The following is a 56493-nucleotide window of genomic DNA, read 5'->3' as shown; positions in this document are numbered from 1 at the left end:
CCCGCCAGCAGCAGGCAGGACTTAACCTGGGCACTGGCCATTGGCATGGTGTAGGTCAGGCCTTTGAGCTTATTACCGCCACGAATAGTCATCGGTGGACGACCTTCGGCAGCGGTCTCGATCACGGCGCCCATTTCACGCAACGGATTAGCCACGCGATTCATCGGACGCTTGGACAGCGAAGCATCGCCCGTCAGCGTGCTGTCGAAGTTCTGCGCAGCCAACAGGCCAGACAGCAGACGCATCGACGTGCCGGAGTTGCCCAGATAGATCGGGCCCGGCGCAGGCTTCAAGCCATGCAGGCCGACGCCGTGAATGGTCACGCGACCGTGGTGCGGACCCTCGATCACTACGCCCATGTCACGGAAGGCTTGCAAGGTTGCCAGGGCGTCTTCGCCCTCGAGGAAACCTTCCACTTCGGTGACGCCTTCAGCCAAGGAGCCGAGCATGATCGAACGGTGGGAAATCGATTTGTCGCCCGGTACACGAATCCGCCCAGTCAGGCGGCCACCAGGTTGTGCCAGGAAAATCAGGTCGTTGGAATTCATAGCGTCCACATAGGCCCGGCGGGCCAGGATTTTACTGAAATGCTCGCGGGCAACCCGGGCGCGAGTGAACACGCCCAACAATTGGTGCCCATCCCCTGCATCGACCGCGTCGCGCAAGGCGTCGAGGTCGCTGCGAAATGTATCGAGTGTGCGCAGGACAGCTTCGCGGTTGGCGAGGAAGATGTCGTGCCACATGACCGGGTCGCTACCCGCAATTCTTGTGAAATCGCGGAAACCGCCCGCAGCGTAACGGAAGATCTCAAGGTTTTCATTGCGCTTGGCCAACGAATCGACCAAACCGAACGCCAACAAGTGCGGCAAATGGCTGGTCGCCGCCAACACTTCGTCGTGACGCTCAACCTGCATGTGCTCGACATCGGCGCCCAATTCGCGCCACAACCGGTCGACCACTGCCAGGGCTGCCGGGTCAGTTTGATCCAGCGGCGTCAGAATCACTTTATGGCGACGAAACAGCTCGGCGTTGGAGGCTTCCACCCCGCTCTGCTCGGAGCCGGCAATCGGATGCCCCGGCACGAAACGCGACGGCATGCCGCCAAACGCTTCGGTTGCCGCACGCACCACATTGCCCTTGGCGCTGCCGACGTCGGTCAGAATCGCTTGCCCCAGGTCCATGCCGGCCAATCGGCCGAGCATTTTTTCCATGGCAAGGATCGGCACGGCCAGCTGAATCACGTCAGCGCCCTGACAAGCAACGACCAGGTCTTCTTCGCAGCGATCCACCACACCCAACTCAACCGCCAGTTTGCGCGACTGCGGATCGAGATCAACCCCGACCACTTCGCGGCACAGACCGCTTTCACGCAAACCCTTGGCAAACGAACCGCCGATCAACCCCAGACCGACCACCACCAGGCGACCGATCATAGGTTCAGCAGATGGCAGTGCAGTGACATCAACCACGAGCCAGAACCTTGGTCAGCGCGTCAAGGAAGCGGCTGTTTTCAGCCGGCAAACCGATGGTGATACGCAAGTGGTTCGGCATGCCGTAGTTGGCCACCGGACGAACGATCACGCCTTCGCGCAGCAAGCCCTGGAAGACCGGAGCCGCAACACGACCCAGATCGACGCAGATGAAGTTGCCCTTGGACGGAATCCAGCTCAGCCCCAGCTCACGGAAACCCGCTTGCAGTTGCTGCATGCCGGATTCGTTCAGGCGACGGCTTTCAGCCAGGTACTCGGTGTCTTGCAGCGCAGCGCACGCAGCGGCCAGGGCCAGGCTGTTAACGTTGAACGGCTGACGCACACGGTTCAGCACATCCGCAACCACTGCGGTGGACAAGCCATAACCGACACGCAACGCAGCCAGACCGTAGGCCTTGGAGAAGGTGCGCGAAACCAGCAGGTTCGGATAGGCCGCCAGGTAGTCCAGGCCATCCGGCAAGTCGCTGCCTTCGGCGTATTCAATGTAGGCCTCGTCCAGCACCACCAGCACGTGTTCCGGTACGTCCTGCAGGAATTCGTCCAGCGCCTCGGCGTCGAACCAGGTCCCGGTCGGGTTGTTCGGGTTGGCGATGAACACCACACGGGTATCGGCATCGATCGCGGCCAGCATGGCCGACAGATCATGGCCCCAGTCTTTGGCCGGGATCACTTTTGCCTGGGCGCCAACGGCCTGGGTCACGATCGGATAGACCGCAAACGCGTGCTCGCTGAACACGGCATTCAAACCCGGCGCCAGATAGGCACGCGCGACCAGTTCCAGAATGTCGTTGGAACCGTTGCCCAACGTCACCTGATTGAGCTCGACGCGGCACTGATCGGCCAGCAGGGTCTTGAGCGCAAAACCGTTGCCGTCCGGATAACGGGTCAGCTCGGCCAGCGCTTCGTGGATCGCTGCCAGCGCCTTGGGACTGGCGCCCAACGGATTTTCGTTGCTGGCCAGTTTGACGATGCTGGCCGGATCGATGTTCAGCTCGCGCGCCAGTTCGTCCACGGGTTTGCCCGGAACGTAAGGCGAAAGTTGTTGCACGCCCGGCTGTGCCAGAGCGAGGAAGTCACCACTCATTTGCTACCGCCCTTAGAGAACTGCTTTCGGGTAGGAACCCAGCACTTTGAGTGCCACTGCTTCCTGACTGATCTTTTCCAACACACCTTTGACCAGCGGGTCGCGGTGGTGGCCGACAAAGTCGATGAAGAACACGTAGGTCCATTTACCGCTGCGCGACGGACGCGTCTCGATTCGCGTCAGGTCGATGCCGTTGTCGTGGAACGGCACCAGCAACTCGTGAAGTGCGCCGGGCTTGTTGCTCATGGAGACGATGATCGAGGTCTTATCGTCGCCGGTTGGCGGCACTTCCTGGCTGCCGATCATCAGGAATCGCGTGGAGTTGTCCGGGCGATCCTCGATTTTCTCGGCCAGACGGGTCAGCCCGTACAAGCCTGCGGCCATGTCGCCGGCAATCGCCGCCGAGTTCCACTCACCCTTGACCCGCTTGGCCGCTTCGGCGTTGCTGGACACCGCCACGCGCTCGACATTCGGGTAATGGGCGTCCAGCCATTTGCGGCACTGGGCCAGCGACTGGGCGTGGGAATAGATGCGGCTGATGCTGTCGGTCTTGGTGTTTTCACCGACCAACAGGTGGTGGTGAATCCGCAACTCGACTTCGCCACAGATCACCATGTCGTGTTCGAGGAAGCTGTCGAGGGTGTGGTTGACCGCGCCTTCGGTGGAGTTTTCCACCGGGACCACGCCAAAGTTCACCGCACCGGCCGCCACTTCGCGGAACACTTCGTCGATCGCCGCCATCGGCTTGCTGATCACCGCGTGGCCGAAGTGCTTCATGGCCGCCGCTTGGGTGAAGGTGCCTTCAGGGCCGAGGTACGCCACTTTCAGCGGCTGCTCGAGGGCCAGGCACGAGGACATGATTTCGCGGAACAAACGCGCCATCTCTTCGTTGCCCAGCGGCCCCTGGTTACGCTCCATCACGCGCTTGAGCACCTGAGCTTCACGCTCAGGACGATAGAACACCGGCACTTCGCCTTCGGCCAGCGAGGCCATCTTTACTCGCGCAACTTCCTGGGCGCAGCGTGCGCGCTCACTGATCAGCTCCAGGACTTTTTCGTCCAGGGCATCAATGCGCAGGCGCAGTGCCTTGAGTTCTTGCTCAGACATTAACCGTGTTCCTTCTCGAACTCTGCCATGTACGAAACCAGTGCGTTGACCGCAACGATGTCGACGGCGTTATAGATGGAGGCACGCATGCCACCCACGGAACGGTGACCCTTGAGGTTCAACAGGCCACGCTCTTCGGCACCGACCAGGAATGGCTTGTCCAGGCGATCGTCAGCCAGACGGAACGGCACGTTCATCCACGAGCGGTCCGACTTGTTGATCGGGTTGCTGTACAAGCCGCTGGCGTCGATGAAGTCGTACAGCGTGCGCTGTTTAACTTCGTTGAGCTTGCCGATGGCTTCAACACCACCCTGCTCCTTCATCCACTCGAATACCAGACCCGAGAGGTACCAGGCCAGGGTTGGCGGGGTGTTGTACATCGAGCCGTTATCGGCCGCGACCTTGTAGTTGAGCATGGTCGGGCACAGGGAACGGGCGTGACCCAGCAGGTCTTCGCGAACGATGTTCACGACGATGCCGCTCGGGCCGATGTTTTTCTGGGCACCGGCGTAGATCATGCCGAAGCGCGAGACATCCATCGGACGCGAAAGAATGTCCGAGGACATGTCGGCAACCAGCGGCACGTCACCGGTTTCCGGGATCCACTGGAATTCCAGACCGCCAATGGTTTCGTTCGGCGCGTAGTGAACGTAGGCCGCATCTGCAGACAGGCTCCATTCGTTCTGGCCGGGAATAGCGAAATAGTCGTAAGGCTTGGCGGTAGCGGCAACGTTGACGTGACCGTAGCGCGAAGCTTCTTCGATGGCTTTCTGCGACCAGATACCGGTGTCGATATAGTCGGCGGTACCGCCTTCCGGCAACAGGTTCAGAGGGATCTGAGCAAATTGCTGGCTGGCGCCACCTTGCAGAAACAGCACTTTATAGTTCGAGGGGATATTCAGCAGATCACGCAGATCCTGCTCGGCCTTGGTGGCGATGGACACGAACTCATCACTGCGATGACTCATTTCCATGACCGACAGGCCTTTGCCATGCCAATCAAGGAGTTCACCCTGAGCGCGCTTCAGGACAGCTTCAGGAAGCGCCGCAGGACCGGCACAGAAGTTATAGGCTCTCTTGCTCACATCCAATCTCGCTCTGATTTGGTGGTATCACGCAATAAATCACAACATCAATCGACACAGGGTCCCTGCCGAAGCAGAAAACCTGTGGGAGCGAGCCTGCTCGCGAATGCGTCACCGCGGTGTTTCAGAGGTACCACGGCGCCTGCATTCGCGAGCAGGCTCGCTCCCACAAGGGGTCTCCACAGATATCGAAATTTTCCGTTCGGACAAACAACAAGGGGGCGAATCTTCATCCGCCCCCCGCTTGTCCGCTTATTCCTGCGGTTCTTCGTCGGCTGCGGCGTCGAGTTGCTGGTCTTCGGCAACGTCGTCGATCACGACTTCACCGTCGAACACTGCACCCTCTTCACCTTCCAGCTCTTCACCTTCGACTTCCGACGGCTCCTGAACCCGTTCCAGACCTACCAGCTTTTCATCGCTGGCCAGTTTGATCAAGGTCACGCCCTGGGTGTTACGACCCAGGCTGGAGACTTCGTCAACACGCGTACGCACCAAGGTGCCCTGGTCGGAAATCAGCATGATTTCCTCACCGTCGAGCACCTGGACTGCCCCGACCAGACGGCCGTTACGGTCGTTGCTGACCATGGCGATAACGCCCTGACCGCCACGTTTGTACTCAGGGAACTCGGTGATCGCCGTACGCTTGCCGTAACCACGCGCCGAAGCGGTGAGGATCTGGCTGCCTTCTTCCGGGATCAGCATCGAAATCAGCTTCTGGCCTTCCGGCAGACGCATGCCGCGGACACCGCGAGCGGTACGGCCCATGGCGCGAACGTCGGTTTCCTTGAAGCGAGTGACCTTGCCGCCGTCGGAGAACAGCATGACCTCGCGATCGCCATCGGTAATGGCGGCGGAAATCAGTACGTCACCTTCATCCAGTTCCAGCGCAATCAGGCCGACGCTGCGTTGACGGCTGAAGGATTCCAGCGGGGTCTTCTTCACGGTGCCTTTAGCAGTGGCCATGAAGATGAAGTGGCCTTCGGTGTATTCCTCGACCGGCAGCATGGTGGTGATGTATTCATCACCGTCCAGCGGCAGCAGGTTGACCAACGGACGACCACGGGCAGCGCGGGAGGCTTCCGGGATTTCGTAGGTTTTCAGCCAGTACACTTTGCCTTTGCTGGAGAACAGCAGCAGCGTGGTGTGGCTGTTAGCGACCAGCAGGTGAGCGATGTAGTCCTCATCCTTGACGCCGGTAGCCGATTTGCCTTTACCGCCACGACGCTGAGCCTGGTACGCAGCCAATGGCTGGGTCTTGGCGTAGCCACCGTGGGAAATGGTCACGACGCGCTCTTCTTCCGGGATCATGTCACCCAGGGTCAGGTCGAGACGGGCATCGAGAATCTCGGTGCGACGCACGTCGCCGTATTCGGCGCGGATCACTTCCAGTTCTTCGCGGATCACTTCCATCAGGCGCGTGGCGCTGCTGAGGATGCGGATCAGTTCGCCGATCTGGTTGAGGATCTCTTGATACTCGGCCAGCAGCTTTTCGTGTTCCAGACCGGTCAGACGGTGCAGACGCAGTTCCAGAATGGCTTGCGCCTGTTCCGGCGACAGGAAGTACTTGCCTTCTCGCAGACCGTATTGCGGGTCCAGGGTCTCTGGACGGCACGAATCAGCACCGGCACGTTCAACCATCGCGACCACCGCGGAGGATTCCCAGGCCGTGCTGATCAGCGCTTCCTTGGCTTCCGACGGGGTCGGCGAGGCTTTGATCAGGGCGATGACCGGATCGATGTTCGACAGGGCAACCGCTTGACCTTCCAGGATGTGACCACGTTCGCGGGCTTTACGCAGTTCGAACACGGTACGGCGGGTAACGACTTCGCGACGGTGACGAACGAAGGCTTCCAGCAGGTCCTTGAGGTTCAGGATGCGTGGACGGCCGTCGATCAGCGCGACGATGTTGATACCGAACACCGCTTGCAGCTGGGTCTGGGCGTAGAGGTTGTTGAGGATCACCTCAGGCACTTCGCCGCGACGCAGCTCGATCACGACGCGCATACCGTCCTTGTCGGACTCGTCGCGCAGTTCGGTGATGCCTTCGAGCTTCTTCTCTTTGACCAACTCGGCGATCTTCTCGATCAGACGGGCCTTGTTCAGCTGGTAAGGGAGTTCGGTGATGACGATCTGCTGGCGGCCACCGACCTTGTCGATGTCTTCGATCATCGAGCGGGCGCGCATGTAAATGCGGCCACGACCGGTGCGGTAGGCTTCGATGATGCCGGCGCGACCGTTGATGATCGCGGCGGTCGGGAAGTCTGGACCAGGGATGTATTGCATCAGCTCATCGATGGTCAACTCGGGGTTGTCGATGAGTGCCAGGCAACCGTCGATGACTTCACCGAGGTTGTGCGGCGGGATGTTGGTCGCCATGCCCACGGCGATACCGCTGGAGCCGTTGACCAACAGGTTGGGAATACGGGTCGGCATGACCGCCGGGATCATTTCGGTGCCGTCGTAGTTCGGCACCCAGTCCACGGTTTCTTTGTGCAGGTCAGCCAGCAGTTCGTGAGCCAGCTTGGTCATGCGCACTTCGGTGTATCGCATGGCGGCGGCGTTGTCGCCGTCCACGGAACCGAAGTTGCCTTGACCGTCTACCAGCAGGTAGCGCAGCGAGAATGGCTGCGCCATCCGAACGATGGTGTCGTACACCGCAGTATCACCGTGAGGGTGATACTTACCGATCACGTCACCGACAACACGGGCAGATTTCTTGTACGGCTTGTTGAAGTCGTTGCCCAGCTCGCTCATCGCGAACAGCACACGCCGGTGCACGGGCTTCAAGCCATCGCGCGCATCCGGCAGTGCCCGCCCGACAATTACGCTCATCGCGTAGTCGAGGTAGGACTGCTTCAGCTCGTCTTCGATATTGACCGGGAGGATTTCTTTGGCCAGTTCGCCCATGAGAAGCCTGATTCCTTTTTCTGGTGAAACTTCGTCACATCCATATGGGACGAACGAAGCTCGCCGCTGCAGGCTGAGTGCCATGCACCGACTTACGACAAATCAACGAGTTATGCCATGGATCTGCGCAGTAAAGGCAGCCACATCGGGCTACCTTGGAAACCGCCGGATGTTATCACAAGAGCCGCCACGCACCTATCCCCCTGATGCGCATGGAGCATAGTTAGTTGACCGGTGACAGGCTTGAAGGGGACGAGAGAGGCTTAGAGCCTTCACAACCCCAGATTCATAAGCAAAATAAGGGGTAGCAGGAACGGTAGACCGAGTCATCGTTCTTCGCGGGCAAGCCTCGCTCCTACAGGTTCCACATTTCTGTAGGAGCGAGGCTTGCCCGCGAAGGCGATTTATTAGGCAAAACAGATCATCAATGCAAACGCTTGCGGCACATCAACTGCGCCATCTTCGCGGTATCCGGACGCTCGACGATGCCTTTTTCGGTGACGATCACATCGATCAAGTCAGCCGGAGTCACGTCAAATACCGGGTTGAACGCATCGACATCGGCTCCGACCCGCTTGCCGCCGACTTCCAGCAACTCGCGACCATCGCGCTCTTCAATCGGGATGTCATCACCGCTGGCCAGGTTCATGTCGATAGTCGAACTCGGCGCCACCACCATGAAGCGCACGCCGTGGTGCATGGCGTTCACCGCCAGCTGATAGGTGCCGATCTTGTTGGCCACGTCGCCATTGGCGGTGATCCGGTCGGCGCCGACGATCACCCAGGTAATGCCCTTGGTCTTCATGATGTGGGCTGCGGCGGAGTCGGCATTGAGGGTCACGGGAATGCCTTCGTTGGCCAATTCCCATGCGGTCAACCGCGAACCTTGCAGCCATGGACGGGTTTCGTCGGCGTAGACGCGCTCGACCATGCCCTCGATGAACGCCCCACGAATCACGCCAAGTGCCGTACCAAAGCCGCCGGTGGCCAGTGCGCCGGTATTGCAGTGGGTCAGAATCGCCTGGGCGTTGCCCTGATGCTTGCGGATCAGGTCCACGCCCAGTTGCGCCATGGTCAGGTTGGCTTCGCGATCACTCTCGTGAATGGCGATAGCCTCCGCTTCCAGCGCCGCCAGAGGGTCTGCATCTCCCTTGAGACGATCCAGGCGGTCACGCATGCGACTCAAGGCCCAGAACAGATTCACCGCCGTTGGACGGGAATCAGCCAGCAACGCGTAATCCTCTTCCCACGCGGCCTGCCAGTCACCGCCCTCGGCGATTCGGGCGCGGGCTGCCAGCACCATCGCATAAGCGGCACTGATGCCAATCGCCGGCGCGCCGCGCACCACCATCGAACGAATGGCCTCGGCCACGCCAGCGGCGCTGGTGCAGGCGATCCACGTTTCCTCGAACGGCAAAATACGCTGATCCAGCAGGTACAGGGCGCCATCACGCCAATCGATGGCCTTCACCTTCTCCGCAGCCAACAGTCGATCGCGCATCCCTCACCCCGCACTCATGAACAAAAGCCGTCGATTATAGCGATCCCCCCGCGAAGACGCTCGGGTATACTTCGCCATCCTTACAAAAGCTCTGGAACCGACTCTCGATGCCGAACTCTGCCGCTGCGCTCGACCTGTTATTGCTGCCGACCTGGCTGGTACCTGTCGAACCCGCTGGCGTTGTCCTCAAAGAGCACGCCCTCGGCATCCGTGACGGGCGCATTGTCTTTATCGGCCCGCGCGCCGCCGCACTGAAGCTTAACGCAACCGAAGTCCGCGAATTGCCAGACATGTTGCTCTGCCCTGGCTTGATCAATGCCCACGGGCATGCGGCAATGACGCTGTTCCGTGGCCTGGCCGATGATCTGTCCCTGATGACCTGGCTGGAAAACCACATCTGGCCGGCCGAAGCCAAGTGGGTCGATGAAGCTTTCGTACGTGACGGCACTGACCTGGCGATCGCCGAGCAGATCAAAGGTGGCATCACCTGCTTTTCTGACATGTATTTCTTCCCGAAGGTTGCCAGCGAGCGCGTACATAACAGCGGCATTCGCGCGCAAATCGCGATTCCGATCCTCGACTTCCCGATCCCGGGCGCCAGTACGGCGGACGAAGCCATTCGTCAGGGCGTCGAATTGTTCGGCGATCTCAAGCACCACGAGCGCATCAAAGTCACCTTTGGCCCCCACGCACCCTATACCGTGGGCGACGAGAATCTGGAGAAAATCCGGGTGATCGCTGAAGAACTGGACGCCTCGATCCATATGCACGTGCATGAAACGGCTTATGAAGTGCAGCAGTCCGTCGAGCAACGAGGCGAACGCCCATTGGCCCGCCTCGGGCGCCTGGGTTTGCTGGGGCCGCGCTTTCAGGCGGTTCACATGACGCAGATCAGCGATGAAGACCTGGTGTTGCTGGTAGAAAGTAACACCAACGTGATTCATTGCCCGGAGTCGAACCTGAAGCTGGCCAGCGGGTTCTGCCCGGTGGAGCGCTTGTGGCAGGCTGGCGTCAATGTGGCGGTCGGCACCGATGGTGCGGCCAGCAACAATGACCTGGACCTGCTCGGCGAAACCCGCACTGCCGCGTTGCTGGCCAAAGCCGTCGCCGGCTCGGCCACCGCACTGGACGCCCATCGCGCCCTGCGCATGGCCACGCTCAACGGCGCCCGTGCGCTGGGGATCGAGGCTGAAGTCGGTTCGCTGGAAGTCGGCAAAGCGGCAGACATCGTCGCGTTCGACCTCTCCGGCCTGGCGCAGCAACCGGTCTACGACCCGGTTTCGCAGCTTATATATGCCACCGGCCGCGATTGCGTGAAACACCTTTGGGTCGCCGGCAAGCAACTGCTCGACGACCGTCGCCTGACTCGCCTGGATGAAGAACAGCTCTGCGCCACCGCCAAGGCCTGGGGCCAGCGCATCAGCGGCCATACCGAATCGTAAGCACCCCGGACTCACCACCGGGGCAACAGGAATTTTCAAGTTTTAGAGGACTTAACCATGAGCAACGTCGACTACGCCGAAATCGCCAAATTCGAAGCCCTGGCCCATCGCTGGTGGGACCGCGAAAGCGAGTTCAAACCGCTGCACGACATCAACCCGCTGCGGGTCAACTGGATTGACGAACGGGTCAGTCTGGCCGGCAAGAAAGTCCTCGACATCGGTTGCGGCGGCGGCATCCTCAGCGAAGCCATGGCCCAGCGCGGCGCTACCGTCATGGGCATCGACATGGGCGAAGCGCCGCTGGCGGTCGCGCAACTGCATCAACTGGAATCCGGCGTGAGCGTCGAATACCGGCAGATCACCGCTGAAGCGCTGGCCGAAGAAATGCCTGAGCAGTTCGACGTGGTCACCTGCCTGGAAATGCTCGAGCACGTGCCGGACCCGTCCTCGGTGATCCGCGCCTGTTTCCGCATGGTCAAACCCGGCGGCCAGGTGTTCTTCTCCACCATCAACCGCAACCCGAAGGCGTACCTGTTCGCCATCGTCGGCGCCGAATACATCATGAAGCTGCTGCCGCGCGGCACCCACGACTTCAAGAAATTCATCCGCCCGTCCGAACTCGGCGCCTGGAGCCGCATGGCCGGCCTGACCGTCAAGGACATCATCGGCCTGACCTACAACCCGCTGACCAAGCACTACAAACTGGCCTCCGACGTGGACGTCAACTACATGATCCAGACCCTGCGCGAGGAGTAAGCCGATGCGTATCAGAGCAGTTCTTTTCGACATGGACGGCACCCTGCTCGACACCGCGCCGGACTTCATTGCGATCTGTCAGGCGATGCGTGCCGACCGCGGCCTGCCGCCGATGAACGACCAGCACATTCGCGACGAGATCTCCGGCGGCGCCAAGGCGATGGTCGCAGTGACCTTCTCCATGGACCCGGAATCACCGGGTTTCGAGGCATTGCGCCTGGAGTTCCTGGAGCGCTACCTCGCCGGTTGTGCGGTTCACAGCAAACTCTTCGACGGCATGGGCGAACTGCTGGCCGACATCGAGAAGGCCAACCTGATCTGGGGCGTGGTCACCAACAAACCGCTACGGTTCGCCGAGCCGATCATGCAGCAGCTTGGATTGGCCGAGCGCTCGGCGCTGTTGATCTGCCCGGACCATGTGAAGAACAGCAAGCCGGACCCCGAGCCGTTGATTCTGGCGTGCAAGATGCTCGACCTGGACCCGGCCAGCGTGCTGTTTGTGGGTGATGACTTGCGCGATATCGAGTCCGGTCGCGATGCCGGCACCAAAACGGCTGCCGTGACCTATGGCTATATTCATCCGGACGATAACCCGCGGCATTGGGGCGCGGATGTGGTGGTCGATCATCCGCTGGAGTTGCGCAAGGTGCTGGATAGCGCCCTCTGTGGCTGCTGAGAACCGGTTTCAAATCTTGGAATTGGGTTGTAGGGATTGACGCCTTCGCGGGCAAGCCCGCTCCCACAGGGTTCTGTTGGTGGACACAAAATTCGTGAACACCATGATCATTGTGGGAGCGGGCTTGCCCGCGAATGGCCGCGCCGCGATCTGTTTTCTGTATTAGTCGAGGTTTCTATGTTTGATTATTCCGCCCGCCCAGAATTGCTCAAGGAGCGGGTCATCCTGGTCACCGGCGCTGGCCGTGGCATCGGCGCTGCCGCCGCGAAAACCTTCGCCGCGCACGGCGCCACCGTGCTGTTGCTGGGCAAGACCGAAGCCAACCTGACTCAGCTCTACGACGAAATCGAAGCCGCCGGCCATCCACAACCGGCCGTGATCCCGTTCAACCTGGAAACCGCCCTGCCCCATCAATACGATGAGCTGGCAGCGATGATCGAAACCGAATTCGGCCATCTCGACGGTTTGCTGCACAACGCGTCGATCATTGGCCCGCGTACGCCGATCGAGCAGCTGTCCGGCGAAAACTTCATGCGCGTCATGCAAGTCAACGTCAACGCCATGTTCATGCTCACCAGCACCCTGTTGCCGCTGCTCAAGCTGTCTCAGGACGCCTCGGTGGTGTTCACTTCCAGCAGCGTCGGTCGCAAGGGCCGCGCGTATTGGGGCGCTTACGGCGTCTCCAAGTTCGCCACCGAAGGCTTGATGCAAACCCTGGCCGACGAAGTCGACACCGTGGCACCGGTGCGTTCCAACAGCATCAATCCGGGCGCCACGCGCACCAGCATGCGGGCCCAGGCTTATCCGGGTGAAAACCCGCTGAACAACCCGACGCCCGAGGAGATCATGCCGGTCTACCTCTACCTGATGGGTCCGGACAGCACCGGCATCAACGGCCAGGCGTTCAACGCTCAGTAACGCCCGCGCGTCGCTTTTGTGCCGCGACGGCTTCCCGTCGCGGCACTCAAAGTGCGTCGTAACCACCGACTACAAGTCAAACAACTGTCACCGAACGCGACGGCATTCATCAACAACAGCTTCAATACTTTGATTTAGAACACTTTTTATTCGACTGAACTGAATGGCACGACTTTCGCTCTAAATTTGCTCAGACACGCAGTGTGAAAGCAGACGGGGCGGACACCTGAGCCGACAGTTTCTAATCGTCGGCAAAGCGGACTAAACTTGCGCCAAACGTCCTACGGGACTGATGGACCAGTATGACGCGCAGCCCAAAGCCGCTCTCACCCAGCCTGTAAGACAGCCTTACTGCTTAGGGGCGCACGCCATATGAAATCACCTTCCCAGACCAACGCAATTGACTTCGATAGCGCCAAATTGCAACGCCTGGGCTTTGGTCAGCAGCCTCCTCTTCTGGAGAGGCCAGTCAGCCTTGCGCAACTGCGCCAGAAGCTGAGCCAGCAGCTGCAAACCAGTCTTGAGCCGCAACGCATTCTCGGGCTCTTCTTTCGTGAAATTCAGCGACTTGTGCCGCTCGACGCCTTGAACTATCAGCACAAGGCCAGCGACTTACGCCTGGAGTTCGGCCTGCGCGGCCATCATTCGATCAGCTACAGCCTCAGCCATGAAGGCGAGCACCTGGGTGAACTGGTATTCCGCCGCAATCAGCGGTTCAGTGAACAGGAACAGAGCAACCTTGAGTCGCTGCTGTCCGCATTGATGTATCCGATGCGCAATGCCCTGCTCTACCGCGCCGCCACCCAAAGTGCCTTGCGCGATCCGCTCACGGACACCGGCAACCGCATCGCCATGGATCAGACCCTGCAACGGGAAATCGAGATGGCGCGTCGGCATCTGCAACCCTTGTCGCTGCTGATGTTGGACATCGATCACTTCAAGCACATCAACGACAACCACGGACACAGTGCCGGCGATGACGTGCTCAAGGCCGTCGCAGCCTCGATCAAAAGCCAGTTGCGCAACGTGGACATGGTTTTCCGGTTTGGTGGCGAGGAGTTCCTGATCCTGCTTTCCAACACCACCCGGGAAGCGGCAGCCTTGGTCGGCGAGCGACTGCGGTTTGCCGCGCAGGCTGAGGATTATGCTGCCGACGGCAATAGGGTCGAGCTGACGGTCAGCCTTGGCTGCTCGACCCTATTGCCCGGCGAGTCTGCCGACAGCCTGTTGCGGCGGGCCGACAGTGCGCTGTATGTGGCCAAGCGCGAGGGGCGCAACCGATTGGCGATGGCGGGCTGAACATCCGCCAGAGCGGGCTCGCTGGTGAAGCGGCCCGCATGGACAGGTATTAGCGAACAGTACCGCGCAAATCCCCCACCAACCCTTGCAACCGGGCTGGTTCTGCCGCCTCAACCGCGATCGCAGGCCCTGCCACCAGCGTCACCCGCGACCACAACCGGCGAAACACGCCCTTTTCCGGATCGCGACTGAAGAAACTCCCCCACAAACCCTGCAATGCCAGCGGAATCACCGGCACCGGCGTCTCCTCGAGAATCCGCGTCAGCCCGCCCTTGAATTCGTTGATCTCACCATCGGCGGTCAATTTTCCCTCAGGGAAGATGCACACCAACTCGCCATCTTTCAGAAACTGAGCAATGCGCGTGAACGCTTTTTCGTAGATCTGTATGTCTTCCTGACGCCCCGCGATCGGAATGGTCCCGGCCGTGCGAAAGATAAAATTGAGCACTGGCAAGTTGTAAATCTTGTAATACATCACAAAGCGAATCGGCCGACGCACCGCGCCGCCAATCAGCAAGGCATCGACGAAGGACACGTGATTGCACACCAGCAACGCCGCGCCTTCATCGGGAATCAGCTGCAGATTGCGATGCTCCACGCGGTACATGGAATGGCTGAGCAGCCAGATCATGAAGCGCATGCTGAACTCGGGGACGATGCTGAAGATATAGGCGTTGACGCCGATGTTCAGCAGCGACACCACCAGGAACAACTGCGGGATCGACAACTTGACCATGCTCAGCAAGACGATCGAGACAATCGCCGAGACCACCATGAACAGCGCGTTGAGAATATTGTTGGCGGCAATCACCCGCGCCCGCTCGTTCTCGGGGGTACGTGATTGAATCAGCGCGTACAGCGGCACGATGTAGAAACCGCCGAACACGCCAAGCCCCAGAATGTCGATCAACACCAGCCAGGCGTGGCCAAAACCCAGGACTTCGATCCAGCCATGGCCTGTAACGCTGTCCGGAATCCCACCGGAATGCCACCATAGCAGCAAACCAAATACCGTCAGACCGAACGAGCCGAACGGCACCAGTCCGATTTCGACTTTACGTCCGGACAGTTTCTCGCAGAGCATCGAACCCAGCGCGATACCGATCGAGAACACGGTAAGAATCAGCGTCACCACAGTTTCGTCGCCGTGCATCCACTCCTTGGCGTACGCCGGGATCTGCGTCAGATAAACCGCCCCGATAAACCAGAACCACGAGTTGCCGACAATCGAGCGCGACACCGCTGGGGTCTGCCCCAAGCCCAGTTTCAACGTGGCCCAGGACTGGCTGAAAATGTTCCAGTTCAAACGCATATCAGGTGATGCGGACGCAGCCCGTGGAATGCTGCGACTGGCCAGATAGCCGAGCACCGCAACACCGATGATCGCCGTGGAGACGATCGGCGCGTAATGACTGGACGACATCATGATCCCGGCGCCGATGGTCCCGGCGAGGATCGCCAGGAAGGTGCCCATTTCCACAAGACCGTTGCCACCCACCAGCTCTTCGTCACGCAAGGCCTGCGGCAGGATCGAGTATTTCACCGGTCCGAACAGCGCTGAGTGAGTGCCCATGGCAAACAGCGCGACCAACATCAGCGACAGGTGATCGAACATGAAACCGACTGCGCCGACCGCCATGATGGCGATTTCTCCGAGCTTGATCAGACGGATCAGCGCGTCCTTGGCGAACTTTTCACCGAACTGCCCGGCCAGCGCCGAGAACAGAAAAAACGGCAGGATGAACAGCAGCGCACACAGGTTGACCCAAATCGAGCGATCACCCTCGATGGTCAGCTTGTACAAAATGGCGAGGATCAGCGACTGCTTGAAGATGTTGTCGTTGAACGCCCCGAGAGACTGCGTGACGAAGAATGGCAGGAAGCGCCGGGTGCGAAGCAAGGTGAACTGTGAGGGGTGACTCATCTTCCATGTGTCCCTGATGTTGGGTAGAGAGTGGCGTGGATACCGTTATTGGAATATCGAACGACGATCCAGGCCACACATTACCTAAACTTTGCCGGTTATTTCTTTAATCTGTGCAATGCACGGTGAGACAAACAACTCGCCCCGCCACGCGCCCTGCAGCGTTCGTTTGGCGACGATCAGCCACATCACCGCCAGCAACACCACCAGTACACAGCCGAAAGCACTGAAAAACGTCAGGTTCAAGGTGCTGGCCAGTTTCAACGTCGCCAGAGAATAGACGCCCAACGGGAAGGTGAAGCCCCACCAGCCGAGATTGAAAGGAATACCGACGCGCAGGTAACGCAGGGTGATGAGCACCGCGATCAGCATCCACCACAAACCAAAACCCCACAGTGTGATTCCGGCCACCAACCCCAGCCCTGCGGCGATTTCACCGATGCCCGGCAGACCGTTGGCCGCAAAGATTGCCGGAGCATCGGCACCCAGCAGCAACATGCCCAGCGCCCCAGTGCCGATCGGGCCCAGCGCCAGCCAGCTGGAGGCGGCCATGTTTTCGTGGGGCAATTTATGCAGCGCCATGCGCAGCAACAGGATGGTCAGAATGCTGAACGCCACCGGTAAGGAAAATGCCCAAAGCACGTAGCTGGTCACCAATACCACCAGTTGCGAATGGGCATCGGCCAAGTGCGGCGCCAACAGACCACCGCTGGCGGCCGCCACTTCCGCCGCCACCACCGGCAACAGCCAGACGGCAGTCATCTGGTCGATGCTGTGTTCCTGACGGGTGAACATCATGTAGGGAATCAGCACGCCGCACGCCAGAGACATCGCCACATCCAGCCACCACAACACCTCGGCGACATGAATCACGCCCTCGCCCCAACGCGGCAACCCGAACACCAGAAAGCCATTAATGATGGTCGCCAGGCCCATGGGGATGGTGCCAAAAAACATCGAAACCGTGGAGTGACCGAAAATCCGCCGCGCCTCATTAAAAAACAGCGCCCAACGCGCCGCGTATACCGCCGTGAACAAAACGAACAGCACGATGTTGAACAGCCAAAGGGCTTCGGCAATTACGTGCAAACCGGGATTGGCAGCAGGCAGCTGCGCCAGCGCCAACGCCAGCACGCCGGTGCCCATGGTGGCGGCGAACCAGTTCGGCGTGAACTGGCGAATGACTTCGCGCGGGTGCTGCAAATGACTGAAAGGTTTGAAACCGGATGGGGCGGTGTTGGGGCATGTCATGGTGAACTCCTGTCCTCTGTTGAGGTGGAGCCCATGGTAGATCTGAATCGAATATCGATATAACGGGTAATATCTCTAACTGTTATCTGCTTTGCAGATATAACGTCAGACGCTGCCTTCAGTCTCGATCACCAGGATTCTCGCCGCGCCCTGTGGATGGGCAACGTGTTCGGTGCCGACGTCGGCATAAAAGATATCGCCTACACCCAATACCACTTGTTTCTCCTGACCCTCTTCGCGATAACGCATCTGCACGTGTCCATCCAGCACCACGAACACTTCTTGCCCATCATTGATGTGCCATTTATAGGGCTGATCGGTCCAGTGCAAACGCGTGGTGATGCCGTTCATGTTGGCGATATCCAAAGCGCCCCAGGCACGGTCAGCGGTGAAGGATTTGCTGCGGATGATTTTCATGCATCGGTCCGTCGAATTGAATGGCGGTGCCAAGGCTAGCGGTCATCGCACATCGACGCCACAGACTTTCATGGACCGCTGACGCATCAATGCGAGCAGAGCACCGACCGAGAGCATAATCAGCACCGCGCCATAACCATCGGTGGTGGCCACCAGCCCGAAGGTGTGGGTCAAGTTCCCGGCCAGCAACGACGGCAAGCAGAACGCCAGATAACTGAGCACATAGTAAGCCGACATCAACCCTGCCCGTTCATGGGGCAAGGCCAGCGGCACGACGCTGCGCAACGCACCGAGGAAACCGGCGCCGAAACCGCCGCCAGCGACCAGCGTCGCGACGAAAAACAGCGTCAGGCTGGCGCTGTGCACCGCTATCAGAATCAGCGCGATGCCGACAGGCAGCAGGCTGCCGCCCAACCGCAAGACCTTGTCGGCCGGCTGATTGCGCAGGGTGTAGATCATCGACGCGCCGGTCACTGTCAACACAGCCACCGTCGCACCGCCAATCAGATTTGAGGTCGAGCCGGTGGCCGTGCGAACCAGGGACGGTGCCAAAGAGGCGTAAAAACCACCGAGCGCCCACACCGCGATGTTGATTGGCAGCACCAGCCACAACGCACGCCGCGCCTGGAGCGGCACATGCAGTGTCGGACGCAGCGAAGCCCAGGCTCCCGGTTGCCGACTGACGCTTTCCGGCAAGCGCCAGACGTACAGCGCCTGCATCACAAACAGCGCGAACAGCACCCAATAGGTCAACTGCAACGGCAACGGTGCAAACTCGGCCAACAAGCCGCAACCCACGGCACCCGCCGCCATGCCCAGCAACGGCGCGACACTGTTGACCAGCGGCCCTTGCTGGCGATCGGTGTCCAGCAACGCCGCACTCAATACGGCAGTGGCCATCCCCGTGGCAAACCCCTGAAGTACTCGTGCACTGATCAACCAGGCGACACTGTCTGCATTGATAAACAGCAGCATCGCCAGCATGTTCAACATCACAGCGGTAAAGATCACCGGTTTGCGCCCCAGGTAATCCGAGAGCGAACCGACCGTGAGCAATGCCGCCAGCAAGCTAATGGCGTACACGCCGAAAATCAGAGTCAAGGTCGCTGCCGAAAACTGCAGGTGTTCCTGGTACAGGTGATACAACGGCGTCGGCGCCGTGGACGCGGCGAGAAAACTGAGTAAGGTGATCGCCAGGAACCACAGGCTTGAACGATTGGAAGTTGAACTGGACATCGGCATACTCCGCAAAAGCTAACTTTTTGCTTTTGCGGAGTGTGCTACTGGCTAGCGCTTAAAGCAAATTCTTTGTCTTAAGGTCCGATGCATGGCAATTAAAGAAGGATTACGCCCCGGCGGTCGCAGTGCCCGGGTGCAAGAGTCGGTTCACTCGGCCGTCCGCGATCTCCTCGAAGAGCAGGACCGTGCCACCGTGACCGTCCCGCAAATCGCCGCGCGCGCTGGCGTCACGCCGTCGACCATCTACCGGCGCTGGGGTGATCTGTCGGTGTTGTTGGCGGATGTCGCCCTCGCCCGCATGCGCCCCGAGAGCGAGCCGGCCAATACCGGCAGCCTGCGCGGTGATGTGCGCGCCTGGGCGGAGCAGTATCTGGACGAGATGAGTTCCGAGCCCGGCCGCACCATGTTGCGCGACGTGCAATGCAGCACCACACCGGCCGTTTGCGCGACGATCATTGGCGGACAGTTGCAGACGATTCTGGATCGTTACCCTGATCAGCCGAAGCCGAGCGTTGATCGGCTGATTAACATGGTGGCGGCGCCGACGGTGTTTCGTATCCTGTTTTCAGCGGCGCCGCTGGAGGTTGAGGAATTGCATTGGTTGATCGAGATTGCGTTCCGTCAGTAACGACGCCTTCGCGGGCAAGTCGGATCGCCGCATCGCACGCTCCCACAGGTTTCGTGTCGTATCTGAATCATGCGGTCAACACGAAACCTGTGGGAGCGTGCGATGCGGCGATCCGACTTGCCCGCGAAGAGGCCCGCTTAGACACCCAAGATCCAACTGACAAACATCCTGCGACACCCCGCCGCGCCGCGACTTTGGTCGACACTGACTAACCCCTGCCATCGTGCGAGACTGTCTGTCCGGGAGCGAATCCCGGGTGTCTTTTGTTGGAGTTTCCATGTCGCTGTCCAGCGGGCTGATCGCCGCCGTCGCCCTGGCCTATATGGCCATCATGTTCGCCATCGCCTTCTACGGCGACCGTCGCAGCACGCCGTTGCCGCCGCGGGTGCGCGCCTGGGTGTACAGCCTGTCGCTGGCCGTCTATTGCACCAGTTGGACCTTCTTTGGCGCCGTGGGCCAGGCCGCCGAACAGCTCTGGTCTTTCCTGCCGATCTACCTCGGGCCGATCCTGCTGCTGGTGTGCGCGCCGTGGGTCCTGCAAAAAATGGTGATGATCAGCAAACAGGAGAACATCACCTCCATTGCCGACTTCATCGCCGCGCGCTATGGCAAATCCCAGTCGCTGGCGGTGGTGGTGGCGCTGATCTGCCTGGTCGGTGTGTTGCCCTACATCGCGCTGCAACTCAAGGGCATCGTGCTCGGGGTGAACTTGCTGATCGGCGCCGGCGCCGATGCCATGGGCACTCGCGCCCAGGACACGGCGTTGATCGTGTCGCTGGTGCTGGCGCTGTTCACCATCGTCTTCGGTACCCGCAACCTCGACGCCACGGAACACCACCGCGGCATGGTGCTGGCGATTGCGTTCGAATCGCTGGTCAAGCTGTTCGCTTTTCTTGCCGTCGGCGCGTTTGTGACCTACGGCCTGTACGACGGTTTCGACGACCTGTTCGACCAGGCCATGCTCGCACCGCGTCTGGAGGAGTACTGGAAAGAAACCATTAATTGGCCGTCGATGGTGGTGCAGACCGGCGTGGCGATGATGGCGATTATCTGTCTGCCCCGGCAGTTCCACGTGACCGTGGTGGAAAACATCGACCCTCAGGATCTGCGCCTGGCCAAATGGGTGTTTCCAGCCTATCTGGCGCTGGCGGCGCTGTTCGTCGTTCCCATCGCCCTCGCCGGCCAGATGCTGCTGCCGAGCTCGGTATTGCCGGATTCTTTTGTCATCAGCCTGCCGTTGGCCCAATCCCATCCAGCCCTGGCGATGCTGGCGTTTATCGGTGGTGCCTCGGCGGCGACCGGCATGGTGATTGTCGCCAGCGTGGCGCTGTCGACCATGGTCTCCAACGACATGCTGTTGCCATGGTTGCTGCGGCGCAACAACGCCGAGCGGCCGTTCGAAGTGTTCCGCCAGTGGATGCTCTCGGTGCGCCGAGTGAGCATCGTGGTGATTCTGCTGCTGGCCTACGTCAGTTATCGCCTGCTCGGCTCGACGGCGAGCCTGGCGACCATCGGCCAGATCGCCTTTGCCGCCGTGACCCAACTGGCCCCGGCCATGCTCGGCGCGCTGTACTGGAAACAGGCCAATCGCCGCGGTGTGTTCGCCGGTCTCGCCGCCGGGACGTTCCTGTGGTTCTACACCTTGATCCTGCCGATTGCCGCCAACAGCCTTGGCTTGTCCTTGAGCAGTTTTCCCGGCCTGGCCTGGTTACACAGCAACCCGCTGCACCTGCCGATTACCCCGCTGACCCAGGGCGTGGTGCTGTCTCTTGCGGGCAACTTCACGCTGTTCGCCTGGGTTTCGGTGCTCTCACGTACGAGGGTTTCGGAACACTGGCAGGCGGGTCGCTTTATCGGTCAGGAAATCAGTGCCCGCCCCAGCGCCCGTTCGATGCTGTCGGTGCAGATCGACGATTTGTTGCAGCTGGCAGCTCGCTTCGTCGGCGAAGAACGCGCCCGTCAGAGTTTTATCCGCTTCGCCTACCGCCAAGGCAAAGGCTTCAACCCGAACCAGAACGCCGACGGTGAATGGATCGCCCATACCGAACGTTTGCTGGCCGGTGTGCTCGGTGCTTCTTCGACCCGGGCGGTAGTAAAAGCCGCTATCGAAGGTCGGGAGATGCAGCTCGAGGACGTCGTCCGTATCGCCGATGAAGCCTCGGAGGTGCTGCAATTCAACCGCGCACTGCTGCAAGGCGCGATCGAGAACATCACCCAGGGCATCAGCGTGGTCGACCAGTCGTTGAAACTGGTGGCCTGGAACCGGCGCTACCTGGAGCTGTTCAATTACCCGGATGGACTGATCAGGCTTGGCCGACCGATTGCCGACATCATTCGCTACAACGCCGAGCGCGGTCTGTGCGGCCCCGGCGAAGCCGAAGTGCATGTCGCCCGCCGCTTGCACTGGATGCGTCAGGGCCGCGCCCATACGTCTGAAAGACTTTTCCCCAATGGCCGTGTGATCGAGCTGATCGGCAACCCGATGCCGGGCGGCGGTTTCGTCATGAGTTTCACCGACATCACCGCGTTCCGCGAGGCTGAGCAGGCGCTGACCGAGGCCAACGAAGGCCTGGAGCGACGGGTTACCGAGCGCACCCACGAACTGTCGCAACTCAACGTTGCCCTGACCGAAGCCAAGGGCACCGCGGAGTCGGCCAACCAGTCGAAAACCCGTTTCCTGGCGGCGGTCAGCCATGACTTGATGCAACCGTTGAACGCCGCGCGACTGTTCTCCGCCGCCCTTTCCCACCAAGACGACGGCTTATCCGGCGAGGCGCAGAAACTGGTCCATCACCTGGACAGTTCACTGCGCTCGGCCGAGGACTTGATCAGCGACTTGCTGGACATTTCCCGCCTGGAAAACCGCATGATCAACCCTGATCCAAAACCGTTCGTGCTCAATGAGTTGTTCTACATCCTCGGTACCGAGTTCAAGGCTCTGGCCCGGGACCAGGGGCTGGAATTCCGTGTCAGGGGCAGTACGTTGCGAATCGACAGCGACATCAAACTGTTGCGACGAATCTTGCAGAATTTCCTGACCAATGCCTTCCGCTACGCCAAAGGCCCGGTGCTGCTGGGCGTTCGCCGGCGCAAAGGCGAGCTGTGCCTGGAGGTCTGGGACCGTGGGCCGGGCATTCCGGAGGATAAACAGCAGGTCATTTTCGAAGAATTCAAACGCCTCGACAGCCACCAGACACGTGCTGAAAAAGGCCTGGGGCTGGGCCTGGCCATTGCTGACGGACTGTGTCGCGTACTGGGTCATACCTTGCGCGTACGCTCCTGGCCGGGGCGCGGCAGCGTGTTCAGCATCAGTGTGCCGTTGGCTAGCGCTCAAACCGCCCTGCCGACCAAAACCGCCGAACTCAACGGCAAATTGCTGAGCGGCGCGCAGGTGCTGTGCATCGATAACGAAGACAGCATCCTGATCGGCATGAACAGCCTGCTCACACGCTGGGGTTGTCAGGTCTGGACCGCGCGCAACCGCGATGAATGCGCGGCGCTGCTCAGCGATGGGATGCGACCGCAATTGGCGCTGGTGGATTACCACCTGGACCATGGCGAGACCGGAACCGAGTTGATGGCGTGGTTACGCACCCAACTGGGTGAGCCGGTGCCAGGGGTAGTGATCAGCGCCGATGGGCGACCGGAGATGGTGGCCCAGGTGCATGCGGCGGGGCTGGATTACCTGGCGAAACCGGTGAAGCCGGCGGCGTTGCGGGCGTTGCTGAGCCGGCATTTGCCGTTGTAGCGCGGCAGGTTTGAGGCTCATGGTGGCGCGACTGACGCCATCGCGAGCAAGCTCGCTCCCACAGGTTTTCGTGGCGTTCACTCTATTTGTGCAACCACACAGATCCCATGTGGGAGCGAGCTTGCTCGCGATGCTTTTCGGTTACTCCGGTAATTCTGCCAAGCCATCCACATCCGTCATCGCCCGCTCCAGCAAGTCTGCCGGCAGGCTTTTGCTCGCCCGCGCGCCCAGTAACTTGAGCTGCTCGCTACGGCTGACCAGATTGCCGCGGCCTTCTGTCAGCTTGTTGCGCGCCGAGCTGTAGGCTTTATCCAGTTGCTGTAAGCGATTGCCGACTTCATCCAGATCCTGGATGAACAACACGAACTTGTCGTACAGCCACCCGGCCCGCTCGGCGATTTCTCGGGCGTTCTGGCTTTGGCGCTCCTGCTTCCACAGGCTGTCGATGACGCGCAGGGTTGCCAGCAACGTGGTCGGGCTGACGATCACGATATTACGGTCGAAGGCCTCTTGAAACAGCGTCGGCTCAGCCTGCAATGCGGCGGAAAACGCCGCTTCGATCGGTACGAAGAGCAGGACGAAATCCAGGCTGTGCAAGCCATCGAGACGCTTGTAATCCTTGCCGGCCAGCCCTTTGACGTGATTGCGCAGAGACAGCACGTGCTGCTTGATCGCGATCTCGCCGATGGCATCGTCTTCGGCCGCGACGTATTGCTGATAGGCCGTGAGGCTGACTTTGGAGTCGACCACCACCTGCTTGTCGCCCGGCAGATAAATGATCACGTCCGGCTGGAAACGCTCACCGTCCGGGCCTTTGAGGTTGACTTGGGTCTGGTACTCGCGCCCCTTCTCCAGGCCCGCGTGTTCAAGCACCCGCTCAAGAATCAGCTCACCCCAGTTGCCTTGGGTTTTCTGGCCCTTCAAGGCGCGGGTCAGGTTGGTGGCTTCGTCGCTCAGGCGCAGGTTCAGCTGTTGCAGTCGCTCCAGTTCCTTGGCCAGGGAAAAACGTTCGCGGGCTTCAGCCTGATAGCTTTCCTCGACGCGCTTTTCGAAGGACTGGATGCGTTCTTTCAATGGATCGAGCAATTGACCGAGGCGTTGCTGACTGGTTTCGGCAAAGCGCTGCTCGCGCTCGTCGAAGATCTTGCCGGCCAGCTCCGCGAACTGCGCTCGCAGTTCGTCTCGCGAGCCCTGCAGGTCGTTGAGGCGCTGCTGATGGCTTTCCTGCTGCTCACGCAGCTCGGCGTTGAGCGAGGCAGCCTGGGCATCCAGACGACGCAACTCGGCCTCTTTGCCGGCGCGCTCCAGATTCCAGGCGTGGGCGGCATCGCGGGCGTCGTCACGTTCGATCTGCAGCAGTTCGACTTCACGGCGCACGGCGGCCAGGTCTGCCTGTTTGGCGGCGTTGGCCTGGCCCAGATCACCGATTTCATCGCGACAGGCTTCGAGTTGGGCGTTCAATCCGTCTTGGGCCAGATGGGCCGTGGCCAGACGCTCTTCCAGCAGCGCAACCTCTGACTGCGTGGCGCTCGCTCGGCGTTGAAGTTGCCAGGCCAGTACCAATAACGGCAGCGCAGCGCCCGCCAGACCGAGCAATGCGCTGGTCAAGTCCATAGCCATAGCCACTCCTGCCAATTGAATAAAGCTTGAAGGTTAACCAAGGCGTCAGGTCTTGGACAGCTCAGTCTTCGATCAGACCAAGCTCCTGCTGGGCGCGCCGATCCCCTGCCCGCGCGGCCTGACGCAAAAGGTCCTGGCCGATACGGCGATCCCGGGCATTCCCGCATTCACGGCACATCAATTGACCGAGACGGCTTTGCGCGGCCACGACCCCTTCACGGGCCGGCTGCTTGAGCAAACGTCCGGCGAAATGTTTGACGTTGGGGTTTTCGCCCAGACGCGGGCTGTCCAGCAACCACTCGGCCACACGCATCGAAAATCGTTTGGGCGGGGTAACGCTGGGAGGTGTCGAGTTTGCAGCAACTGATACTGAACGAAACTTCATAAAGCACTGTGGGGCAGATCGGAAGGCGCGCCACTCTACTCTTTTTTTCTTACAGGTAAAGCCTAAAAAAACCCTGCACGCCCGTCCTAGAGCAAGCGCTCGGGACAATCCACAGAAGCTGTGGATAACTCAGTGGACAACCGTCTTTGAACTCTCGCAAAGCCCTATGGAATGGGGCTCGCAGTCAAACTGACGATTTTTTCACCAGTAAAAAAAAGCGATGTTTTTCATTGACTTAAATTTCGGTTACAGGCACCCACTGCGTTTGAAGGGAAGATGACAGCGACGTGACAACGTGAATGACTTATGTGCACAAGTACCTTCGAGGCAGTTATATCGATGCGCTTTTACGGCGCATTTTTTGCCTGAACCAGGGGATAACCTTGGCAAACCCATGCTCCTGGCTGGTCCTGGCCCGATGAACCTTGACTACCAATGGTCGGAATTTGTGCTATTACAGGACAAGTCTGCGGGGTATGGCTTTTTCCGCGCACCAATCCGGACGTTGAACAAGGGGGCTAGAGAACTTTTTTCGCTAACACACTTCCCTTCGTCAATTCAATCCGTTAGTATCCGCGGCGTTAGTACCAAGCTGAAAGTCAATTCTGGTCGAACAAATCCCCCCGGTCAGCCTTCCCCAAGGAAGCCTCTACCGACAAAGCGGGATCGACCACCTCGATGGTTTCCAGGTAAACCTTGCGCCAACACAGCCTTTGAATCGAAAGCAAAGGGTGTTGCGAAGCTCACTTACTCTGACCGAACCAACCTGCAAATTGATCAGGATCTTCACCCCGGGCCCAGAACCTTTGCCCTTGATGTGTTGCCTGCCCTCCTAAGTACCTACCTGCCAGCCCAAGCGCGCCAATTTATCAGCGCTTCAAACTGGCTGCTTTGTTCCAGTCGGGTTCTTCGTTCGACCAATGGTGGTCGTCGTCACTGGAACGTTTTAACTTTGCACGGTTCTTATCCGTGTCGCTTGTAGGAACACCCAATGACTATGTCTACTCAAATCCATACCCAGGATGCCATCCGCACCCTAACCAACGCTTTTGCACCAATGAATTGCCTGATCATGGCTGCTCGCAAAGGCTGCTTCAGCTTCACCCTGGTCAACGAACACGGCATCGCTCGTCACAGCGAACGCCTGTACCCCGATCAATACTCCAGCGCCGAGCCGCTGCAGGCCGTGATCGATCGTACCCGTCAGGCACTGGTTGCCTGAAACGCCAGAAAGACTGAAAACCTCAAAAGCCCTGCTCAAAAAGCGGGGCTTTTTATTGCCAGAAATTTCTCTTTTCACTGTCACCGCTTAAGCACTAACCGATATAACGGTTATAACTCGCAGCCAGAAATATTTTAAAAACAGGCCTTTACGGCGCGAATATGACACTACACTTCAACTCAAGCGGATTGATCCGCTTCCGGCGAGCCTGAGTCGATTCACCCGCTGCCAACGCTCCCTTCAGGTATCGCCGACCCTTTCAAGTTTCGAGGGCTTTATGGGTATCGCTGCCAGCGAACTGTGCCGTTATGTGATCCGTCCGACATTGATCTACCTCGGGCGCCATAGCGCAACTGCCGAATCCCTGCTGCTGGGCATCGCCGCCAGCCAGTCAGCCCTTGGTACTGCCCTGCATGACCGCCGTGGACACGGCCTGTACCGAATCGCCGAACCCCGCCACCAGGCACTTTGGGACCACTACCTGGCACTTGACCCGGAACGCGCAAGCCTGGTTCGCGGCTTGGCCAGCCAACATGCTTTCCTGAGTGGTCCGCACCTCGAATTGACCGTCAACCTGCGTTACGCCACAGCCATCGCCTGGCTGCTGGTAGAAGAACAGAACACCCCGCTCCCCGAAGCAGACGACCTGCTGGGAATGGCCCGTATCTGGCGCCAGACCTTCCAGCCTCAAGGACGCCTGAGAGACTTCACCTACGCCTGGCAAACCTGTGTATCACCGCTGAATCAGCTCGCCTGCTGATCCGCTATTCCACAAGATCGCGCAAATGCTGCGAATCTGGTCGGATTGTCCTACAAAACCGCTCTAAATCAAGCGATACAGGCTATAGCGCTGGGACGAAAATGTTGGTAATTTTCGCCCCGGTGATCACCAGGAGTTCTAATAATGAAAAAAGTAATGCTCAAAACCACCCTTAGCCTCGCCGTTACCTTGGCATCCACCCAGATCTTCGCAAGTGGCTTCGCCCTCAACGAACAAAGCATCAGCGGGATGGGTACAGGTTTTGCCGGGCGATCTTCTTCTGCCGACGACGCATCCACCATTTTTGGCAACCCTGCCGGCATGTCTCGCCTCAAACGCGAACAAGTGACCGGCGGTGCTTCATTTATCGACGCGCACACCGACATCAGCGATGCCAGCTCCCGTCCGAACAGTGGTACCAACAAAGGTGACATGGTCCCTTTCATGGGCGTACCCATGGGCTACTACGTCAAGCCAATCGATGACCAGTGGGCAGTCGGTTTCGGCGTCTACGCTCCATTCGGCCTGGTGACCGACTACGAGAACGGCTTCGCCGGCCGATACTTCGGCAGCAAGAGCGAAGTAAAAATCGTAACCCTGCAGCCGACCGTCAGCTACGCCTTCAACGACAAGGTGTCGATCGGTTTCGGTCCGACCATCAACCGCATTGACGGCACCCTGGAATCGAACCTGTCGCTGAACCCGCTCGCAGCGGACGGTAACGTCAAGATCAAGGGTGACGACACCGCGCTGGGTTACAACATCGGCATCATGGTTCAAGCCCTCGAAAGCACTCGCCTCGGCCTGACCTATCACTCGAAAGTGAAGTACAAGCTCGAAGGTGACACCAAGGTCAACTACGGCCTGCTCGCGGCGCTGGGCCAGAACCCGAACCAGAAGTTCGACGCTTCGCTGGACATCACCACGCCTGAGTCGGTGGACTTCTCGGTCACTCACCAGCTGGACGACCAGTGGACCCTCTACGCAGGCAGCACCTGGACTCGCTGGAGCCGCCTGAAAGAGATCTCCGTCGAGAACGAAGGCGTTCCTGCCGCTCTGGCCGCACGCGGCTTTGGCACCATCACTGAAGAACAGAACTGGCACGACACCTGGGCTCACGCCATCGGCGCTTCGTACCAGCTGAACAAGCAGTGGGTTCTGCGTACCGGTCTGTCCGTCGACCAGGCACCAACCAACAACACAAACCGCTCCCCACGCATCCCGACTGGCGATCGCAAGATTTTCAGCCTGGGCGCTGGCTGGAGCCCGACCGACGACCTGACCATCGACGTTGCGTACTCGTACCTGCGCGAAGAGTCGGTCAAGGTCAACAACAGCAACGGCCGCCAGACCTACAACGCCGAGTATCAAAACTATGCGAACGGTTTCGGTGTGGGCGCGACCTACCGCTTCTGATGATTCACGGCGAGCTTGAACCACTCGCCGCCTGAATTGAAAAAGCCCCGCTCTCTTGTACAGAGGCGGGGCTTTTTAACGGGCGTCGATCAGGGTTGCGAGGCCAGGGCTTTCTCCACGGCCTGGATGAACTCGGGATCGTCAGGCTTGGTCAGGCTGGAGAAATTGGCGATCACCTTGCCCTTGCGATCGACCACATATTTGTAGAAGTTCCACTTCGGCGCGGTGCTCTGCTTGGCGATGATCTTGAACAAGTGAGTCGCATCATCCCCGCGCACCTTCTGCGGTTCAGTCATGGTGAACGTCACGCCGTAGTTCACGTAGCAGACCTTGGCGGTCTCTTCGCCATCCTTGGACTCTTGCTTGAAGTCGTTGGACGGAACGCCGATCACTTCCAGCCCCTGATCCTTGTAGCGCTGACTCAGCGCCTCAAGGCTTTTGAACTGCGGGGCAAAACCGCAGAAGCTCGCGGTATTGACCACCACCAGCGGTTTGCCGGCGAAGCGCTGGCACAGGTCGATGGATTCCTTGGCACGCAGCTTGGGCAACGAGCCTTGCAAAAGGTCCGGACACTCTGCCGCTTGAGCCCATCCACTAAACGCTACCAGTAACGCGGGAACTGCGAGCCAGCGCATCAGCATGTCGGTGCATCCTTGAGAAATCGTGAAAACCAAGTTACTCGCCCTCACATCCTGCTAGCAAGCACCCATGCCCAGTTGCATCAACGCCAACCCGCCCTGATGCCAGCCCCACCACGACAGGGCCAGCAGCAAGGCGCAGACAGCGACGACAGCGATCCGCGGCCAGAGGCTGTTCATATTGCACTCATCTGTGTTTGCAGACGCGCCACCGGCCGTTCACGCACCGGCCAGTTCAGGGCCGCGGCCAACAGGCTCAAGAGAATCGCTACCTGCCAGATCAAGTCATAGCTCCCGGTTCGGTCGTACACCACCCCGCCCAACCAACCGCCGAGGAACGATCCGAGCTGGTGAAACAGGAAAACAATCCCACCGAGCATGGACAAATTTCGCACGCCGAACAAGGTCGCGACGGTGCCGTTGGTCAAGGGCACGGTCGACAGCCACAGGAAACCCATTGCCATGCCGAACAGGTACGCGGTGGTCGTCGTGACGGGCGCCCACAGGAACAACCCGATCACCACGGCCCGCAGCAGATACAGGCCGGTGAGCAAACGCGGCTTGGACATCCGCCCGCCGAGCCAGCCCGCCGTGTAGGTACCGAATACATTGAACAGCCCAATCAACGCCAGCACCGTGGTGCCAACGGTCGCCGGGAGGTGCTGATCCACCAGATAAGCCGGCAAGTGCACGCCGATGAATACCACCTGGAAACCGCAGACAAAAAAACCGAATGCCAGCAGCCAGAACCCCGAATGGGAGCAGGCTTCGCGCAATGCTTCGGACAGCGTTTGTTCATGGCCGAACACCGGTAGCGGCTTGTCCTTGAGCATGCTCACCAGCGGTACGATCAGCGCCACCAACAGGCCCAGCACCAGCAATGCCGCAGACCAGCCGAGCCAGCCGATCAACCCCAGCGTACCGGGCAACATGGTGAACTGACCGAACGAACCGGCGGCGCTGGCAATGCCCATGCCCATGCTGCGTTTCTCTGGCGGCACCGCGCGGCCGACCACGCCAAGGATCACTGAGAACGAAGTGCCCGACAGGCCAAGACCGATCAACAAGCCGGCACTCAGGGACAAGGTCACGGCCGAATCCGACAGGCCCATGAACACCAGGCCCAACGCGTACAGGACTCCGCCGATCAGCACCACTTTCGCGGCGCCAAAGCGGTCGGCCAACGCGCCGGTGAATGGCTGCGCCAGGCCCCAGATCAGGTTCTGCAAGGCAATGGCGAAGGCAAACGTCTCACGCCCCCAGCCGAACTCGGCACTCATCGGCGCCAGAAACAGCCCAAAGCCGTGCCGTACGCCCAAGGACAACGCGAGAATCAGCGCACTCCCCAACAGAACCCAACCGCAAGTACGCCACATCGATGTCATTCTTATTCTCCGGTAGCGGGTATATACCCGCTTAAGATCGGAAAAACCGGCATCACGCCAGTTCGTCCAGCAGTCTCAGCAAGGTTTCGCGTTTCTCGGCACCCAGGCGATCAATCAACCGCTGCTGCGCCGCTTCCCACGCCGGCAAGGCCGCTGTCAGCCGTTCAACACCGGCCTCGGTGAGCATCACGATGCGGTTACGCATGTCTTCGCCCTCGACCAGCATCAGCAGGCCTTCGCCTTCCAGCACCCGCAGATTTCGCCCCAAGGTGCTGCGATCCAGCCCCATGGCCTCGGCCAACGTGGAAATACTCGGTTTATCCAGACGCTGCAAATTACACAGCAGAGAATACTGGGCAACGTTAATCCCGAAGCCGTCGAGAGCGCCGTCGTAGTGCCTGCTGACGCCACGAGCGGCGCGACGCAGGTTGATGCATAAACATTGGGAGTCGAGCATGGTGCGTGTATATACCCGCGGTTGTGTTAAATCAAGTTACATGATGTGGGAAGTTCAGCAGATCGCCAATCCCACCAGCACCGCCACCTCAAGGATTTCCAGCAACGCCCCCGCCGTATCGCCCGTCGTGCCGCCCAATCGCCGCAACATCATCTGTCGCAACCAGACAAACACCAACGCCGCCAACGCCACTGCCAACACGCCGCTGAGGCCAGCAATCAAAACACACGCCAACGCACTGACCGCCAACACCTGCATGCCCGCCAAACGTGGCAGATGATCGGCCAGTGCTTGCCCCAACCCGCCGGCACGCACATAGGGCGTGGTCAGGAATAACCCCAGCATCGCGCTGCGCCCGATCATCGGAACGATGATCAGGACAACGGCGTGTTGCTGCTCGATCAACGCCAGCAACGCGGCGAACTTGAGCAGCAACACCAGCACCAGCGTCACGACCGCCATCGGGCCGCTGCGCGGGTCCTTCATGATCGTCAACGTGCGCTCTCGATCGCCGAACCCACCCAGCCACGCATCGGCGCTATCGGCCAGGCCGTCCAAGTGCAAGGCACCACTGAGCAACACCCAAACGCTCAGCAACAGCGCTGCATGAAGCAACAACGGGGTGCCGAGTACCAGCCAGTTGAACACCCACAAAATCCCGCCAAACAGCAAGCCGACCAGCGGATAAAACAGCAGCGACCGTCCCGACGCCTGCGGCGCCGGCATGCCCGGCAGACGAACCGGCAAACTGCTCAAAAATTGCAGGGCGATCCAGAACGGCAACATGGTCAGGTCGCTTCCCTTAACAACACGCCGGATTCGACCGACAGCGAAAACAACGCGCCATGCCCGACTTCGACGTTGAGCAATTGCTCACGAGGTAATCCCCGCGCCTGAGCCAGCAACAAACGCATGACCCCGCCGTGACTGATCAGCAACACCCGCTCGCTGGCGTAGGCGGCATGCAATCGCTCAACGGCCGCCAACACCCGCGTCGAAAAATCCACGACCGGCTCACCCTGTGGCGGCGTAAACGCATAAGGGTCGGCCCAGAACACTCCCAACGCCTCGGCGTCGGTTTCCATCAGCGCCGCGGCGCTCTGCCCTTCCCAGGCGCCGAAGTGCAGCTCCTGCAAGTCTTTATCCAACTGCACCGGCAATCCCAGTTGCGCGCCGAGCTCCTGTGCAAATCGCGCACAACGCTGCAACGGCGAGCTGACCAAACGATCCCAAGGCCCCTGATCGACCACCGCCGCGCGCATCTGCGCCCAGCCCTTGTCGGTCAGCGCATCGTCGAGGCTGCCGCGCAAGCCGCCACCGAGTTCGGTTTCGCCATGGCGCAACAGGTCCAGGCGCAAGGTCATGCCGGACGGTCCGCCACGGCGGCCTCGGCGAAGGTCGCCATCTGCCCGTGAAGGTCGCACGCCAGACGCAGCAACGGCACGGCCAATGCAGCGCCACTGCCCTCGCCCAGACGCAGGCCGAGGTCCAGCAGCGGTTCGGCATTCAGGGTTTCCAGTACATGACGATGACCCGGCTCGGCGCCGCGATGACCGAACAACAGCCACTGACGGCATTCAGGATTCAACCGCACTGCCACCAATGCCGCGACGCTGCAAATGAAACCGTCCACCAGCACCGCGACGCCTTCCTGGGCACACGCCAGATACGCGCCGACCAGTGCAGCGATTTCAAAACCGCCGAGGTTGAACAGGGTTTGCAGCGCATCGCCGCGTTGAGCATTGTGCAATGCCAAAGCGCGCTCGATAACCTGAGCTTTATGACTGACACCCGCCGCGTTCAAACCCGTGCCCGGCCCGGCCAGATGCACCACCGGGCAATCGAGCAAGGCACACGCCAACGCGCTGGCCGCGGTGGTATTGCCGATGCCCATCTCGCCACCGATAAACAACTGCGCACCCGCCGCGATGGCGCGCTGCACGCTGTCGCGGCCGGCCTGTAAAGCGAGTTCGCCTTGTGCCGGCGTCATCGCCGAACCTTCGACGAAATTCGCTGTGCCCGGGCCGATGTTCAAGTGACGCACACCCGGCAAATTCAACGACGGCGTGACGGTCCCGAGGTCGACCACTTCCAGGGAGGCCCCGAGTTGCCGCGCCAGCACGCTGATCGCCGCCCCACCGCTGACGAAGTTGTGCAGCATCTGCCCGGTGACTTCCTGAGGAAATGCCGACACCCCTTCAGCGACCACGCCGTGGTCACCGGCAAAAATTGCGATCCACAGCTGATCGAGTCTCGGCTTGACCTGCCCCTGTAACCCGGCCAATTGCACGGCCACCGACTCAAGCCGACCGAGGGAGCCGGCCGGTTTGGTCAGCTGTTGTTGACGGGCCTCGGCCTGCTCGACCGCTTGAGCATCGATCGGCTTGCAGCGGTTCAGCCACCAGGATTGAGTCATAACACAGTTCCTTTCAAAGTCAGGGGCAGGCCGGCGACGGTGAGGACGACTCGCTCACAGCGCTCGGCCAACGCTTGATGCAGCCAACCGGCTTCATCGACATAGCGGCGGGTCAATTCGCCGAGCGGTACGACACCCATTCCGGTCTCGTTGCTGACAAAAATGATTTCACCCGGCAGCGACGCCAGGCAATCCAGCAAAGCATCACGTTCGGCCGACAGACGCTCGGTGTCGTCGAGCATCAGCAGATTAGTCATCCACAATGTCAGGCAATCCACCAGCAGGCACCGATCGGCGTTGGCGGTTTCGCGCAGGACGCGGGCGAGTTCCACAGGCTCTTCGATCAACGCCCATTCGGCCGGACGACGGGCGCGGTGATGGGCGACCCGCTCGTTCATTTCACCGTCCAGCGGTTGACTGGTGGCGATATAAGTCACTGCCAGAGCGCTGTCGGAGGCGAGTTTTTCGGCCAGTCGACTTTTACCGGAACGGGCGCCGCCGAGGATCAGTTGCAGCATGGTTCATTCCTTCAAATTGGCGGTGTGGGGACGGGCCACTTCGCGGGCAAGCCTCGCTCCTACAGGTACGGTGGGGTCCTTGTAGGAGCGAGGCTTGCCCGCGAAGGCGTCCTCAAAACACCTCAAAACCCGCAGAGCTCCCACAACAGTCGGGTATCCAGATGCTTCTCCACCAGATCCGCCAGCCGCTCGATATCGCGCTCACGCAACGCGTGATAATCCACTTCCTGCACAGCCTGCAAACCGGCCCAGCGTAACAGCGCACTGCACGCCGCGGGCGATTCAAACAGTCCATGCAGATAGGTGCCGAAAATTTGCCCATCCACGCTTTGCGCACCGTCGCAGCGACCATCGTCCAGCTGCACGGCGGCGTTTTCCAACGCTGGCCCGGTGGTCACGCCGGCGTGAATTTCATAGCCGCTGACCGGCGCGTCTTCCAGCGCCAGACGTCCGCGCACATTGCGCAATTGCTTCTCTTCTTCGAGCTGCGTTTCGAACGCCAGCAAACCCAGACCGGCGCTGGAACCCGGTGCGCCTTCGAGGCCCAACGGGTCGTGCAACTGCTCGCCGAGCATTTGCAGGCCACCGCAGATGCCCAGCACTTTGCCGCCATAACGCAGATGACGACTGATCGCAGTGTCCCAGCCATTGGCCCGCAGATACGCGAGGTCGCTACGCACGCTTTTCGAGCCGGGGAGAATAATCAGGTCGGCCGGTGGAATCGTCTGGCCGGGGCCGATGAATTGCAGATCCACCTGCGGGTGCAAGCGTAGCGGATCAAAGTCGGTGTGGTTGCTGATGCGCGGCAGTACCGGCACCAGCACTTTCAGCACCTGGTCGGCCTTGTCAGTCTGACGCTGATCGATGCCGTCCTCGGCTTCCAGGTGCAGATCCATCACGTAAGGCAGAACGCCGATCACCGGTTTGCCGGTGCGCGCTTCCAGCCAGTCGAGGCCCGGTTGCAGCAAGGCGATGTCGCCGCGAAAACGGTTGATGATGAAGCCTTTGACCCGCGCCTGCTCGCTGGGCGACAGCAGTTCCAGCGTGCCCACCAGGTGCGCGAAAACCCCGCCGCGATTGATGTCGGCGATCAGCACCACCGGGCAATCCACCGCCTCGGCAAAGCCCATGTTGGCGATGTCGCCGGCGCGCAGATTGATCTCGGCCGGCGAGCCCGCGCCTTCGACCATGATCACCGGATACGCCGCGCTCAGCCGTTCATGGGAGGCCAGCACCGCTTGCATGGCAATGGCTTTGTAGTCGTGATACGCAACGGCGTTCATCGTCGTGACCGCACGACCATGGATGATCACTTGGGCGCCGGTATCGCTGTTGGGTTTGAGCAACACCGGATTCATGTCGGTGTGCGGCTCAAGGTTGGCCGCCTGAGCCTGTACCGCTTGTGCGCGACCGATCTCGCCACCGTCGGCAGTCACCGCACTGTTGAGTGCCATGTTCTGCGGTTTGAATGGCACCACGCTCACGCCCTGACGCGTGACCCAGCGGCACAACGCCGTTACCAACGTGCTTTTACCGGCGTCGGAAGTGGTGCCTTGCACCATCAACGTAGTCATTGGGTTTCCTTGGCGTAGGCTTCGAACGCTTGCGCGAGACGTGTCCAGTCGGTTTCATCGGCGGGCAACCCGAAACGCAGGCTGCTGTTGTGCGTGAACAATCGCAGCAGAATGCCGCGCCGGGCCATGAATTCGTGCAACGCTTCGGCGTGATCGGTGATCAGCCATTGAAACAAGGCGCAGCCGCCCTGGGGTTTGAAGCCGTGCTGTTCAAGCAGCAGCGCCAGACGTTCACTGACCTCTTCAGCGCGAACCCGTTGCCGGGCATGCCCTTCGGTATCCCGCAGACAGGCCTGACCCAGTACCCGCGTCGGCCCGCTGACCGCCCACGGCCCCACTTGCTCGGCCAGCAATTTGAGCAACTTGCGCTCGGCCAGCACGAACCCCAGGCGCACACCGGCCAGACCGAAAAACTTGCCGAAGGAACGCAACACGATCAACCCGACCTGATTGGCAAAAGGTGCGAGGCTCAGTTGCGGCGTGTTGTCCATGAACGCCTCGTCCACCACCAGCCAGCCACCGCGCTGGGCCAGCCGCGAATGCCAGTCGAGCAGCCGACTCGGTGTCAGGCTCAGGCCTGTAGGATTGTTCGGGTTGACCACCACCAGCACGTCGAAGCTGTCGAGGTAGAAGTCGACTTCCTGCTCCAACACTTCACGCACGATGTAGCCATTGCGGCGCCACGCTTCGGCGTGTTCGGCGTAACACGGCGAGAGCACGCCGACCTTGCCCGCCCGGCGCAAACGCGGCAACAACTGGATCGCCATTTGCGAACCGGCCACGGGCAGCACCTGAGCGGCGCCGTAATAATCACAGGCCGCCTGCTCCAGACCGTCATCGGTTTCCGGCAAACGCGCCCAGGCCCGCCACGGGATCTCCGGCACCGGAAACGGCCAGGGCGCCAGGCCGCTGGACAGGTCGAGCCAATCGGCTTCGGCGATGCCGTATTCGAGCGCCGCCTTGCGTAACCGACCACCGTGCTCAAGCATAGAATTCAGCCCCCACGCAGAGGATCAGCAACCATAACCATACCCCGCGCTGGACCAATTGCCAGCCACGGTCGATGGAGTCGGCGTCCGCCGGCACGCCTTCGCCCAGTTGCGGACGCTGATGCAGTTCACCGTGATAAATCGCCGCCCCGCCCAACTCGACACCGAGCGCACCGGCACCGGCCGCCATCACCGGGCCGGCATTCGGGCTGTCCCAGGTCGGGCCTTGGCGGCGCCAGCATTTCAGCGCGAGGCGGGTTTTGCCCAGCAGCGCGTAGGTCAACGCCACCAGGCGTGCGGGAATGTAGTTGAGGACGTCGTCGATCTTTGCCGCCGCCCAGCCGAAACGTTCGAAGCGTTCGTTGCGGTAACCCCACATCGCATCGAGGGTGTTGCTCAAACGGTAGAGCACCACACCGGGCGCACCCGCCACGGCAAACCAGAACAACGCGGCAAACACCGCGTCGCTGCCATTCTCCAATACGGATTCGGTGGCGGCGCGGGCGACTTCGGTTTTGTCCAGTTCGCTGGTCTGGCGGCTCACCAGGTAACCGACACGCTTGCGCGCCTCGTCCAGATCATCGCTGCGCAGCGCCTTGGCCACCGGCTCGACGTGTTCACCGAGGCTGCGCAGGCCGAGGGCGCAATAGAGCGCGAGAATTTCGACGATCCAGCCGACATAGGGCGCCCAGGAAAACGCTGTGGCCAGCAGGGTCAGCGGCAACACTGCGATCACCCAGGCAGTGACGCCATGACTGCGCCAGCCGCGACCAGCAGCGTTGAAACGTTGTTCGATGCGGTCGGCAAAACGGCCGAACGCCACCAGCGGATGCCAGCGTTTGGGTTCACCCAGCAGCGCATCCAGCGCAACCGCGGCGACACTCAACAACGCCACACTCATTGACTCACTCCCCAATAATTTTCGTACAGCAGCTCACTCAGCGGACGCGCCTGCGCCCAGCCTTCGAGTACCAGCATCGGTGCCGGATAGAATGCCTTGACCGGCCCCAGGCAAAGAACGGCCAAGGGCTTGGCACCGGCCGGCAAACCCAGCAGGTCCGCCAGGGCTTGCGGCTCGAACAGCGACACCCAGCCCATGCCCAGTCCTTCGGCGCGGGAGGCCAGCCAGAGGTTCTGGATCGCGCAGGACAACGAGGCCATGTCCATTTCCGGCAAGGTGCGACGGCCGAAAATATGGCGCTCGCGATCGTCCATCAGCGCGGCGACCAGCACCTCGGCGCAGTCGTTGATGCCTTCGACTTTCAGCTTCATGAATTCGTCGGTGCGCTCGCCGAGGGCTTCGGCGGTGCGGATGCGTTCTTCTTCCACCAGTAACTGGATCTTGCCGCGCAGGGCTCGATCGCTGATGCGGATGAACCGCCAGGGCTGCATCAGGCCGACACTCGGTGCCTGATGCGCAGCTTCGAGCAGGCGTCGCAGCAACTCGGGCTCGACGGTGCCGCCGCTGAAATGACGCATGTCACGGCGTTCGGCAATTGCCCGATACACCGCTTCGCGTTCGGCTTTGGAGAATGCGTTATCGGTCATGGCCTATTCGCGAGCAGGCTCGCTCCCACAGTGGACCGCGTTTCTTCAGCCAACCCACTTTCTACTGTGGGAGCGAGCCTGCTCGCGAAGGCGGCCTCAAGATCAGGCGCAAACAGCGCGGCAATCGCCGATGGATTGGACGGGAAATAGAAGTGCACATACGAGGCCGTCATCCGCCCTTCACGGTAAACCGCCTCTGCCCCTCGCCCACCGTTAGGGCTCAGGCCACGGGCGATTGGCTCAAGCTCGGTACTGGTCAGCGAATGGTGATAGGTGTGCCCGCGCAACGAACCTTCCGGCAACTCGACCGCCTGCAACGCCAACGCGGCCAGACGCTTTTGCATCACCGCATCCCCCGCCAGCAAGCCGACCAACTCAGCGCGAGTGCCCTCGACATCGGTCAACGAATCGAGCAAATAGAGCATGCCGCCACATTCGGCCAACAACGGTTTACCCGCCGCATGGTGAGCGCGAATCGCCGCCAGCATCGTGGTGTTCTGTGACAGCGCGACATGGTGCAATTCGGGATAACCGCCTGGCAGATAGAGGCTGTCTGCCTCCGGCAATTGCGCATCACGGATTGGCGAGAAAAACCGCAATTCGGCGCCCATGGCGCGCAGCAGATCCAGGCTTGCGCCGTAGGTGAAGGCAAACGCCTCGTCACGGGCCACGGCAATTCGCACGCCGGCCAGCAACGGTTCGGCAGCGATCACATCAGGGGCTGCGAATTCCACCGCCGGTGGCAGCGCGACCTCGCAACTGCTGGCCAGTGCATCGGCCGCCGCATCGAGGCGCAGATCGAGATCGTTCAACTCACTGGCCTGAACCAGACCCAAATGGCGACTCGGCAATTCGATCCCGGTTTCCCGGGACAAGGCGCCGTACCAGCGCAAACCTTCAGTGAGGCTGCCTTCAAGTAATTGCGCGTGACGCAGGGTACCGACGCGGTTGGCCAGCACACCGGCAAACGGCAAATCCGGCTGATAGCGCGCCAACCCCAACGCCAGTGCGCCAAAGGTCTGGGCCATGGCGGTGCCGTCGATCACACCCAGCACCGGCACACCGAAATGCCGCGCCAGATCAGCGCTGGACGGCGTACCGTCGAACAGCCCCATGACACCTTCAATGAGGATCAGATCGGCTTCGCCGGCAGCTTCCCACAACAGACGACGACTTTCCTGCTCGCCGACCATCCACATGTCCAGTTGATACACCGGCGCACCACTGGCGCGCTCTAGAATCATCGGGTCGAGAAAGTCCGGGCCGCACTTGAACACGCGAACCTTGCGCCCCTGATTGCGATGCAAACGGGCCAACGCCGCGGTGACGGTGGTCTTGCCCTGGCCGGAGGCCGGCGCGGCAATCAGCACCGCCGGGCAGTGACGGCTGATTTTCATAAAGTAGTATTCACAGCTCGACGCCTTTTTGCGCTTTGATCCCGGCCTGGAACGCGTGCTTGATCACGCCCATTTCGGTGACCGTGTCGGCCAGTTCGATCATCTCCGGCTTGGCGCCGCGACCGGTGACCACCACATGCTGCATCGGCGGACGCGCCTGCAAATCGCTGAGTACCTGATCGAGATCCAGATAACCGTGCTTGAGCGCAATGTTCAACTCGTCGAGCACCACCAGGCCAATCGACGGATCACGCAGCAATTCGCGGGACACGGCCCATGCGGCTTCAGCGGCGGCGATGTCACGCTGGCGATCCTGGGTTTCCCAGGTGAAGCCCTCGCCCATCACATGAAAACGCACCTGGTCCGGGAAACGCCGGAAGAACAATTCTTCGCCGGTGCTGTTGCGCCCCTTGATGAACTGCACCACGCCACACTGCATGCCGTGGCCCAAGGACCGGGCGAGCATGCCGAAGGCCGAGCTGCTTTTGCCTTTACCGTTGCCGGTCAGCACCAGCAGCAGGCCGCATTCATTCGGGGAGTTGGCGATGCGTTCGTCGATCACGGCTTTTTTGCGCAGCATGCGTGCCAGATGACGTTCGTCACGATCGGGGGTATCAGTCATGGGGGAGCTCTCCGTTGAGGCTGGATAACGGCGGGCAGGCACAAGAATAGACGGCAAAAAGCCTGGCATCGCCCACCGTGATGCCGCTGGATGGATCAGGCCGGTCTCCGGGCTCATGAGCGGCGATACGCCTGACCGCGCGCCTTCCCATGTCATATGACACAGTGGCTCAAGACGCAGTCTTCACTCATTTACCGTTGCGGGGGCAGCGCCGGGATCGTGGTTCTTCATTAGTTGAATGAACTCACTCACCGGCTTCCCTGTTTCACTCTGTCGACCAAGGCCACAGAGCACCTGAAACAAGCCGCGAAGGTTAGAGGGTTGGGGATGGAGCGTCAATTGAAGACGGGCGGCCTGCAAGCGAATAACTGCCGTTGATCAATTATCTGACGCCAATCTTGTGCCACACTCTCAGCAGTGATATCAAAGAGCCATAATCTCACAATACAAATTCAAGGGTGAGCCACATGCAAGGCATGATCATCAGCAATCCGAAGCTGGAATTCCTGCGCCCGGTGCTGGACCGCTGGTTTGACTGTATCGACCGCTACAACGCCGTACGCGGCGATAACGACACGCCTTACTGGTTCGATGAAAAAGCCAACCTGAGCCTGCTGTCCGCCGCTGCGTGGATGGCGGAAATGGTGACGCTGCAACAAACACCGACCCGTAAACAGACCGAAGAAGGCGAACGCAATGGCCGCGCCGACCTGTTTATCGCGACCAGCGAAGAACGCGCTTACCTTCAGGCGACCCAGCGCTGGCCACGCGTCAACAGCCTGAACCTGAGCCAAGCATTGCAGGACATCACCAGCGACGCCAAGCGCATCAGCTACGCCAGCGACCTGAAACTCGGCTGCCTGTTCGTCGCGCCGCAAAAAGCTCAGCAAAGTGCTACTCCGGAAGAACTCCAGGACATGGTCGACGACCTGCAAAAGGAACACAGCTGCGCGGTGGCCTGGTATTTCCCCTATGCCTATCGCAAGTTGCGCAACGAAGCCGGCAACTACCACCCCGGCATCGCCGTGCTGTTCAAGGAAGCCCGCGGCTGACCGGTTGAACCATCGCGCACCTGCGCTTCTCTATTGATTAGGTCAATGCATTCATAGGGAAGATCAGCATGCGCAAGCCTCAGCTCGCTCTCGTCATCGTGCTCGCCGGAGGGCTTGCCGCCTGCGGTGAAACCTCCAGGCTGCAAGTCTCCGACGGCACCGGCCCGTCGCCCAAGCTGCCAGAACCAAACAAAACCCTGATCCCGACGGTGAACATCGCCCCGGCGATCGGCTGGCCAAACGGCGCGAAACCCATAGCTGCGACAGGGACTCAGGTGGCGGCCTTTGCTGAAGGGCTCGATCACCCGCGCTGGCTCTATGTGTTGCCCAACGGCGACGTGCTGGTCGCCGAAACCAACGCACCACCCAAACCCGATGACGGCAAAGGCATCCGTGGCTGGGTCATGGGCAAAGTCATGGGCCGTGCCGGCGCCAAAGTACCGAGCCCGAATCGCATCACGCTGCTGCGGGACAAGGACCACGACGGCATCGCCGAAACCCGCACGGTGTTTCTGGAAAACCTCAACTCGCCCTTCGGCATGACCCTGGTCGGCAATGACCTGTACGTCGCCGACACGGACCGCTTGCTGCGCTTCCACTATGAAAACGGCGAGACGGCGATCAAGTCACAGCCAATGAAGGTGATCGACCTGCCGGGCGGTACGCTGAATCACCACTGGACCAAAAACGTCATCGCCAGCAAGGACGGCAGCAAGCTGTACGTCACGGTGGGCTCCAACAGCAACGTGGCCGAAAACGGCATGGACAAGGAAGAAGGTCGCGCGGCGATCTGGGAGGTGGATCGCGCCACCGGCAACCATCGGATCTTCGCCTCGGGGATTCGTAATCCAAACGGTCTAGCCTGGGAACCTCGGAGCGGCGCACTGTGGACGGCGGTCAACGAGCGCGATGAAATCGGCAGCGACCTGGTGCCGGACTACATCACTTCAGTGAAAGACGGCGGGTTCTACGGCTGGCCTTACAGTTATTACGGTCAGCACGTCGACATTCGCGTCGAGCCGCAAAACCCCGATCTGGTGGCCAAGGCCATTGCTCCGGATTATGCGGTGGGCCCGCATACCGCATCGCTGGGCCTGACGTTTGCTGAAGGCAACACGCTGCCGGCGCAGTTCAAGGAAGGCGCCTTCATCGGCCAGCATGGCTCGTGGAATCGTAAGCCGCACAGTGGCTACAAAGTGATTTTCGTACCGTTCAGCGCAGGGAAGCCGACCGGGCAGCCGATGGATGTGCTCACCGGCTTCCTCAATAACGAGGAAAAAGCCATGGGCCGCCCGGTAGGCGTGGTGATTGATCAGCAGGGTGGTTTGTTGGTCGCGGATGACGTGGGCAACAAGGTGTGGCGCGTATCGGCGGCCAAGTGAGCGCTTAGCGCTTGCGGCACAACGTCAATCCATCGCCCAACGGCAACAACGACAGATCCACACGCGAGTCATCCTTCAAGGCCCGATTGAGCGCCTGGATGGCTCGGGTGTCTTCGCTCTCGGGATTGTCCTCAAGCACCCGTCCGCTCCACAGCGTGTTATCAAACACTGCCAGACCGCCGACGCGCAGCAGACGCAGGGCGTGCTCCAGATAGCGTGGATAGTTGGCTTTGTCGGCATCAATGAAGATCAGGTCGAACTGCTCTTGCTGATCCAACTGAGCCAGGGTTTCCAACGCGGGCGCCAAGCGCAGATCAATCCGCTCGGCAAGCCCCGCCTCCTGCCAGTAACGGCGTGCGGTGGCGTTGTAATCGCCGGGAATGTCGCAGCAGATCAGCGAGCCGTCATCCGGCAATGCAGCCGCCATGCACAAGGCGCTGTAACCGGTGAAGGTGCCGACTTCCAGCAGACGCTTGGCGCCGGTGAGTTTCACCAGGAGCGCGAGGAACTGGCCCTGCTCGGGCGCCACTTGCCAGCGAGCCATGGGCAGCGCCTGGGTTTCGTCACGCAAACGCTTGAGCAGCGGCGTTTCACGCAGGGAAACATCGAGCAGGTATTGATACAGGGAATCGTCGAGATTGAGTGTGCGAGCGGTCATGACAACCTCTGCAATTTAGGGGTTGCGTGCCAAGTGCTCAGGTTGCAAGACGCGCTTGGCACTCAGATAGGCTTTCTGCCAGTAAGCTTTGGACAAGCTGTCGAGCTTCACCGTGCCGCCGGTGGCGGGCGCATGGACGAAGCGACCTTCGCCGACGTAGATCCCGGCGTGGCTGACCTGGGAGCCGCCATTGGTGGCGAAGAAGATCAGGTCCCCGGTTTGCAGACCTTCCTTGCCCACGCTGGCCGCTTGCATGCTGATCAACTCGCGCGTGGTACGCGGCAGGGAAATGCCGGCGACGTCACGATAGACGTAACCGATCAGCCCGCTGCAATCGAAACCCGAATCCGGCGTGTTGCCACCCCAACGGTACGGCGTGCCCACTAGGCCGAGCGCACGGAACAATACGTCTTCTGCCTCAGGGGAGAATGCTTGGGAGGAACTGAAAATAATGGGAGCGCGAACCACCGGCGCAGGTGGCGGTGTACGGCTGGCGCAGGCGCTGAGCAGCGCTGCGAAGAGCATGATTGCGAGGCGGGCCGACGTCGACATAAGCAGAACATCCTGATCTGGCTGCGGCTTTTTCTGCAGGGGGCGCAGAAAAGAAAACCGCCTGCGCAGGACGCAGGCGGTTTGCCATCAATAATAGATCAGGATTCTAGTCGCTACGCGGCAAACTTCAAGTAAGACTTTAAGTTCACCTTACAAAATGTCCGCTTACTTGCGTGCCGTGACGATAGTCGGGGCTGCAGTTGGTGCCATCGCCAGTGCGCGCTTGGCTTCGATGAAAGTCTTGCTCCAGTAGCTGTCGCCCAGGCTATCGATCCGGACACCACCGCTGCGGCGGCTGCTGGAATGGATGAACTGGTTGTCACCCAGGTAGATCCCGGCGTGACTGACGCGACCGCGACGGCCATTGGTGGCGAAAAACAGCAAGTCGCCAGGCTCCAGTTTGCTGCGCGAAACCAACGGAGCGTCCACGTTGATCATTTCGCGAGTGGAGCGTGGCAGGTTCAGGCCGGCTTCTTCACGAAACAGGTAACCGATGAAGCCACTGCAATCGAAGCCAGCTTCGGAGGTGCCGCCGAAACGGTAACGGGTACCGATCAGGGACATGCCGCGTTCGAGGATGCTGTCGGCCAGAACCGGAAGCTGGTACGACTTGCCGCCGGCGAAGTCTGCCAATTCTTTTTCGGTGGCCGCCTCTTCCTGTTCAAGCGCTTGCTGATAAAGAACGGAAGATTGGGCGGTAGCAGAATTTTTAGCCTGCTGTTGTTGCTCTTGCTGGGACACTGGAGAGTGAGCAGCGCAACCGAACAACAGGGTAACGAGTGCGAGGGGCACGAGGGGTGCAAAGCGATTTAGCATGGGCACGACCGTGGCTGATAGTTCTAAAGATGGCGAGACTATGCCCGCTATCAACCTCATTTGCAAATTCAATCGAACTTTATGTGACTTCTCGGTTTCTCGTTTACATCTAAGCGCTTAAGCCCGTTTTAGACATTCGCGCAGCCTGCAACCCTGTAGGAAGGCGGAATTCTTGGCGCCTGAAATATGCCGAAACCCGCTGCAGGCCTTGGCTTTACCAGCCTAAAGTTTCTTTCAGAAAGGGAATCGTCAGCTTGCGCTGAGCTTGAAGGGAGGCCTGATCGAGGCGTTCAAGCAGCTCGAAAAGTGCGCTCATGCTGCGCGTACCGCGGGTCAAAATGAAATGCCCGACTTCATCGGTCAGGTGCAGACCGCGACGAGATGCGCGCAGTTGCAAGGCACGCAATTTGTCTTCGTCGGAGAGCGGACGCATCTGAAAGATCAACGCCAACGTCAGACGGGATTTGAGGTCCGCCAGCTTCACCGGCAGTTCGCGCGGAGATGTCGAAGCGGCGATCAGCAGGCGTCGACCGCTGTCACGCAGACGATTGAACAGATGGAACAGCGCCTCTTCCCAATCCGCCCGACCGGCTACCGCCTGCAAATCATCCAGGCAGACCAGTTCGTACTGTTCGAGGTTGTCGAGGATGGCGATGCCACGATCAAGCAGCTCGGCCAACGGCAAATACACCGCCGGCTCCCCCAGTTGTTCGAAGCGCAGGCAGGCCGCCTGCAACAAGTGCGTACGCCCTACCCCGTCCTTGCCCCAGAGATAAATCAGGCTTTCGGTCCAGCCGGCGTCGGCTTCGCATAGCCGCTCGACATAGCCGAGTGCAGCGGCATTGGCGCCTGGATAGTAATTGATAAAGGTAGCGTCATCACGCAGACGCACACCTAGGGGCAGCTGAATCGGTTTCATGCTGACTGAACAGTTCCAAAGGAACCGTTAGTGGCCTCTGTGTAAAGTTTGCGAAGTTTATACCCGTGAAGCTGGCCGCACAATGCGACAGACCACAAGCAAAATCAAAGGTTTGCGTTAACACACTGGTTTTATGACAGTTTCGTTGGCAGCGCATGTGACAGCCGCGCGAGGGATTCGGGTCAACCTGGCGATGAACCAGGCGGCCCGCGACGCGTGATCAGAGCGCCTTAAAGCTCGGCCTGATCAACACCGCTGTACATATCCGAATCTTTATACAAATCATGCACATGGCGCAAAAGCACCATGATCACCGCCGCCACCGGCAGCGCCAGCAGCACACCGGTAAAACCGAACAGTTCACCCCCTGCCAGAATCGCGAAGATGACCGCCACCGGGTGCAGACCAATCCGATCACCCACCAGCAATGGCGTCAGCACCATGCCTTCCAGTGCCTGCCCGACCATGAACACCGCGACGATTCCGATCATGGGATACAGATCGCCACCGAACTGGAACAACCCGGCTATCAAGGCCGCACCAATCCCGATGACAAACCCCATGTACGGCACGATCGCCGCCAGACCGGCAATCAAACCGATCAACAGCCCCAATTCCAGCCCCACCAGCATCAGGCCCGCCGCGTAGATGACGCCCAACGCCACCATCACCAGCAACTGACCGCGCACGAACGCACCCAGCACTTCATGGCATTCACCCGCCAGGACCACAACGCGTTCTTCGCGATCACGGGGCAGCAGGCTGCGGATCTTGGCCATCATCAGGTCCCAATCCCGCAACAGGTAGAAACTCACCACCGGGATCAGCACCAGATTCGCCAGCCAACCGATCAACGCCAGCCCGGAAGCCGTCGCCTGACTCAGCACGATCCCGACAATGTCAGTGGTCTGGCCCATGTGTTCACTGATCGCAGCCTTGAGCTTGTCGAATTTCCAGAAATTATCCGACAGTCCAAATTTCGATTGCGCCCACGGCAATGCGGTGTGCTGTAACCAGTCGAGCATCTGCGGCGCCAGTTCGTACAAGCGAAACAGCTGCTTGGCGAGCATCGGCACCAACACCAGCAGCAATGTCGTGAAGATCAAGGTAAACAGCGCAAACACCGCCACCACGCCCCAAGTGCGAGAGAGCCCGGCCTTCTCCAGCCGATCCACCAATGGATCGAACAGATAAGCCAACAGCAGCGCCACCAGAAACGGCGTCAGGATCGGATGCAACAGCCAGACAAACGCGCAGAGCAGGATGACCCCACCCAACCAGAACCAACGCCGCGTATCGGCCATGTACAACTCCCTATGCATCTATATAAAGAAAGAAAACCGTTACCAACGGAATCGCAACTGCGGCACAGGTGCCGGAGTGGGCGCTACTACCGGTGCCGAACCCTCGGCCGGCTGAACCGGTGCGACAGGCGCCGGCGCTTCACCGGCAGGAACCTCCTGCAACTTCGCCAGTGACAACTGCGAGCGCAACTGCTCGGCGCTGCCATTGACCCGATAGACAATACGGTCGCCATCGACGCTGACCAAGCGCGCGCCAAACGGATCCAGCAATCGCCCCAGTGCCGCGTAGCGCTCCAGATTCATGCCCTGCACTTCGAGCAATTGCTCGCCCGAAACACCTGGCTTGACCACAAAACGAGGCGCCAGCCGTTCACTGACCGCCAGCATCACCGCATCGGCCACAGCGGCCTGATCCGCGCCCTGAACACTGCCCGCCTCCTTCTTGTCGCCCAGCCACAACTGCCACTTGGCCTGCCACTGGCCGCCCTCTTCACGGGCATGCACCGCGAGCAACGCGTCAGCGTTGTAACGCTCCGATGCCCCGCGCAGTGGCGTCGCGTCCGCACCTTCCAGATTCGGTGCCGTGGCGACAATCTGCTCATTCAGATCGGCCAGCGGCAGACGCAGCGGCAGACCACGGTGTTGCGCCGCTCGACGCAGCGGTGCAGCACTGGCCTGGCCATCGCCCACCAGGCTCGAACCCTCGGTGGAATCGTTCAACCACCAGCTGAGGATCGATGGCCGGTTCGCCCCCCACAGAGACAGCCCGGCACGGCGCAACGCTTGCTCGGTGGTGGCCGGGTCGAAATCGACCTTCAGCACCTCCGGCGGGCCGGCGTCAAAGCCGTACTGACTGATGATCTGCTGCGGGTCCTTGCGCAGTGCGGCCAACCCCGGGCTTTGCGCAGCCTTGGGATCACCGGTCAGACGCAGCACCAACGTATCCAACGCTTGCTGGGTCGCCTGATCGCGTACCTCAGGGGTTTGACCACTGACAGGCTGACGCACCTGATACAGATTTTTCACGGTCTCGGCATGACTCACCAGGCTGACCAATGACAAACAGCCCGCAAACAAATATCTAGAAAAAAAACGCATGGAGGATTCCTGACGACAAGAGCGGCTGGAACAGGCCGCGTGAACCGGATTGAGCAAGGCTGTGACCACGCCCCCAAGCAAAACATTCACCCGACCCCGGTAAGTTTTTGCACTGTCATAACGATAGACGGTGAATAGCGATACCTTATACAGCCATGAAGGATGCGACCAACACGGGCAATAAAGGTTTTTTTAAGCCGATATGCCCCTGCCGTCGGCCTGAGGATGGCCGCTGCCCCTCAAGCCTGATAAAATCGCGCGCCTTCGCAGACCGGCAACAGCCGGGCAGTGTCGGAATAGCGCGCTAGGCTCTCGCCTACGCCGTTTCGGCGCCCCCACTGGACTCGGTCGTTACCCCTGAATCCCCCCTAAAGGCCTGGATCATGAGCAAGCAACCCTCCCTGAGCTACAAGGACGCCGGTGTAGACATCGACGCCGGTGAAGCATTGGTCGAACGCATCAAGAGCGTCGCCAAGCGCACTGCGCGCCCGGAAGTCATGGGCGGCCTGGGCGGTTTCGGCGCCCTCTGCGAAATCCCGGCCGGCTACAAGCAGCCAGTACTGGTTTCCGGCACTGACGGCGTCGGCACCAAGCTGCGTCTGGCGCTGAACCTGAACAAGCACGACAGCATCGGCATCGACCTGGTTGCCATGTGCGTGAACGACCTGGTGGTCTGCGGCGCCGAGCCGCTGTTCTTCCTCGACTACTACGCCACCGGCAAACTCAACGTCGAAACCGCGACCCAGGTCGTAACCGGCATTGGCGCTGGCTGCGAACTGTCGGGCTGCTCCCTGGTCGGCGGCGAAACCGCTGAAATGCCGGGCATGTACGAAGGCGAAGACTACGACCTGGCCGGCTTCTGCGTCGGCGTCGTGGAAAAATCCGAAATCATCGACGGTTCGAAAGTCGCTGCCGGCGATGCCCTGCTCGCCCTGCCGTCTTCCGGCCCGCACTCCAACGGCTACTCGCTGATCCGCAAGATCATCGAAGTGTCCGGTGCCGACATCGAAAACATCCAGCTCGACGGCAAACCACTGACCGACCTGCTGATGGCCCCGACCCGTATCTACGTGAAGCCGTTGCTCAAGCTGATCAAGGAAACCGGCGCAGTCAAAGCCATGGCCCACATCACCGGTGGTGGCCTGCTGGACAACATCCCGCGCGTTCTGCCAAAAGGCGCACAAGCGGTGGTTGACGTCGCGAGCTGGACCCGTCCTGCCGTGTTCGACTGGCTGCAAGAGAAAGGCAACGTTGACGAAAACGAAATGCACCGCGTGCTGAACTGTGGCGTGGGCATGGTCATCTGCGTCGCTCAAGAGCACGTTGAAACTGCCCTGAACGTCCTGCGCGAAGCCGGCGAGCAGCCTTGGGTCATCGGTCAGATCTCCACCGCTGCCGAAGGCGCGGCTCAGGTTGAACTGAAGAACCTCAAGGCTCATTGATGTCCCAGACCTGTGATGTGGTGGTGCTGTTGTCCGGCACCGGCAGTAACTTGCAGGCCTTGATCGACAGCACGCGGACCGGCGACAGCCCGGCCCGCATCGCTGCGGTGATTTCCAACCGCGCCGACGCCTACGGCCTGCAACGCGCCAGGGACGCGGGTATCGACACCCGCACCCTGGATCACAAGGCTTTCGAAGGCCGCGAGGCCTTCGATGCCGCGCTGATCGAACTGATCGACGCTTTCAACCCCAAACTCGTGGTACTGGCCGGCTTCATGCGCATTCTCAGCGCTGGCTTCGTGCGCCACTACCAGGGTCGCCTGTTCAACATCCATCCCTCGCTGCTACCCAAATACAAAGGGCTACACACCCATCAGCGCGCACTGGAAGCTGGCGACACCGAACACGGCTGCTCCGTGCACTTCGTCACCGAGGAACTCGATGGCGGACCACTGGTCGTACAGGCAGTAATACCGGTAGAGTTGCACGATTCGCCGCAGAGTCTGGCGCAGCGAGTTCATACCCAGGAACACCTGATCTACCCGCTGGCTGTACGCTGGTTTGCCGAAGGTCGTTTATCACTCGGCGAGCAAGGTGCTTTACTGGATGGAAAGTTACTCGCGGCCAGCGGCCACTTGATTCGAACCTAGGAGATTTTATGCGTCGTGCCCTGCTCTTCGCTTGCGCTCTGCTCGCACTGCCTTTTGCGCAGGCTGCAGAACTTCAACCTTTCTCCGCCAGCTACACCGCTGACTGGAAGCAGTTGCCCATGAGCGGCACCGCTGAACGCAGCCTGACCAAGCAAGCCAATGGCGCCTGGAAGCTCAGCTTCAAGGCCTCAATGATGATCGCCAGCCTGACCGAAGAAAGCACCCTGACCCTGGACAAGGACACGCTGCTGCCGCAGTCCTACCACTTCGAACGTGGCGGTCTGGGCAAAGCCAAGAAAGCTGACCTGGATTTCGACTGGACCAACAAAATGGTCACCGGCACCGATCGTGGTGACCCGGTCAAGATCCCGCTCAACCGCGGCATGGTCGACAAATCCACCTATCAACTGGCCCTGCAACACGACGTGGCCGCTGGCAAGAAAAGCATGAGCTATCAGGTCGTCGACGACGGCGAAGTCGATACCTATGACTTCCGCGTGCTGGGTTCGGAAAAAGTCGACACCAAGGCTGGCCAGATCGACGCGATCAAGGTCGAGCGCGTGCGCGACCCGACACAAAGCAAGCGCATCACCGTCCTGTGGTTCGCTAAGGATTGGGATTACCTGCTGGTTCGTCTGCAACAGGTTGAAACCGACGGCAAGGAGTACAACATCATGCTCCTGGACGGTACGGTCAACGGCAAGGCTGTCAAAGGCAGCTAATCCGGCTCGACACGAAAATCCGGAATCCGATGAGGATTCCGGATTTTTTTATGCCTGTTTTTTTTCAAATTCTCGCCAGCGCCTGGGCCAGGTCGGCGCGCAGGTCTTCGACATCCTCGACCCCCACTGACAAACGTACTAACGCATCGCCGATGCCGAGTTGCGCGCGGGTGTCTGCGGGGATGCTGGCGTGGGTCATGATCGCCGGGTGTTCGATCAGGCTTTCCACCCCGCCCAGGCTTTCGGCCAAAGCGAAGATCCGCACGCTCTCGAGGAAACGCGTGGCGCCCGCCAGGTCGCTGTTCAGATCGAGGGAAATCATCCCGCCGAAACCGCGCATCTGCCGCTGCGCCAGTTCGTGCTGCGGGTGCGACGGCAGGCCCGGATAGTAAACGCGCGCCACCTGCGGCTGACGCTCCAGCCATTGCGCCAGATCCAGCGCGTTATTGCAGTGGCGTTCCATGCGCAGCGCCAGGGTCTTCACGCCGCGCAGGGTGAGGAAAGCGTCGAACGGCCCGGCGATAGCGCCTACTGAGTTCTGCAGGAAACCCAGACGCTCTGCCAGGTCTGCGTTTTGTCCGACCACCGCGATGCCGCCGATCACGTCGGAGTGGCCATTCAGGTACTTGGTGGTCGAGTGCAGCACGATGTCGAAGCCAAGCTCCAGCGGGCGCTGTATCCAGGGGCTGGCAAACGTGTTGTCGGCCACACAGATGATGCCTCGCGCGCGACAGATGCGCGCGACAGCGGCGAGGTCCGTCAGGCTCAGCAAGGGATTGCTTGGCGTCTCGACCCAGACCATCTTCGTGTCGTCCTGCAACGCCGCCTCGAATGCCGCCAGGTCAGTCAGATCGACGAAGCTGAAGCGATGCCCGGCGCTGCGTTTGCGCACCTTGTCGAACAGTCGAAAGGTGCCGCCGTACAAATCATTTCCGGAGACGATGTGCGAGCCCGCGTCGAGCAGCTCGAGCACCGTGGAGATCGCCGCCAGCCCGGAGGCGAACGCGAAGGCCTGGGTGCCGCTTTCGAGGTCCGCGACGCAACGCTCCAGCGCAAAGCGCGTCGGGTTGTGCGAGCGCCCGTAATCGAAACCCTTGTGCACGCCGGGGCTCTGCTGCAAATAGGTGGAGTTGGCGTAAATCGGCGGCATCAGCGCCCCGGTGGAAGGGTCGGGCGTCTGCCCGGCATGGATCACACGGGTGGCGAAGGCGCGTGGTACAGCGGTTTCATCGTGTTGACTCATGCAAGGGATCTCCGTAAGTGATTGAGCATGTCGACTCGAGTAATCAAGCCGTGAAAGCCCGAGCCGTCGGCGATGATCGCCACCAGCCCACGGTCGAGCTCCGCCCGTAGTTCCGCCAGGCTGGCGCCGGGAGGCAGGGTTTGAAGCTTATCGGTCATCGCGCTGGACACGCTCGTGCGAAAGTGCGAGGCATCTTCTTGCATGCCAAGCAGAATATCGGACTCGTCGATCACGCCAACCAGCCGCTGTCCGCCCTCGAGCACCGGCAGTTGCGAGACATCAGCCAGGCGCATGCGCTGGAAAGCGGTGAGCAGCGTATCGTCCGGGCCCACGCTGATCACCCGGCCATCCTCGAAGCGCCGTGAGATCAGGTCGCGCAGATCGCCGTAATGTTTGTACTGCAGCAGGCCCTGATCGTTCATCCACTGGTCGTTGTAGACCTTCGACAGGTAGCGAGTGCCAGTGTCGCAGACGAAGCTGACGACCCGCTTCGGCTCGGTTTGCTCGCGGCAGTAACGCAACGCTGCCGCCAGCAACGTGCCGGTCGAAGAGCCGCCGAGTATGCCTTCGGCGCGCAGCAGTTGGCGGGCATGATCGAAGCTTTCCTCGTCGCTGATCGAATAGGCGTGGCTCACGCTGGACAGGTCGGCAATCGACGGAATGAAGTCCTCGCCGATGCCCTCCACCGCCCACGAACCGGGTGTGCCGAGGGTGCCGCTGCGGCTGTATTCGGCCATCACCGAGCCGACCGGATCGGCCAGCACCATGGTCAGATTCGGCTGCACGCGGCGAAAGAAGCGGGTCAGCCCGGTCAGTGTGCCGGCCGAACCGACGCCAACGACGATGGCGTCCAGATCATGCTGAGTCTGCGCCCAGATCTCCGGCGCAGTGCTGCATTCGTGGGCCAGCGGGTTGGCCGGGTTGTTGAACTGATCGGCGAAGAAGGCCTCGGGAATTTCCTGCGCCAGCCGCGCAGCAACGTCCTGGTAATAATCGGGATGACCCTTGCCGACGTCGGAGCGGGTGATGTGCACCTCGGCGCCCATCGCCTTGAGGTGAAGGACCTTCTCGGTGGACATCTTGTCCGGCACCACCAACACCACCCGGTAACCCTTGGCACGGCCGACCAGGGCCAGGCCGAGGCCGGTGTTGCCGGCGGTGGCCTCGACGATGGTGCCGCCGGGTCGCAGGCGGCCATCGCGCTCGGCGGCGTCAATCATCGCCAGGCCGATGCGATCCTTGATCGAACCGCCGGGGTTCTGCGATTCGAGCTTGAGGAACAGCGTGCACGGGCCGGTATCGAAACGGCTGACGCGCACCAGCGGCGTATTGCCGATCAGTTCGAGTACGGCGGGACGGGAGTCAGTGGGCATGTCGTCACCTCGCTACGGAAATCAGCACTGGATGGACAGCAACCGGCGGCGAATCATCGCGCGCCAGTCACAGGCAAAGTCTCGCTTGGACCATAGGCCGGGATGGCGCCTCCCGCAACCGTGCACAGCCAGCCGGTAGCATTGCCTGAACGACAAAGTCCGCAGTCGCAACCTGGTTCAGCCTGTAAGAAAGTGGAACGTGCATCAGTAGGACTGCTCTATAACTTCAAGGTCTTTTTTGATCGAATGACTTTTCCTGCTGCCTACGAGGTTTCCCATGACTGTCACCGTCAACACCGTCTCCACCGAAGGTTTTCGTCACAGCGTCCAGATCGATGACCACGAACTCTTTGCCGACGTACCGACATCCGCCGGCGGCGAAGGCTCGGCGCCCGAGCCACACGATTACTTCGATGCAGCCCTGGGTGCCTGCAAGGCCCTGACCCTGAAGATGTACGCGAAGAAGAAAGACATCCCGCTGACCGGTGTCACGGTCGAGGTCAAACGTGACAACAGCGAAGAGCAGAAAGGTAAATATGCCCTGCACATCAAACTGACACTCAAGGGTGTGCTCACCGACGCCCAGCGCGATGAGCTGCACCGCGTGGCCGACCGTTGCCCGGTCCACAAGCTGATGACCACCACTGAGGTGAGTATCGAAACCCATCTGTCCGAAGGTGCTTTCAGCCAATAGCGGCAAGGGCTGTGCAGGCGGGTTATGCTCCACGCGTCACCCGCTTAGCCTGGAATGCACCATGAACACTCCACTCGTGATCCGCCCCCGCGCCGAAGATGTCGAAGGCCAGCCGATTCTTCGCCCGCTGCCGTCAGCCAAATGCCGCAGCGTCGGGCCTTTCGTGTTTTTTGACCACATGCTGCAGACCCGTTATCCGGCGGGTAAAGGTATGAACATCCGACAGCATCCGCACATTGGTCTGTCCACCCTCACCTACTTGTTCGAAGGGCAAATCCAGCACAAGGACAGCCTCGGCTCCGATCAAGTGGTGGACGCCGGCGATGTCAGCTGGATGACTGCAGGCAGCGCAATTGCCCACGTCGAGCGCACGCCTGAGGCGTTGAGGGACAAGGGCTTCACGATGCACGGCTTACAGATTTGGCTGGCCTCACCGAAAGATAAAGAACACGGTCCGGGACACTACAGTCACTATCCGGCGGCCACGCTGCCGGTCAGCGATAACCTTGGGGTGAAGATCCGGATGATTGCCGGGTCAGGCTTTTGCCTGGAATCACCGGTCCCGGTGCTTTCTCCGACGCTGTATGCCGAACTGAACCTGCAAACGGCGACGACGCTGCTGATTCCTACCGAGCATGAAGAGCGGGCGTTGTATGTGCTGGACGGCGAGGTGCAACTGGATGGCGAGCTGATAGAACCGCATTCGCTGGTGGTGTTGCCTGCTGGGGAAGAGATGACGCTGTTCGCTGAAAGCGACTGTCATGCCGTGCTGTTTGGCGGTGCACCGCTGGATGGGCCACGGCGGATCAACTGGAATTTTGTGGCGAGTGATCCGGCGCTGATCGATGAGGCTCGTCGGCGCTGGGCGGCCGGGGATTGGCCGACGGTGCCGGGTGAAAGTGAGCGGATTGAGTTGCCGAAACACCGAAGCCCGCCAACTCCCCTGTAACTGATCGTTCCCACGCTCTGCGTGGGAATGCAGCCCGTGACGCTCCGCGTCACTGGACGCGGAGCGTCCCTAGAGGCATTCCCACGCAGAGCGTGGGAACGATCAGTGTCAGGGCCGAGAGCAGCTATCAGCCTTTAAACACTTCATCCAGCAAATTATGCATCGACGTAAACGCACGCCCCGCCGTCTTCGCGTCATACATCATCATGCCCGGCACATTGGCATGCGGATCGGTGAAGGAATGCACCGCGCCACCGTAGCTCAGCAGTTGCCAATCCACGCCCGCCGCATTCATTTCTTCTTCAAACGCCGGCGGTTGGTCTTTCGGCACCAATGGATCGGATGCGCCGTGCAGCACCAGTACCGAGCCTTTGATGTTTTTGGCGTCCGCCGGGTTCGGCGTATCGAGCGAGCCATGGAACGACACCGCCGCTTTCACTGGCGCACCCGTGCGGGCCAACTCCAGCGCACAGCAACCGCCAAAGCAGAAACCGAACGTCGCCAGCTTCGCGGTATCGACTGCCGCCTCGCCCTGGGCCTGCAATTGCTCGAAGGCCGCCGCCATACGCTTGCGCAGCAATGCGCGGTCGTTCTTCAGCGGCATCATCGCCGCACCCGCCTCGTCGCCGTTCTGCGGACGGACCGACTGGCCATAGAGGTCCGCGATCAGCACCACATAACCCTTGGACGCCACGGACTTGGCGATCTCCTCGGCACCGGCGCTAACGCCCATCCAGTTCGGCGCCATTAACAACCCCGGACGCGGGCCTTTATGGTCGGCGTCGAAGGCGAGACGGCTTTCATACAATTGGCCATCAATCTCATAAGCGACGGAACGAACAGTGATTTGGCTCATGACTTACTCCCAGTAAAAGACACCAGAATAAAAAAACCCGCCGAAGCGGGTTTTTGTACAACGCAGTTAAACCGACAGTTCAACCAGCAGCTTGTTGAGACGGCGCACGTACGCCGCCGGGTCTTTCAAGCTGTCACCGGCTGCCAAGGCCGCCTGATCGAAGAGAATGTGCGACAGGTCGCCGAAACGCTCGTCGCTCTGCTCGTTGTCGAGCTTCTCAATCAGCGGGTGAGCCGGGTTGAATTCGAAGATCGGCTTCGATTCCGGAACCTTCTGCCCGCTGGCTTCCAGGATCTGACGCATCTGCATGCCCAGGTCCTGCTCGCCAATGGCCAGAATCGCCGGGGAATCGGTCAGACGGTGC

53 protein-coding genes and 1 riboswitch (2 of these 54 cut by a window edge) are annotated in these 56493 nt (G+C 60.4%); of the genes, 17 read left to right on the top strand and 36 right to left on the bottom strand.

Annotated features, from left to right (window positions below; translation table 11 throughout):
- The 6 genes from ACYZT5_RS33620 to mtnA form a co-directional block, all read right to left on the bottom strand.
- Window positions 1-1433, bottom strand: partial view of a bifunctional prephenate dehydrogenase/3-phosphoshikimate 1-carboxyvinyltransferase gene (locus ACYZT5_RS33620; RefSeq protein WP_462052350.1) — the 5' portion only. Its footprint begins 775 nt before the window's first position; the window shows 1433 of its 2208 coding nt (coding positions 1-1433); the start codon lies at window positions 1431-1433; its stop codon lies off the left edge, out of view.
- 28 nt (window positions 1434-1461) lie between these two features.
- Window positions 1462-2574 (bottom strand): histidinol-phosphate transaminase, encoded by a 1113-nt coding sequence (gene hisC / locus ACYZT5_RS33615; protein ID WP_462049113.1) that lies wholly within the window; start codon window positions 2572-2574, stop codon window positions 1462-1464.
- Window positions 2575-2586: 12 nt separating this feature from the next.
- On the bottom strand, window positions 2587-3681 hold the full coding sequence (gene pheA / locus ACYZT5_RS33610) for a prephenate dehydratase (protein WP_007899727.1): 1095 nt from the start codon (window positions 3679-3681) through the stop codon (window positions 2587-2589).
- A complete protein-coding gene (gene serC / locus ACYZT5_RS33605; RefSeq protein ID WP_462049112.1) occupies window positions 3681-4766 on the bottom strand; it encodes a 3-phosphoserine/phosphohydroxythreonine transaminase in 1086 nt (361 codons plus the stop codon). The genes pheA and serC overlap by 1 nt, the downstream gene beginning before the upstream one ends.
- A gap of 252 nt (window positions 4767-5018) precedes the next feature.
- Entirely contained in the window at window positions 5019-7673 is a 2655-nt protein-coding gene (gyrA, locus tag ACYZT5_RS33600; RefSeq protein WP_462049111.1) for a DNA gyrase subunit A, read from the bottom strand.
- Window positions 7674-8097: 424 nt separating this feature from the next.
- Window positions 8098-9174 (bottom strand): S-methyl-5-thioribose-1-phosphate isomerase, encoded by a 1077-nt coding sequence (gene mtnA / locus ACYZT5_RS33595; RefSeq protein WP_462049110.1) that lies wholly within the window; start codon window positions 9172-9174, stop codon window positions 8098-8100.
- Between the two features lie 107 nt (window positions 9175-9281).
- On the opposite strand from mtnA, the gene ACYZT5_RS33590 reads away from it, so the two are divergent.
- The 5 genes from ACYZT5_RS33590 (at window position 9282) to ACYZT5_RS33570 (ending at window position 14265) form a co-directional block, all read left to right on the top strand.
- A complete protein-coding gene (locus ACYZT5_RS33590; RefSeq protein WP_462049109.1) occupies window positions 9282-10616 on the top strand; it encodes a TRZ/ATZ family hydrolase in 1335 nt (444 codons plus the stop codon).
- A 57-nt stretch (window positions 10617-10673) separates the two neighbouring features.
- Entirely contained in the window at window positions 10674-11372 is a 699-nt protein-coding gene (ubiG, locus tag ACYZT5_RS33585) for a bifunctional 2-polyprenyl-6-hydroxyphenol methylase/3-demethylubiquinol 3-O-methyltransferase UbiG (RefSeq protein WP_462049108.1), read from the top strand.
- A gap of 4 nt (window positions 11373-11376) precedes the next feature.
- The gene (mupP, locus tag ACYZT5_RS33580) at window positions 11377-12048 is read left to right on the top strand and encodes an N-acetylmuramic acid 6-phosphate phosphatase MupP (RefSeq protein ID WP_462049107.1); all 672 of its coding nucleotides are present in this window, start codon (window positions 11377-11379) and stop codon (window positions 12046-12048) included.
- A 177-nt stretch (window positions 12049-12225) separates the two neighbouring features.
- Window positions 12226-12966 (top strand): YciK family oxidoreductase, encoded by a 741-nt coding sequence (locus tag ACYZT5_RS33575; RefSeq protein ID WP_462049106.1) that lies wholly within the window; start codon window positions 12226-12228, stop codon window positions 12964-12966.
- Between the two features lie 372 nt (window positions 12967-13338).
- Window positions 13339-14265, top strand: a complete 927-nt coding sequence (locus ACYZT5_RS33570; RefSeq protein ID WP_462049105.1) for a GGDEF domain-containing protein — start codon at window positions 13339-13341, stop codon at window positions 14263-14265.
- Between the two features lie 49 nt (window positions 14266-14314).
- Here ACYZT5_RS33570 and ACYZT5_RS33565 read toward each other — a convergent pair whose 3' ends face one another.
- The 4 genes from ACYZT5_RS33565 to ACYZT5_RS33550 all read right to left on the bottom strand — a co-directional run bounded on the left by ACYZT5_RS33565 (window position 14315) and on the right by ACYZT5_RS33550 (window position 19093).
- On the bottom strand, window positions 14315-16189 hold the full coding sequence (locus ACYZT5_RS33565; protein WP_462049104.1) for an MFS transporter: 1875 nt from the start codon (window positions 16187-16189) through the stop codon (window positions 14315-14317).
- An 84-nt stretch (window positions 16190-16273) separates the two neighbouring features.
- A complete protein-coding gene (locus tag ACYZT5_RS33560) occupies window positions 16274-17440 on the bottom strand; it encodes a TDT family transporter (RefSeq protein WP_462049103.1) in 1167 nt (388 codons plus the stop codon).
- A 105-nt stretch (window positions 17441-17545) separates the two neighbouring features.
- Complete coding sequence (locus ACYZT5_RS33555) at window positions 17546-17857, bottom strand: cupin domain-containing protein (RefSeq protein ID WP_462049102.1); 312 nt, start codon at window positions 17855-17857, stop codon at window positions 17546-17548.
- Between the two features lie 42 nt (window positions 17858-17899).
- Entirely contained in the window at window positions 17900-19093 is a 1194-nt protein-coding gene (locus ACYZT5_RS33550; protein ID WP_462049101.1) for an MFS transporter, read from the bottom strand.
- A gap of 91 nt (window positions 19094-19184) precedes the next feature.
- Here ACYZT5_RS33550 and ACYZT5_RS33545 point away from each other — a divergent pair, with 91 nt between their 5' ends.
- Both ACYZT5_RS33545 and ACYZT5_RS33540 read left to right on the top strand, forming a co-directional pair.
- Window positions 19185-19724: a TetR/AcrR family transcriptional regulator gene (locus tag ACYZT5_RS33545; RefSeq protein WP_462049100.1), complete on the top strand. Its 540-nt coding sequence runs from the start codon at window positions 19185-19187 to the stop codon at window positions 19722-19724.
- Between the two features lie 277 nt (window positions 19725-20001).
- The gene (locus ACYZT5_RS33540; RefSeq protein WP_462049099.1) at window positions 20002-23472 is read left to right on the top strand and encodes a hybrid sensor histidine kinase/response regulator; all 3471 of its coding nucleotides are present in this window, start codon (window positions 20002-20004) and stop codon (window positions 23470-23472) included.
- A gap of 141 nt (window positions 23473-23613) precedes the next feature.
- On the opposite strand, the gene ACYZT5_RS33535 is transcribed toward ACYZT5_RS33540, so the two are convergent.
- Together ACYZT5_RS33535 and ACYZT5_RS33530 are read right to left on the bottom strand one after the other, a co-directional pair.
- Window positions 23614-24978 (bottom strand): DNA recombination protein RmuC, encoded by a 1365-nt coding sequence (locus ACYZT5_RS33535; RefSeq protein ID WP_462052349.1) that lies wholly within the window; start codon window positions 24976-24978, stop codon window positions 23614-23616.
- 175 nt (window positions 24979-25153) lie between these two features.
- A complete protein-coding gene (locus ACYZT5_RS33530; protein ID WP_462049098.1) occupies window positions 25154-25477 on the bottom strand; it encodes a sel1 repeat family protein in 324 nt (107 codons plus the stop codon).
- A 997-nt stretch (window positions 25478-26474) separates the two neighbouring features.
- Between ACYZT5_RS33530 and ACYZT5_RS33525 the strand changes: the two genes are divergently transcribed.
- The 3 genes from ACYZT5_RS33525 to ACYZT5_RS33515 all read left to right on the top strand — a co-directional run bounded on the left by ACYZT5_RS33525 (window position 26475) and on the right by ACYZT5_RS33515 (window position 28875).
- Window positions 26475-26699 (top strand): hypothetical protein, encoded by a 225-nt coding sequence (locus ACYZT5_RS33525; protein WP_003214941.1) that lies wholly within the window; start codon window positions 26475-26477, stop codon window positions 26697-26699.
- Window positions 26700-26976: 277 nt separating this feature from the next.
- Entirely contained in the window at window positions 26977-27459 is a 483-nt protein-coding gene (locus tag ACYZT5_RS33520) for a hypothetical protein (RefSeq protein ID WP_462049097.1), read from the top strand.
- A gap of 144 nt (window positions 27460-27603) precedes the next feature.
- A complete protein-coding gene (locus tag ACYZT5_RS33515) occupies window positions 27604-28875 on the top strand; it encodes an OmpP1/FadL family transporter (protein ID WP_462049096.1) in 1272 nt (423 codons plus the stop codon).
- An 89-nt stretch (window positions 28876-28964) separates the two neighbouring features.
- Here the strand turns inward: ACYZT5_RS33515 and ACYZT5_RS33510 are convergent, their stop codons facing one another.
- From ACYZT5_RS33510 to cobO, 14 genes are all read right to left on the bottom strand, one after another.
- Window positions 28965-29516 (bottom strand): glutathione peroxidase, encoded by a 552-nt coding sequence (locus tag ACYZT5_RS33510; protein WP_462049095.1) that lies wholly within the window; start codon window positions 29514-29516, stop codon window positions 28965-28967.
- A gap of 54 nt (window positions 29517-29570) precedes the next feature.
- Complete coding sequence (locus ACYZT5_RS33505; RefSeq protein WP_008148682.1) at window positions 29571-29693, bottom strand: hypothetical protein; 123 nt, start codon at window positions 29691-29693, stop codon at window positions 29571-29573.
- Complete coding sequence (locus tag ACYZT5_RS33500; RefSeq protein ID WP_462049094.1) at window positions 29690-30898, bottom strand: MFS transporter; 1209 nt, start codon at window positions 30896-30898, stop codon at window positions 29690-29692. The genes ACYZT5_RS33505 and ACYZT5_RS33500 overlap by 4 nt, the downstream gene beginning before the upstream one ends.
- Before the next feature lie 52 nt (window positions 30899-30950).
- Window positions 30951-31355, bottom strand: a complete 405-nt coding sequence (locus tag ACYZT5_RS33495; RefSeq protein ID WP_458511502.1) for a MarR family winged helix-turn-helix transcriptional regulator — start codon at window positions 31353-31355, stop codon at window positions 30951-30953.
- Between the two features lie 54 nt (window positions 31356-31409).
- Window positions 31410-32141 (bottom strand): adenosylcobinamide-GDP ribazoletransferase, encoded by a 732-nt coding sequence (locus tag ACYZT5_RS33490; RefSeq protein ID WP_462049093.1) that lies wholly within the window; start codon window positions 32139-32141, stop codon window positions 31410-31412.
- A gap of 2 nt (window positions 32142-32143) precedes the next feature.
- Entirely contained in the window at window positions 32144-32719 is a 576-nt protein-coding gene (gene cobC / locus ACYZT5_RS33485; protein WP_462049092.1) for an alpha-ribazole phosphatase family protein, read from the bottom strand.
- Window positions 32716-33771 carry a nicotinate-nucleotide--dimethylbenzimidazole phosphoribosyltransferase gene (cobT, locus tag ACYZT5_RS33480; protein WP_462049091.1) on the bottom strand — a complete coding sequence of 352 codons (1056 nt, stop codon included), beginning with the start codon at window positions 33769-33771 and terminating at the stop codon, window positions 32716-32718. The genes cobC and cobT overlap by 4 nt, the downstream gene beginning before the upstream one ends.
- Window positions 33768-34289 carry a bifunctional adenosylcobinamide kinase/adenosylcobinamide-phosphate guanylyltransferase gene (gene cobU / locus ACYZT5_RS33475; protein WP_462049090.1) on the bottom strand — a complete coding sequence of 174 codons (522 nt, stop codon included), beginning with the start codon at window positions 34287-34289 and terminating at the stop codon, window positions 33768-33770. Before cobU ends, cobT begins: the two co-directional genes overlap by 4 nt.
- A 122-nt stretch (window positions 34290-34411) precedes the next feature.
- Entirely contained in the window at window positions 34412-35863 is a 1452-nt protein-coding gene (locus ACYZT5_RS33470; RefSeq protein ID WP_462049089.1) for a cobyric acid synthase, read from the bottom strand.
- Window positions 35860-36852, bottom strand: a complete 993-nt coding sequence (gene cobD, locus ACYZT5_RS33465; protein ID WP_462049088.1) for a threonine-phosphate decarboxylase CobD — start codon at window positions 36850-36852, stop codon at window positions 35860-35862. The genes ACYZT5_RS33470 and cobD overlap by 4 nt, the downstream gene beginning before the upstream one ends.
- On the bottom strand, window positions 36845-37753 hold the full coding sequence (cbiB, locus tag ACYZT5_RS33460; protein ID WP_462049087.1) for an adenosylcobinamide-phosphate synthase CbiB: 909 nt from the start codon (window positions 37751-37753) through the stop codon (window positions 36845-36847). Before cbiB ends, cobD begins: the two co-directional genes overlap by 8 nt.
- Window positions 37750-38400, bottom strand: a complete 651-nt coding sequence (gene bluB / locus ACYZT5_RS33455; RefSeq protein WP_462049086.1) for a 5,6-dimethylbenzimidazole synthase — start codon at window positions 38398-38400, stop codon at window positions 37750-37752. Before bluB ends, cbiB begins: the two co-directional genes overlap by 4 nt.
- On the bottom strand, window positions 38397-39797 hold the full coding sequence (locus ACYZT5_RS33450; protein ID WP_462049085.1) for a cobyrinate a,c-diamide synthase: 1401 nt from the start codon (window positions 39795-39797) through the stop codon (window positions 38397-38399). The genes bluB and ACYZT5_RS33450 overlap by 4 nt, the downstream gene beginning before the upstream one ends.
- 10 nt (window positions 39798-39807) lie before the next feature.
- A complete protein-coding gene (gene cobO, locus ACYZT5_RS33445) occupies window positions 39808-40419 on the bottom strand; it encodes a cob(I)yrinic acid a,c-diamide adenosyltransferase (protein WP_462049084.1) in 612 nt (203 codons plus the stop codon).
- Window positions 40420-40500: 81 nt separating this feature from the next.
- Window positions 40501-40732, bottom strand: a riboswitch (cobalamin riboswitch).
- 154 nt (window positions 40733-40886) lie between these two features.
- Between cobO and ACYZT5_RS33440 the strand changes: the two genes are divergently transcribed.
- Window positions 40887-41471, top strand: coding sequence for a hypothetical protein (locus tag ACYZT5_RS33440; RefSeq protein WP_462049083.1), 585 nt, complete (start codon window positions 40887-40889; stop codon window positions 41469-41471).
- Window positions 41472-41539: 68 nt separating this feature from the next.
- On the top strand, window positions 41540-42853 hold the full coding sequence (locus ACYZT5_RS33435) for a PQQ-dependent sugar dehydrogenase (protein WP_462049082.1): 1314 nt from the start codon (window positions 41540-41542) through the stop codon (window positions 42851-42853).
- A gap of 4 nt (window positions 42854-42857) precedes the next feature.
- Here ACYZT5_RS33435 and ACYZT5_RS33430 read toward each other — a convergent pair whose 3' ends face one another.
- The 6 genes from ACYZT5_RS33430 to ACYZT5_RS33405 all read right to left on the bottom strand — a co-directional run bounded on the left by ACYZT5_RS33430 (window position 42858) and on the right by ACYZT5_RS33405 (window position 48200).
- Window positions 42858-43511: an O-methyltransferase gene (locus ACYZT5_RS33430; protein ID WP_462049081.1), complete on the bottom strand. Its 654-nt coding sequence runs from the start codon at window positions 43509-43511 to the stop codon at window positions 42858-42860.
- 15 nt (window positions 43512-43526) lie between these two features.
- Window positions 43527-44063 carry a C40 family peptidase gene (locus ACYZT5_RS33425; RefSeq protein WP_462049080.1) on the bottom strand — a complete coding sequence of 179 codons (537 nt, stop codon included), beginning with the start codon at window positions 44061-44063 and terminating at the stop codon, window positions 43527-43529.
- 165 nt (window positions 44064-44228) lie between these two features.
- Window positions 44229-44879, bottom strand: coding sequence for a C40 family peptidase (locus ACYZT5_RS33420; protein WP_462049079.1), 651 nt, complete (start codon window positions 44877-44879; stop codon window positions 44229-44231).
- A gap of 214 nt (window positions 44880-45093) precedes the next feature.
- Window positions 45094-45798 (bottom strand): DnaA regulatory inactivator Hda, encoded by a 705-nt coding sequence (hda, locus tag ACYZT5_RS33415; protein ID WP_008148645.1) that lies wholly within the window; start codon window positions 45796-45798, stop codon window positions 45094-45096.
- A 230-nt stretch (window positions 45799-46028) separates the two neighbouring features.
- Window positions 46029-47102 carry an AI-2E family transporter gene (locus ACYZT5_RS33410; RefSeq protein WP_462049078.1) on the bottom strand — a complete coding sequence of 358 codons (1074 nt, stop codon included), beginning with the start codon at window positions 47100-47102 and terminating at the stop codon, window positions 46029-46031.
- A gap of 39 nt (window positions 47103-47141) precedes the next feature.
- A complete protein-coding gene (locus tag ACYZT5_RS33405) occupies window positions 47142-48200 on the bottom strand; it encodes a DUF2066 domain-containing protein (RefSeq protein WP_462049077.1) in 1059 nt (352 codons plus the stop codon).
- 383 nt (window positions 48201-48583) lie between these two features.
- Between ACYZT5_RS33405 and purM the strand changes: the two genes are divergently transcribed.
- Genes purM through ACYZT5_RS33390 form a run of 3 tightly spaced genes read left to right on the top strand, consistent with a single transcriptional unit; the run spans window position 48584 to window position 51014 of the window.
- The gene (gene purM / locus ACYZT5_RS33400; protein ID WP_008148639.1) at window positions 48584-49642 is read left to right on the top strand and encodes a phosphoribosylformylglycinamidine cyclo-ligase; all 1059 of its coding nucleotides are present in this window, start codon (window positions 48584-48586) and stop codon (window positions 49640-49642) included.
- Window positions 49642-50292, top strand: a complete 651-nt coding sequence (gene purN / locus ACYZT5_RS33395) for a phosphoribosylglycinamide formyltransferase (RefSeq protein WP_462049076.1) — start codon at window positions 49642-49644, stop codon at window positions 50290-50292. The genes purM and purN overlap by 1 nt, the downstream gene beginning before the upstream one ends.
- A gap of 8 nt (window positions 50293-50300) precedes the next feature.
- Window positions 50301-51014, top strand: coding sequence for a DUF3108 domain-containing protein (locus tag ACYZT5_RS33390; protein WP_056744016.1), 714 nt, complete (start codon window positions 50301-50303; stop codon window positions 51012-51014).
- 64 nt (window positions 51015-51078) lie between these two features.
- On the opposite strand, the gene ACYZT5_RS33385 is transcribed toward ACYZT5_RS33390, so the two are convergent.
- Together ACYZT5_RS33385 and ACYZT5_RS33380 are read right to left on the bottom strand one after the other, a co-directional pair.
- Window positions 51079-52257 (bottom strand): cystathionine gamma-synthase, encoded by a 1179-nt coding sequence (locus tag ACYZT5_RS33385; protein ID WP_462049075.1) that lies wholly within the window; start codon window positions 52255-52257, stop codon window positions 51079-51081.
- Entirely contained in the window at window positions 52254-53630 is a 1377-nt protein-coding gene (locus ACYZT5_RS33380) for a pyridoxal-phosphate dependent enzyme (protein WP_462049074.1), read from the bottom strand. Before ACYZT5_RS33380 ends, ACYZT5_RS33385 begins: the two co-directional genes overlap by 4 nt.
- Before the next feature lie 277 nt (window positions 53631-53907).
- Between ACYZT5_RS33380 and ACYZT5_RS33375 the strand changes: the two genes are divergently transcribed.
- Window positions 53908-54324 carry an OsmC family protein gene (locus tag ACYZT5_RS33375; RefSeq protein ID WP_462049073.1) on the top strand — a complete coding sequence of 139 codons (417 nt, stop codon included), beginning with the start codon at window positions 53908-53910 and terminating at the stop codon, window positions 54322-54324.
- Between the two features lie 61 nt (window positions 54325-54385).
- Window positions 54386-55273 carry a pirin family protein gene (locus ACYZT5_RS33370; RefSeq protein ID WP_462049072.1) on the top strand — a complete coding sequence of 296 codons (888 nt, stop codon included), beginning with the start codon at window positions 54386-54388 and terminating at the stop codon, window positions 55271-55273.
- 127 nt (window positions 55274-55400) lie between these two features.
- Here the strand turns inward: ACYZT5_RS33370 and ACYZT5_RS33365 are convergent, their stop codons facing one another.
- A complete protein-coding gene (locus ACYZT5_RS33365; protein ID WP_462049071.1) occupies window positions 55401-56129 on the bottom strand; it encodes a dienelactone hydrolase family protein in 729 nt (242 codons plus the stop codon).
- A 66-nt stretch (window positions 56130-56195) separates the two neighbouring features.
- Window positions 56196-56493, bottom strand: the end of a protein-coding gene (gene htpG, locus ACYZT5_RS33360) for a molecular chaperone HtpG (RefSeq protein WP_462049070.1). It continues 1607 nt past the right edge of the window; only the last 298 of its 1905 coding nucleotides appear in the window; its start codon lies beyond the right edge, outside the window; its stop codon occupies window positions 56196-56198.

Source organism: Pseudomonas sp. LB3P14, assembly GCF_054898045.1.
Note: the sequence above shows the minus strand (reverse complement) of the source record. Positions and strands in the feature narration are given on the sequence as shown.

What these genes read in the sequence shown, in the direction of transcription:
- mtnA (WP_462049110.1), bottom strand. Translation starts at nt 9,174, where the DNA reads ATGCGCGATCGACTGTTGGCTGCGGAGAAGGTGAAGGCCATCGATTGG.
- cobO (WP_462049084.1), bottom strand. Translation starts at nt 40,419, where the DNA reads ATGACTGATACCCCCGATCGTGACGAACGTCATCTGGCACGCATGCTG.
- ACYZT5_RS33520 (WP_462049097.1), top strand. Translation starts at nt 26,977, where the DNA reads ATGGGTATCGCTGCCAGCGAACTGTGCCGTTATGTGATCCGTCCGACA.
- cbiB (WP_462049087.1), bottom strand. Translation starts at nt 37,753, where the DNA reads ATGAGTGTGGCGTTGTTGAGTGTCGCCGCGGTTGCGCTGGATGCGCTG.
- cobC (WP_462049092.1), bottom strand. Translation starts at nt 32,719, where the DNA reads ATGACCTTGCGCCTGGACCTGTTGCGCCATGGCGAAACCGAACTCGGT.
- ACYZT5_RS33440 (WP_462049083.1), top strand. Translation starts at nt 40,887, where the DNA reads ATGCAAGGCATGATCATCAGCAATCCGAAGCTGGAATTCCTGCGCCCG.
- purN (WP_462049076.1), top strand. Translation starts at nt 49,642, where the DNA reads ATGTCCCAGACCTGTGATGTGGTGGTGCTGTTGTCCGGCACCGGCAGT.
- ACYZT5_RS33540 (WP_462049099.1), top strand. Translation starts at nt 20,002, where the DNA reads ATGTCGCTGTCCAGCGGGCTGATCGCCGCCGTCGCCCTGGCCTATATG.
- mupP (WP_462049107.1), top strand. Translation starts at nt 11,377, where the DNA reads ATGCGTATCAGAGCAGTTCTTTTCGACATGGACGGCACCCTGCTCGAC.
- ACYZT5_RS33450 (WP_462049085.1), bottom strand. Translation starts at nt 39,797, where the DNA reads ATGAAAATCAGCCGTCACTGCCCGGCGGTGCTGATTGCCGCGCCGGCC.
- ACYZT5_RS33565 (WP_462049104.1), bottom strand. Translation starts at nt 16,189, where the DNA reads ATGAGTCACCCCTCACAGTTCACCTTGCTTCGCACCCGGCGCTTCCTG.
- ACYZT5_RS33515 (WP_462049096.1), top strand. Translation starts at nt 27,604, where the DNA reads ATGAAAAAAGTAATGCTCAAAACCACCCTTAGCCTCGCCGTTACCTTG.
- gyrA (WP_462049111.1), bottom strand. Translation starts at nt 7,673, where the DNA reads ATGGGCGAACTGGCCAAAGAAATCCTCCCGGTCAATATCGAAGACGAG.
- ACYZT5_RS33390 (WP_056744016.1), top strand. Translation starts at nt 50,301, where the DNA reads ATGCGTCGTGCCCTGCTCTTCGCTTGCGCTCTGCTCGCACTGCCTTTT.
- ACYZT5_RS33570 (WP_462049105.1), top strand. Translation starts at nt 13,339, where the DNA reads ATGAAATCACCTTCCCAGACCAACGCAATTGACTTCGATAGCGCCAAA.
- ACYZT5_RS33575 (WP_462049106.1), top strand. Translation starts at nt 12,226, where the DNA reads ATGTTTGATTATTCCGCCCGCCCAGAATTGCTCAAGGAGCGGGTCATC.
- ACYZT5_RS33370 (WP_462049072.1), top strand. Translation starts at nt 54,386, where the DNA reads ATGAACACTCCACTCGTGATCCGCCCCCGCGCCGAAGATGTCGAAGGC.
- hisC (WP_462049113.1), bottom strand. Translation starts at nt 2,574, where the DNA reads ATGAGTGGTGACTTCCTCGCTCTGGCACAGCCGGGCGTGCAACAACTT.
- bluB (WP_462049086.1), bottom strand. Translation starts at nt 38,400, where the DNA reads ATGACCGATAACGCATTCTCCAAAGCCGAACGCGAAGCGGTGTATCGG.
- cobD (WP_462049088.1), bottom strand. Translation starts at nt 36,852, where the DNA reads ATGCTTGAGCACGGTGGTCGGTTACGCAAGGCGGCGCTCGAATACGGC.
- ubiG (WP_462049108.1), top strand. Translation starts at nt 10,674, where the DNA reads ATGAGCAACGTCGACTACGCCGAAATCGCCAAATTCGAAGCCCTGGCC.
- cobU (WP_462049090.1), bottom strand. Translation starts at nt 34,289, where the DNA reads ATGCTGCAACTGATCCTCGGCGGCGCCCGTTCCGGTAAAAGTCGACTG.
- ACYZT5_RS33560 (WP_462049103.1), bottom strand. Translation starts at nt 17,440, where the DNA reads ATGACATGCCCCAACACCGCCCCATCCGGTTTCAAACCTTTCAGTCAT.
- ACYZT5_RS33525 (WP_003214941.1), top strand. Translation starts at nt 26,475, where the DNA reads ATGTCTACTCAAATCCATACCCAGGATGCCATCCGCACCCTAACCAAC.
- ACYZT5_RS33375 (WP_462049073.1), top strand. Translation starts at nt 53,908, where the DNA reads ATGACTGTCACCGTCAACACCGTCTCCACCGAAGGTTTTCGTCACAGC.
- ACYZT5_RS33505 (WP_008148682.1), bottom strand. Translation starts at nt 29,693, where the DNA reads ATGAACAGCCTCTGGCCGCGGATCGCTGTCGTCGCTGTCTGCGCCTTG.
- ACYZT5_RS33410 (WP_462049078.1), bottom strand. Translation starts at nt 47,102, where the DNA reads ATGGCCGATACGCGGCGTTGGTTCTGGTTGGGTGGGGTCATCCTGCTC.
- ACYZT5_RS33405 (WP_462049077.1), bottom strand. Translation starts at nt 48,200, where the DNA reads ATGCGTTTTTTTTCTAGATATTTGTTTGCGGGCTGTTTGTCATTGGTC.
- ACYZT5_RS33545 (WP_462049100.1), top strand. Translation starts at nt 19,185, where the DNA reads ATGGCAATTAAAGAAGGATTACGCCCCGGCGGTCGCAGTGCCCGGGTG.
- ACYZT5_RS33530 (WP_462049098.1), bottom strand. Translation starts at nt 25,477, where the DNA reads ATGAAGTTTCGTTCAGTATCAGTTGCTGCAAACTCGACACCTCCCAGC.
- ACYZT5_RS33380 (WP_462049074.1), bottom strand. Translation starts at nt 53,630, where the DNA reads ATGCCCACTGACTCCCGTCCCGCCGTACTCGAACTGATCGGCAATACG.
- ACYZT5_RS33470 (WP_462049089.1), bottom strand. Translation starts at nt 35,863, where the DNA reads ATGACTACGTTGATGGTGCAAGGCACCACTTCCGACGCCGGTAAAAGC.
- ACYZT5_RS33500 (WP_462049094.1), bottom strand. Translation starts at nt 30,898, where the DNA reads ATGACATCGATGTGGCGTACTTGCGGTTGGGTTCTGTTGGGGAGTGCG.
- purM (WP_008148639.1), top strand. Translation starts at nt 48,584, where the DNA reads ATGAGCAAGCAACCCTCCCTGAGCTACAAGGACGCCGGTGTAGACATC.
- ACYZT5_RS33510 (WP_462049095.1), bottom strand. Translation starts at nt 29,516, where the DNA reads ATGCTGATGCGCTGGCTCGCAGTTCCCGCGTTACTGGTAGCGTTTAGT.
- ACYZT5_RS33590 (WP_462049109.1), top strand. Translation starts at nt 9,282, where the DNA reads ATGCCGAACTCTGCCGCTGCGCTCGACCTGTTATTGCTGCCGACCTGG.
- hda (WP_008148645.1), bottom strand. Translation starts at nt 45,798, where the DNA reads ATGAAACCGATTCAGCTGCCCCTAGGTGTGCGTCTGCGTGATGACGCT.
- ACYZT5_RS33420 (WP_462049079.1), bottom strand. Translation starts at nt 44,879, where the DNA reads ATGCTAAATCGCTTTGCACCCCTCGTGCCCCTCGCACTCGTTACCCTG.
- pheA (WP_007899727.1), bottom strand. Translation starts at nt 3,681, where the DNA reads ATGTCTGAGCAAGAACTCAAGGCACTGCGCCTGCGCATTGATGCCCTG.
- ACYZT5_RS33365 (WP_462049071.1), bottom strand. Translation starts at nt 56,129, where the DNA reads ATGAGCCAAATCACTGTTCGTTCCGTCGCTTATGAGATTGATGGCCAA.
- ACYZT5_RS33555 (WP_462049102.1), bottom strand. Translation starts at nt 17,857, where the DNA reads ATGAAAATCATCCGCAGCAAATCCTTCACCGCTGACCGTGCCTGGGGC.
- ACYZT5_RS33425 (WP_462049080.1), bottom strand. Translation starts at nt 44,063, where the DNA reads ATGTCGACGTCGGCCCGCCTCGCAATCATGCTCTTCGCAGCGCTGCTC.
- ACYZT5_RS33385 (WP_462049075.1), bottom strand. Translation starts at nt 52,257, where the DNA reads ATGAGTCAACACGATGAAACCGCTGTACCACGCGCCTTCGCCACCCGT.
- ACYZT5_RS33490 (WP_462049093.1), bottom strand. Translation starts at nt 32,141, where the DNA reads ATGTTGCCGTTCTGGATCGCCCTGCAATTTTTGAGCAGTTTGCCGGTT.
- cobT (WP_462049091.1), bottom strand. Translation starts at nt 33,771, where the DNA reads ATGACTCAATCCTGGTGGCTGAACCGCTGCAAGCCGATCGATGCTCAA.
- ACYZT5_RS33435 (WP_462049082.1), top strand. Translation starts at nt 41,540, where the DNA reads ATGCGCAAGCCTCAGCTCGCTCTCGTCATCGTGCTCGCCGGAGGGCTT.
- ACYZT5_RS33430 (WP_462049081.1), bottom strand. Translation starts at nt 43,511, where the DNA reads ATGACCGCTCGCACACTCAATCTCGACGATTCCCTGTATCAATACCTG.
- ACYZT5_RS33495 (WP_458511502.1), bottom strand. Translation starts at nt 31,355, where the DNA reads ATGCTCGACTCCCAATGTTTATGCATCAACCTGCGTCGCGCCGCTCGT.
- ACYZT5_RS33550 (WP_462049101.1), bottom strand. Translation starts at nt 19,093, where the DNA reads ATGTCCAGTTCAACTTCCAATCGTTCAAGCCTGTGGTTCCTGGCGATC.